Origin of the sequence: Pseudomonas nicosulfuronedens, from assembly GCF_005877905.1 — a bacterium.
Lineage (GTDB): Bacteria > Pseudomonadota > Gammaproteobacteria > Pseudomonadales > Pseudomonadaceae > Pseudomonas > Pseudomonas nicosulfuronedens.
In genome coordinates, this window is the sequence record NZ_SWDV01000009.1 from 1 (window position 1) to 56,679 (window position 56,679).

Genomic DNA, 56,679 nt, shown 5'->3' on the forward strand with positions numbered 1-56,679 from the left:
ATCTTCCCATCAGGCGATAGGTGGTATTAACCCTTAGCATATAGTCGTTAAGTTTGGATTCTGCCAATTGTCGGAATCATAATTAATGGAGGATGGTCAAAGTCGTCAGAAGACCGGCGAATAGCGCGAAGATGAAAGGAAATGACTTGAACTTTGACGGTCGCAACGGCGCTAATTTCGATTTGCAATTAGCCGGTACTTTGTCCGAATCAATCAAAAGTTTGCTGGCGAACATCAGCGCCACGCAGAACAGGCAGGCCAGCGCCAGGGTGTACAGCACCGTCAGCGGGTCGCTGGCCAGGCCCAGGGCGATCAGCAGTTTGACGTCGGCTGCGCCCAGCTTTCCCAGCCAGTAACCCGGCACGCTGAGCAGCGCCGCCAGTAGCGCAGCGACCCCCGCTGCAAGCGGCGCAAAGCCTGTCAGCGTGTGGCCCGTGAAGAGTAGGAACAACAGGGCGGCCAGCGCCCCACCCAGGGTCAGCCAGTTGCTGACGCGCAACCGAGTGAGGTCCTGATAGGCGCACAGTGCGAACCAGCCCAGCAGGCAGAGTTTGTACAGCATCGAGACTATCCTTATCCAGCAGGAGCATACGAAGCGGCTACGTGGAGTTTTAAGGTATCTGGTAGGTCAGCGCTATATTGCAATTCAAGCCATACGAAATCGGATTTGGCCCGTAACGTTATTCCTGCAAGCCATGAGGGCGAATCCCGGAAGAGCGCCTAGTATTGCTCGATAGTGGAATTTATCCGACGGCGAGTATCTTCAGTAAAGTTCTGCCGCGCCGATAAGTTGAACGATCATTCAAGTTGCAAGTTGGTCTGGGAGTATTGCGCATGAACGGAGTCGGCCGGCGTGGCACGCAGCGGGGCGCGGTGGCTATCGAATTCGCCGCCGTATTCGTCCTGTTCTTCGCCGTTCTCTATGGTCTTCTCGGCTATTGCGTGCCCTTGTTGATGTTGCAGTCCTTCAACGACGCGGCGGCGGCCGGGGCTCGGGTAGCCGTGTCGGTGAATCCCCAGGCGGCGGGTGGTTACAACGCCGCCCTGAAAGCGGCAGTGGACAACGCCGTGACCCAGCGCCTGAGCTGGATGCCCACGAGCTGGCGCAACGGCTGTTACAGCGGGCAGTTCATGGACACCCCGGTGACGGAAACGGTCTCGGGGCGGCAGTACACCCGAGTCCGGGTGTGCGTCAGCTATCCCTATGCCACCTCGCCCATCGTCCCGTTATTGACCCTGCCGGGAATCGGCACGATACCGCGCCTGCCCGACGTGCTCAGCAGCACCGCCAGCGTCTTGCTCTGAGGCCCGGATGTTCGATTTCTGGCGCTCCAGGCCGCGTGGCCAGCATGAGATGAACGACAACCCGGTGCCGAGTCGGCCTCTGGCGGCACGTCGGCGTCCGGCGCTGCCGGTGGAAGAGCTGGCCGAGCCAGTGGTGACCGGCCACTGGGACCTGTGGCTGGAGCTGGACAGCCGTGATCGCGTCATCGCCCGTGGCGGCAGCCAGGCTCACCGGCTGCTGCCGCCGGCGCCGGGCAACGGTGACCTGCCTGGGCTGGGTGATTATCTGGACCGGCGCATTCCCGGCGGCATGCAGGTGTCCAGCCTGCGCGGTGGCGAACGGCTCGACCTGGTACTGCGCAGCACCGGCGACCTACCGTTGGTTTGCCGCTTCCAGGCCGTCCTGCAGGCCAACGAGCACTGCCTGTTGCTGGGTACGGACATCTCCGACCTGAACTGGCAGTCCGACAGCCAGCAGCACAAGCTGCAATGCCTGAACCTCAGCAAGCTGTTGCTGGCGCGCCTGCGGCACAGCTCCCAACGCCGCCTCGGCGAGGCCGTCGGTGAGGTGCTGGAGGCGTTCTGCAGCAACTTTCACATGCGCAGCATGGCCCTGTTGCTGGAAGCGCCGGACCAGAGCCTGCGGGTTTTTGCCTGCTATGTGCAGCCCGGTTTCGACAGCCTGCTGCGGGAAAACCTCGCCCTGCCCGGCGATGAGTTGCGCGCCGCCAGCGGTGCCAGTCTGCTGGGAGCGGACGGCAGCCCGTCGGAGCTGCTGCGCACCTTGTGCTGCGCCCAGCTCTACCTGATCCCGGCACCGGTGCGCGGCGGGAGGTTGGCGGGGTTGCTGGCCGAGCCGATGGAACACGGCGGCAGTTGGCCGGGGCTGGCGCCGAGCGACTGGCAGTACCTGGCGGAGATCCTCACGAACCTCGTCCACGAGCGCACCGAGCTGCACAGCCTGCGCGACAGCAGCCGGCGCCTGAGCCTGCTGCAGGACATGGTAGGCGGCGGCTGGTGGCGCTTGCACGTCGACGAGGGCCTGTTCGAACTGTCGCCGGCGGTGGCGGCGAGCCTTGGGTTGCCTACCGGGCAGTTGCAGCTGGCGCTGTCCGACCTGCTGAGCCAGTTGCATCCCGCTGACGCCGATGAACTCGGCCTGCGTCTGCGCAACCTGCAGCCGGGGGGGCGTCTGGTCCAGGACCTGCGCCTGCGCGGTGCGGCTTCCACCCAGACGCGCCGCTGGCTACGCCTGCAGGGTCGGCGGCAGGCGCGTGCCGGCGACCAGTTGATGGACGGCGTGCTGCTGGACATCAGCGAGGGCAAGTTGCAGGAAGAACAGGCTCTGGCCGCCCACGCCCGGCTGCGCAACCTGATCGACAGCGCACCGGTGGTGATCTACGTGCAGCGGGTAGAGGAGGGGCACCTGATTCCCGAGTTCTACAGCGAGAGTGCCGGCAACCTGCTCGGCCTCGACCTGCAGGGCCAGAACTGGCAGGCGCTGGCCGAACGGGTGCACCCCGAAGACCTGGAAACGTTCCTCGATCGTGGCCGTGAGCTGCTGCGCGAAGGCCGCGTGCGCACCGAGTACCGCTTGCGCGATAGCGCTGGAGAATGGCACTGGCTGTACGACGAGGCCAAGCTGCTGCGTGACATCCAGGGCATCCCGCAGGAGGCTGTCGGCCTCTGGCTGGACGTCACCGAGCAGCACCTCGCCGCGCTGCAGATCGCCGAGAGCGAGGAGCGCTACCGCGTCCTGGTGGAGGACTCACCAGCGCTGATCTGCCGCTACGACCCCAGCCTGCAGCTGACCTTCATCAACCACACCTTCGCCCAGGTACTGGGAGAGCCGGTGGATGCGCTGCTCGGCCGGCGACTCGACGAGTGGCTGTCGGAACAGGACTGCAGCGCCCTGCGCGCACGCCTGGTGGGAGGCGGCAAAGGCGCGGCGGACGACTCCTGGGAACTGCGTTTCTGCCTGCCCGGCCAGCGCAACCTCTGGCTGATCTGGTCAGACCGGCCGCTGCTGGATGCCGAAGGACGACTGGTGGAAATCCAGGCCGTGGGCCGTGACAACACCGCCGTGCGGCACGCCCAGCAGCAACTGGCGCAAGGCGCGAAAATGGCCAGCCTGGGCGAGATGGTCAGCGGCATGGCCCACGAGATGAAGCAGCCCCTGCATGTCATGCGCATGTCCCTCTACAACGCACGGCAGAAGCTGGGCGAGCCCGAATACCTGAAGGAAAAGCTGGAGCGCGCCGACGCGCAGATCGACCGTCTCTCACGGGTGATCAGCCACATGGGCGTATTCAGCCGCAAGTCGGAGCTGGAGGCTGCACCCTTCGACCCCTATGACGCTTGCGAAGGCGCGGTCGCGCTGCTGGGCGAAAGCCTGACGCAGCAGGGCATCAGCCTGGAGTGCCGACCACCGGCACAGCGGGTGGTGGTGCGCGGTTATTCCGACCAATTGGAGCAGGTGCTGATCAACCTGCTGGCCAACGCCCGTGACGCATTGCTTGGCCGAGGAGAGGAGGGCGCGCGCTGGGTCGGTGTGTCGCAGGAGCCCTTTACGGACCCAGGCTGGGTGGAGCTGCATGTGCGCGACAACGCCGGTGGCATCGACCCGGTAGTGATGGAGCGCATCTTCGAGGCCTTCTTCACCACCAAGCCTATCGGCAAGGGCACTGGCCTGGGGCTGTCGGTGAGCCACGACCTGATCCGCAACATGGGCGGCAGTCTGTCTGTGGATAACTACAAGGGCGGTGCGCGGTTCGTCATCCGGCTGCCGCGACAGGCCATCACTATTTGAGTGACGGGAAATGAAAAACGCCTGCGGATGCAGGCGTTCTTCATAGTGCGCGGCGCGAGGTCAGCCGATGAAGCGCGACGACAGCCAGAACAGGCCGGCGGACAGCGCAATCGACACGGGCAGGGTCAGCACCCAGGCCATGAGGATGTTGCGGATCGTGCTGCCTTGCAGGCCGCTGCGGTTTGCCACCATGGTGCCCGCTACGCCCGAGGACAACACGTGGGTCGTGGAGACCGGCAGGCTGTAGATGTTGGCCATGCCGATGGCGGCGGTCGCGGTGAGCTGGGCGGCGATGCCCTGGGCATAAGTCATGCCCTGCTTGCCGATCTTCTCGCCGACGGTGAGCACCACGCGCTTCCAGCCGACCATGGTGCCGATGCCCAGGGCCAGGGCCACCGCGATGATCACCCAGAAGGGCGCGTATTCGGTGGTGCTGGTCAGGTCCTTGCGCAGCTTCTCGAGGTCCGCTTTCTCGCGGGACGGCAGCTCGGACAGCTTGCCGACCTTCTTCGCGGTGTCGTCCAGGCACAGCAGGTAGCGGCGTACCTGGACACGCTCGTCGTCGTTCAGGTCGTTGTAGCTGGAGACGCCGTGCAGATCGCCCAGCAGGCCCTTGAGGGTCGCTTCGGTCTGCTTCGGCTCGCAGCGGTACAGGTCAGGCATGTCCGCTTCGCCGGCCTTGCCCAGCGCGAGCATCTCGCCGAGGGTGTCGGAGTGGCGGTTGTAGAACTGCTGCAGGTGGATGGCGGCGTCGCGGGTGCGCTCGATCTGGTAGGTGGTGCTGTTCAGATCGAGGACGAATTTCGCCGGGACGATGCCGATCAGCACCAGCATGATCAGGCCGATACCCTTCTGGCCGTCGTTGGAGCCGTGCACGAAGCTCACGGTCATGGCCGAGATCACCAGCACCAGGCGGTTCCAGAACGGCGGGTGCTTCTTCTCGTCGACGTCGCGGCGGGTTTCCGGGGTCTTGTGCATCTTCGACAGCGGATACAGCCACTTCAGGCCGATCAGCAGGGCGCCCGCGACGATGAAGCCGGCCAGCGGCGAAAAGATCAGCGACAGGCCGATGTCGATGGCCTTGCCCCAGTTGATCCCGTCGGCCACCGGTACGCCGTTGATCAGGGCATTTGCCAGGCCTACGCCGAGAATCGAGCCGATCAGGGTGTGCGAGCTGGAAGCCGGGATGCCGAAGTACCAGGTGCCCAGGTTCCAGGTGATGGCCGCGGCGAGCAGCGAGAACACCATGGCCAGACCGTGGCCGGTGTTCACGTTGATCAGCAGCTCCACCGGCAGCAGGTGGACGATCGCGTAGGCGACGCCGACGCCACCGAGCAACACGCCGAGGAAGTTGAAGATGCCGGACAGGATCACCGCGCGGTACGGGGACATGGCCTTGGTGTAGATGACCGTGGCCACCGCGTTGGCGGTGTCGTGGAAGCCGTTGATGAACTCGAAGGCCAGGACGAATGCGAGTGCCAGCACCAGGCTGATACCCACCCAGACATCGAGTCCGCTGAAGAGATCGAACATGAAAATTCTATGACCGGTCGGAGACGGGGCGGCGATTATGCCAGAAGCTTGGAGCACCGTATTTAGCCTGAAACGGTTTCTCCAATTTGCGCGACGCCTCGTCGCACGGCGCTTTCAGGCAGGGTGGAAAAAGTTTGCAATGCTTCCACGCGGGCCGCCGGCCCATCGGATGAGTGTTTGCAGGCCAACTGGCGGGCTCCCCCACGGAGCGCTGCTCGCCCATGGCTTCGAGACTTTCCCACAATGGATTCGGGGAGATCCTTCAGCCTGGGGCCGTACCTGCGATTTAAACGGAAGCGGCTTCCTGATCCTTTTTCAGTCGTTCTTCTTCGATTCTTTCCAGTTCCCGGTCGAACGCCTTGTCCTGCACGCTGGGTCGCTTGCGCCAGGGTTTCTTGCCGGGTTCGGGCTGGGCGGCATAAAGGGTTACTTCGCCGCCCTGTTCATCCTTGAAACGTTGCTCCTGGCGCTCCAGTTCCGCGCGCAGTTCGTCTTTGGTCACGATCATTCCTGATGACTAAAAGCTGATGACTAGGAAATATTGACTAGAAGCTGGTGACGATAGGACGGTCGCCGGCGATCGACGCCTTGCCGGGACGTCACCCTGGCAGTGTAGACGCTGAGGTCGCATTGGCGTGCCGGCCGTAAAAACGGCGCGGATTATAACCTTTCGCGGGGGGAGGTCGGGCGGGGATCGCCGACGGACGGTTTCAGCCCGCTGCTGGTGCAGGCTGAACTCACCTCAGCCAGTGCGGCTGAGGTTCAGTTCACCGATCTTTTCCAGGCGTGCGCGAACGATGTTGCGGCTGATGCCCAGCAAACGACCGGTCTGCAGCTGGTTGCCATGGCAGAAGTGGTAAGCGGTGCGGAACAGCACTTCCTCGACGTGCTCGTAGAGATCGGGCTTGTTGCTTTCGAATAGTTCCAGCAGCGCCTGCTCCAGGGTGGCCTCGACGCGAGGAGCCAGGGCGTGGGGGAAGGCTTCGTGGCGCAGAGCGTCGTGACGCGGCGCCGACGGCAGCTCGGCGAGTTGCAGGTCGCCAGGCTGCACCTGCTGGTTGCGGCATACCAGCAGGGCATGGTGGATGGCGTTCTCCAGCTCGCGAATGTTGCCCGGCCAGGTGTGGCCCAGCAGCTTGCGTTCGGCCTCGAGGCTCAGGGTCGCGCGGTTGTATCCCAGGCGCTGGCAGTGCTCTTCGAGGAAGAATTCGGCCAGCGGCAGGATGTCGCCGGGACGCTCGCGCAACGGGGGCAGGCGGATGGTGGCGACATGCAGGCGGTAGAACAGGTCCTCGCGAAAGTGCCCGGCCACCACGGCGTCGGCCAGGTTGACGTTGGTGGCGGCGACCACTCGCACGTTGATCGACACTGGTGTGCGCGAGCCGAGGCGCACGACCTCGCGCTCCTGCAGTACGCGCAGCAGTTTTACCTGCATGTTCAGCGGCAGGTCACCGATTTCGTCGAGGAACAGGGTGCCGCCGTTGGCCGACTCGAACCAGCCGGCCTTGCTGCTGGTAGCGCCGGTGTAGGCGCCTTTTTCGTGTCCGAAAAGCTCGCTTTCCACCAGCGTCTCGGAGAATGCGCCGCAGTTCACCGCCACGAAGGGCGCGCCGCTGCGGCGGCTGAGCTTGTGGATATGCCGCGCGACCAGTTCCTTGCCGGTGCCGGTCTCGCCGATGATCAGCGCGTTGGCTTCGCTGGGGGCCAGGCGCTCGATACGGTTGAGCAACTCCTGCGAGCGCGGGTCCTTGAACACCAGCACCGTGGCGCGGACCGACTTGGTTTGCTCGCGGGCATTGGGAAGGGTCAACAGCGACATGGCGGGTTCCTGGCGTACCGAATGGGTGGCAGCGCCATACTGCGGCATTTTTGATATTTCAAAAAATTATCAATTCGAATTTGTATATAGCTAATTTTTCTTTATGCCTCGTGCAAGCCATCACGAGCCGGGAGGGCTGACGTGCAGCATCGCGTCGCAGCCCTCGCGAATGCTGGGCTGCGAGCTACGCTCAGAGTGGCAATTCCATCCTGGGAGACCACTCCATGACCACCGTTCGGATTCCGCTGCTCGTCCTGGCTCTGCTTTTTTCGGCGCAAGGCTTTGCTGCCACCGCCGCGCAGACCGCGCAGCAGGAGAAGATGAAGACCTGTAACACCGACGCCACCACCAAGGCGCTCAAGGGCGATGAGCGCAAGGCGTTCATGAGCACCTGCCTGAAGGCCGGCAGTGACACCAAGGCGATGACGCCGCAGCAGGAGAAGATGAAGACCTGCAACGCCGACGCCACCACCAAGGCGCTCAAGGGCGATGAACGCAAGGCGTTCATGAGCACCTGTCTGAAGAAGTGAGGATGGAGCGCGGCAGTGCCGCGCGGGACACGAAAAAGGGCAGCCTCGGCTGCCCTTTTCAATTGTGTCTGTCTCGGCGGCCCGGCGTTACAGGCCAGAGAAAACAAGCCAGGCCGCGGCCATGGCGTAGAGGACGATCACCGCATCCATGCGCAGCGCAGGCGGGAGTCGCCGCACAAGGTTCATTTCTTCGCCACCGCGGACCAGAAGCCCTGGGCATTGCGGAAAGGCTGGCGGGCCATCTGTTCGGGACGGGTGATGCCATCGGCGCGCAGGGCGTTGACGAGGGCGGAAAAGGACTTGGCGCTGTAGCTCATGATCGGGCTCCCGATGCTTTCTCTCCTTGGGGTGGAGCTATGAAAACATCCGGGCCGCTATCGACGGAAATGGATCGTCTTAAGGGTGACCATCGATGAAATTGATGGAAGGCCAGGTCAGTTCCAGCCGGCTCCTGAATTGTCGTGCCTCACCGGTAAACGGGTCGATGAACGCCAGTTGCCGGGCCAGCAGCTTCAGCGGCTTGTCGAAATCCTCCGGTGGCCGCTCGCCGCGCGGCGGCAGCGTCGGGTAGAGCGGGTCGAAGCACAGCGCCGCGCCCAGGCCCGACATGTGCACGCGCAACTGGTGGCGTTTACCGGACACCGGATGCAACCCATAGCGCCACAGGTCACCGCGCTGCTCCAGTACCTCGATCTGTGTTTCGCTGTTGGGCTCACCGTCCACTTCCTGCATGCGGATGAAGGGATCACCCTCGACCATCCGCGAGCGGTGCACCAGCGGGAATTCCCGTTGCGGCAGCGCCGGGGCGATGGCCTCGTACATCTTGTCGATGCGTCGCTCGCGGAACAGCGCCTGGTAGGCATCGCGGTTGTTTGGGTTGGCGGAAAACAGCACCAGCCCGGCGGTGAGCCGGTCGATGCGGTGCAGCGGCACCAGTTGCGGGTTGTCCAGGCGCTTGGCGAGACGGGCGAGGAGGGTTTCCTCGACGTACTGGCCCGCGGGTGTTACCGGCAGGAAGTGCGGCTTGTCCGCCACTACCAGGTGATCATCGGCATACAGGATGCTTTCCTGGAAGGGGACCGGCGCTTCCTTCGGCACCTCGCGGAAGTAATGGATGCGCAGGGCTTCGCGATACGGGTGCGCGGGGCCAATGGGCTGGCCGTTGTTGTCCAGCACCTTGCCGCGCGCCATGCGGTCCAGCCAGGTGTCGCGGCTGATCGCCGGGAAGCGCGCGCACAGGCAATCGAGCACCGTCGTCCAGGGGCCGGCGGGCAGGTGCAGGATGCTGGCGCGTTGCTGGGCGGTGGAGAAGCGGGAGCTGGACATGCGGGCAGGCGATCGGGTTCGACAGGCTGCGCATTAGGCCGCAGCGGCGTGGCGGCCGTCAAAGCCGCCACGACTTCCGGTCATTCCGGGTGCAGTTCTCAGGTGGGGATCGGGTTGATCTCCACGGTGATGTGCGCCAGCTCCTCATGGATCTGCAGGCGCTGACGCACCAGTTCTGGCGTCAGGTCGCCGCTGCTGGCGAGGCTGAGGATGCAGGCGTAGCGTGACTTGCCCACGCGCCACAGGTGCAGGTCGGTGATACGCGCCGGATAGGGCAGCTCGGCGACTACCTCGCGGATTTCCTCCACCACCGGGTCGTTCATCTCCGCGTCCAGCAGCACGCGCCCGCTCTGCTTGAGCAGGCCGACTGACCACACGGCCACCAGCACCGCGCCGACCATGCCCATCAGCGGGTCGAGCCAGGCGGCGCCCCAGATCAGGCCGCCGATCAGGGCGATGATCGCCGCCACCGAGGTGGCGGCGTCGGCCAGCACGTGCAGGTAAGCGGCGCGCAGGTTCAGGTCGTGGCCATGGTCATGATGTTCATGGTCGTGGTGATGGTCATGGCCATGAGCGTGATCATGGCCATGGTGATGGTGCTCGCCGCGCAGCAGCCAAGCACAGGCCAGGTTCACCAGCAGGCCGATGACCGCGATGGCGATAGCCTGCTGGTAGTGGATCGGCGAAGGAGAGAGCAGCCGGGCGACAGACTCGAACATCATCAGCGCCGCCACGCCCAGCAACAGGATGGCGCTGGTGTAGCTGGCGAGAATCTCGATCTTGAAGGTGCCGAAGGCAAAGCGCGCGTCGCCCTTGAAGCGCCGTGCCGCCACGTAGGCGAAGAAGGCAAGCCCCAGTGCCAGGGCGTGGGAGCTCATGTGCCAGCCGTCCGCCAGCAGCGCCATGGAGTTGAAGATCCAGCCGCCGGCGATCTCCACCACCATCATCACGACGGTCAGCAGCGCGGCGCGCAGGGTGTTGCGTTCGGCCAGGGGATTGCCTTCGTGGAACTGGTGGTCGTGGCGACCGTCTTGCGGGTGGGCGGCGTGCTGCATGATGATGGTCCACAGGATCAGTCTGGATACTATACCCCAGTATACCTTAGGAGTTTTGACGTGGGACATACCATCAAGGACCAGAAGAAGCTGCTGACCCGGGTGCGGCGCATCAAGGGCCAGAGCGAGGCGCTGGAGCGGGCGCTGGAGGCGGGCAGCGAATGCGCGGCGATCCTGCAGCAGATCGCCGCCATCCGCGGCGCGGTGAACGGATTGATGGCCGAAGTGCTCGAAGGCCACCTGCGCGATCACCTGGGCGCCGAGGACCGCACCGCGGAGCAGCGCCACGAAGACCTGGAACAGGTCATGGGCGTGCTGCGCTCCTATTTGAAGTAGGGCTACTTCAGGTCGCTGCGGGTGCGTTGCGGGTCAGTTGGACAGCCGCACCGCCAGCTCGTCGGCTTCCTCGGTCCAGTCCGAATCCTGCTGCAGCGCCTCGCGCAGGAACTGCGACTGGGCGGCGTTCCAGAACGGCGCGTCCGGTAGTTTCTGCCCATCGGCGAGGCGGTGGCTGCCGAGGAAGGCGTCGATGTCCTTGCGCCCGTCGGGCAGGCCCAGTTGCTTGAACAGGGCGCTCAGGCTGTGCTGGCTGGTGTCCATGACGATCTCCTTGATGCGTAGGGAGCGCGCCGCCACGGCGCGCGGCAATGGAACAACTATAGGAGCATCGGCCGACGAGCAAGGTTCGGATTGGCAATCGGGGCGGAAATAGATAGCCTGCTTTCAATCGTCCCCGCACACGCTCCGCCACCCACCGTCAGGCCCGTCCATGAGCTCGTCCGAGCAGCGAACCGCCTCCGTCACCCTGCGCATCCTCGCGACCGTCTTCTTCACCTTTGTCCTGTTCCTGAGCATCGGCCTGCTGCTGCCGGTACTGCCCGGATTCGTTCATGAAGGCCTTGGCTACTCGACGGTGATCGCCGGCGCGGTGATCGGCCTGCAGTACATCGCCACGCTGCTGTCCCGCCCGCTGGCGGGCTACGTGGCCGACACCTACGGGGCCAAGCGTGCCGTGCTCCATGGCCTGGGCGTACTGGGCGTCGGCGGTGTGCTGGTGCTGGCATCCACCAGCTTCGAGTCCGTGGCCTGGCTGAGCCTGACTCTGCTGCTCGGCAGCCGCCTGCTGTTCGGCCTGGCGCAGGGGCTGCTGGGGATCGGCACGGCGAGCTGGGGCATTGCGCTGGTGGGCACGCAGAACACTGCCAAGGTGATTTCCTGGAACGGCATCGTCAGCTACGGCGGCATCGCCATCGGAGCGCCGCTGGGCGTGACCATGTCGGCCTCGCTGGGCCTGTGGAGCCTGGGCATGAGCATCCTGGTGCTCACCGCGCTGGGCTGGCTGGCGGCCCGTGGCCGGGACGAGGTTCCGACTATTCCCGGCACGCGCATGGCTTTCCACGCCGTGCTCGGCCGCGTGCTGCCCTACGGAATGTGCGTGATGCTCGGCTCCATCGGCTTCGGCACCCTGGCGACCTTCATCACCCTCTATTACGGCAGCCAGGGCTGGGCGAACCCGGCCTGGTGCCTGACCGCCTTCGGCGTCTGCTTCGTCGGCGCTCGGCTGATCTTCTCGGGCATGGTCAACCGTTTCGGCGGTTTCGCCGTCGCGGTGGTCTGCCTGGGCGTGGAGGTCTTCGGCCTGCTGCTGCTCTGGCAGGCGCCGGGGCCGGGATTCGCGCTGCTGGGGGCGGCGCTTACCGGTTGTGGCCTGTCGCTGGTCTATCCGTCGCTGGGCGTCGAGGCGGTGCTACGCATCCCGGCCAGCAGCCGCAGCGCGGGGCTGGGTGCCTACGCACTGTTCTTCGACCTGGCAATGGGCGTCGCCGGCCCGCTGATGGGGCTGGTCGCCGCCCGCCACGGCTACGCGTCGATCTTCCTGGCCGCCGCCGGGTTGGCGCTCTGCGGCTTCGTCATCTGCTTCGGCTTGCTGCGTTTTACCAGACAGCAGCATGAAGAATTGCCCAAGGACTGAGTCTCCTACGGCCAATTGGGTTCCGTGCCAAGGGATCACACCGGCGGGAAAGCCTTGAACGCCTCCAGCGCTTCGGCCTGTTCCGCCCAGTCGTGCACCGCCGGGTAACTGTCTGCCGGGATGTCTTCGGAGTGCAGCAACTGCACAAAGGTCCAGGCCACTGCGATGCTCAGCCCGGCCTGATCCAGCGGCGCGCCGGCGTCCAGCGACATCTCGCGCAACTCGCCTTCCAGTTGCGCCAGGGCGGCGTGCAACTGCTGGTCGACCCGCTCCTGCCAGGTGGCGAGCTGCTTGTCGTCCGGCCGCTGCTGTTCGTAGTAGCGCTGCACTGCCTTCTCCATGACCGCCAGGGCCAGGCCCAGCAAGCGCGTGGCGCGTACCCGCGCGGCCGGCTCGGCGGGCATCAGGCTGCGTCCGGCCAGGTGTTCGAGGCAGTCGATGATCAGGGTGGAATCCATCAGCACCTGGCCGTCGCCCATTACCAGAGTTGGCGCCTTCACCACCGGGTTGATGCCGCGGAATTCCTCGTAGGTGCGGAATACCGACAGCGACTGGTGGCTGAACTCGATGCCGAGCAGGCGCAGGGTGATGGCGACGCGGCGCACGTAGGGCGAGTCGAGCATGCCGATCAGGTGCGGAAGCTTCTGTTGCATGGGCACATCCTGTTAGTGGAGATTGCATCGTGGCTGGCGCGGTTCTTCGCGCAGTGGCCATGAATCTAGAGGCTTTTTCCGCTGGAAAATAGCGACGATTAGTGACCGATTTGGTTAGGAATACTTACATGAGTGCAGTGCCCCCGCTCTCCGCCCTGCGTAGTTTCGAGGCCGTTGCCCGGCTCGGCAGCGTGACGCTTGCCGCCAGTGAACTGCACGTCACGCATTCGGCCATCAGCCAGCAGGTGCGCCAGCTGGAGAGCCTTCTGGGCATCACTCTGCTGCAGCGCGAGGGCCGCGGGGTGCGCCTGAGCGAGGAAGGGCGCCTCTACGCCCTGCAGATTCGCGGGGCGCTGCGCGATATCGCCGAGGCGACCCGCCTGGCGAGGGCGCGTCCGGGCGAGGATGAGCTGGTAGTGGCGCTCACACCGTCGTTCGGCCAGAAGTGGTTGCTGCCACGCCTGCCGGGCTTTCGCGCGACTTATCCACAGTACCGTCTGCGCCTGCTCGCCAGTCTGGAAGTGATGGACCTGCGCCAGGGGCTGGCCGATGTGGCGATCCGCATCGGTCAGGGGCACTGGGAAGGGTTGGCGCAGGAGCGTCTGTTCGAGGATGAAATGGTGGTCGTTGGCGCGCCGGACTTCAACGGAGGGCGTCTGCCGCAGACTCCGGAGGAAATCCTCCGCTGCCCGCGCGTCACTGGTTTCGAGTCCTGGCTGGGCTGGTGCCAGGCGGCAGGCGTGGAAGTGCCGCAGGAGTCGGCGGAGTTCGTGGTGAACGACTCCAACCTGAGTATCGAGGCGGTGCGCTTGGGGCAGGGGATCGGCCTGGAACGCCGCAGCCTGGTGGCGGGGGCGCTGGAAAGCGGTGAACTGGTTGCCCTGAGCGATCTGCGCGTGCCCTACGGCTTCCCCTACTGGTTGGTCTGGCCCGAGCGCGAGGCGACCCAGGCCAAGGTGGCGGCCTTTGCCAGTTGGTTATCGGGGGAGGTGGACCGCTATCTGCAGGCAATCGCCTGAGCGACTGGATCCGGGGCCGGTGAGAGCCGGCCCCGGTTGGTATCAGAATTTTTCTTCGATGAAGTGGATCGGGTAATCGGGACTCTGGTACTTGCCGATCTTGCCGCGCTTGGGCAGCTTCACTTCCTCGCGCGGGAGCTCCTTGTAAGGCACGTGCTTGAGGATGTGACTGATGACATTCAGGCGCACGCGCTTCTTGTCCTCGGAGGGCGCGACGATCCAGGGCGCCCAGGGCGAGTCGGTGGCGGCGAACATCAGGTCGCGGGCGCGGGTGTACTCGTCCCAGCGGGTGAAGGACTTCACGTCCATCGGCGAGAGTTTCCAGATCTTGCGACCGTCAGTGATGCGGTCCTTCAGACGGCGTTCCTGCTCCTCGGGGCTGACCTCCAGCCAGAATTTCAGCAGGATGATTCCCGACTCGGTGAGCATGCGCTCGAACAGCGGGGTCACGGCGAGGAATTTGTCCGCCTGCTCCTCGGTGCAGAAGCCCATCACCCGCTCGACGCCGGCGCGGTTGTACCAGCTGCGGTCGAAGATCACCACCTCGCCGGCTGATGGCAGGTGGCGGATGTAACGCTGGGCGTAGAGCTGGGATTTCTCCCGCTCGGTCGGTGTGGGCAGCGCCACCACGCGGAACACCCGTGGGCTGACGCGCTCGGTGAGCGCCTTGATAGTGCCGCCTTTACCGGCGCCATCACGGCCCTCGAAGATGATGCAGACCTTCAGGCCCTTTTGAACCACCCATTGCTGCAGCTTGACCAGTTCCACGGACAGCTTGCGCAGGTGTTCCTCGTACTCGCTGTTCTTCATCTTGCCTTGCGGTTCTACAGCCTGATTCTTGGCTTTGCTCTTCTTGCCCATCTTGGTCTCCATGTCGGGGCGTTGGGATACCACTCCAGAGCATAGCGGTGGATTGCCATCGAGCATCTGCGAAAGCGAGCGGATATCCGTCGGACTTTGCTGCATGCCAATCGGAAATATCACTCAGCGGGGCGGCCGGGAGACCGATCCCCCGGCGGGAACTTCACGACCACACTGGCGCGCTTTTCATTTCGCGTGCGCAGGAGTGCGCCGCTTTCTCCCGCTCCGGACCCCTCAGACCCATGCGCTGGAAAACCATTCGCAAGACCGGCCAACGCGCGCTGGCAGCCACCCTGTTCCCCTACCTGCACTGGTGCTGGTCGCGCCGTATTCAGCTTATGCCGGTGCTGTCCGAGTCCTATCAGGACGGGTTGCCGCCCGCCCAGAAACACTGGCGAAAGTACCTGTGCCGCCACTGGAGCGTCCGGCGCCGGCTCGCTGCATTGCTGGAGCACTATTCACAGCTGGATTGCCTGCCTGGCGCCTGGAGAGAGAAGTTACTGGCCCTGGGGCCGGTGCACCTCAGCCTGGTTCCTCTGAAAAGCGGTGACGCGCTGGAAGTGCTGCTGGAGCCATCGGACTTCTACCGTGAGGGAGAGCTGGGCCTGTACCTGCGCAATGGTGACGGTGAGCGCTTGTACTCCCTGAGTTTCACCCTCGGAAAGAATGGTCAGCTGCTGATCGGTGGGCTGCAGGGGCCGCGCACGACAATGGACGAAGGCACCGTCAAATGGCTGGGCAAGGAAATGTTCGGCCTGCGGCCCAAGAGCCTGCTGCTCAGCGCTCTTTATACGATGGGCGAGCAGATGGGCGGCCGGCAGCTACTGGGTATCAGTGACGCCGCGCATACCTGCTCGCACAAGCTCAAGTCCAGTTACGACGCCTTCTGGCTGGAAGCCCACGCCAAGCGGCACAACCGCCACTGGTATCGCCTGCCCAAGCGCGAACCGGTGCGCGACATCGCCGAGGTGAAGAGCCAGCGGCGCAGCGAGTTCCGCCGCCGCGAGGCACTGCGCGAGGAGATCGCCGAAGCCATCCGCAAAGCCTGGGAGCAAGGTGCCGTCGCCGCCTGAGCGGCGTTGTAAAAAACTGCCCCGCCAGCCCGCTTTTTTGGTGAAATGCCCGTCATCCCCGGCGGGCGCTCCCAGTTGCCCGCTCCGCACCAGGAGACACGATGAGCGAGCAGCGACTGACCCCCGGCCTGATGGTGATCCACGGCAACCATCCGGAAGCGCTGCGCGACCTGCTGGTGCAGTGGATGAGCCTGCACCCGCTGGCGCCGCTGGAGAACGAAGTCATCCTGGTGCAGAGCAACGGCATTGCCCAGTGGCTCAAGCTGGCGCTGGGGCGCGATGTGGAGGAGGGTGGCTGTGGTGTCACCGCCGCGCTGGACGTGCAACTGCCCGCGCAATTTCTCTGGCGTGCCTACCGTGGTGCGCTGGGCCGCGATGAAATCCCCGAGGTCTCGGTGCTCGACAAGGGCCCGCTGACCTGGCGCCTGATGCGCCTGCTGCCGACGCTGCTGGAGCGCGACGAGTTCGCCACCCTGCAACGCTTCCTCGCCGACGACGCCGACCTGCGCAAGCGCCACCAGCTGGCCGAGCGCCTGGCCGACCTGTTCGACCAGTACCAGGTCTACCGCGCCGACTGGCTGGAGGACTGGAGCCGTAGCGTCGATCAGTTGCGCCTGGCCAACGGCAGCGTACGCGAGCTGGACGCCGACAATCGCTGGCAGGCCGCCCTGTGGCGCTCGTTGCTCGACGATGTCGGCCCCGAAGGTTTGGCCACCAGCCGCGCCGGCGTTCACGGGCGTTTCATCGCGAAACTGAAAAACGCCGAGAGCCTGCTGCCGAACCTGCCGCGCCGCGTGGTGGTGTTCGGCATCTCCGCCATGCCCGCGCAGACGGTGGAAGCCCTCGCCGTGCTGGCGCGCCATGCCCAGGTGCTGCTCTGCGTACACAACCCCTGTCGTCATCACTGGGCCGACATCGTGGCCGACAAGGACCTGCTGCGCCACGAGTACCGCCGCCAGCGCCGCCGCGCCGGCACCCCGGAGCTGCTCAGCGACGACCAGCAGCACCAGTACGCCCAGCCTTTGCTGGCCGCCTGGGGCAAGCAGGGGCGCGACTACATCAACCTGCTCGACCAGTACGACGATCCGGAAACCTACCGTGCGCGCCTGGGCGCGGTGAGCAATGGGCGCATCGACCTGTTCAGCGAAGTGGAACCGGGCAGCCTGCTCGGCCAGCTGCAGGACGATATCCTCGAATTGCGGCCGATCAACGAAACCCGCGAACACTGGCCGGCGGTCGACCCGCAGGCCGATGACTCGGTGCGCTTCCACGTCGCCCACAGCGCCCAGCGCGAAGTGGAAATCCTTCACGACCAGCTGCTTGCGCGCTTCGATGCCGACCCTACGTTGCGCCCGCGCGACGTGATCGTCATGGTCCCGGACATCAACCCCTACGCGCCGCATATCGAAGCCGTGTTCGGCCAGATCGCGCGCGACGACAGACGCTTCATTCCCTACACCCTGGCCGACCAGGGCCAGCGCGGCCGCGAGCCGCTGCTGGTGGCGCTGGAACACTTGCTGCGGCTGCCCGACAGCCGTTTTGCGGTGAGCGAAATCCTCGACCTGCTGGACGTCGCCGCCGTGCGTGCGCGCTTCGGCCTGGCTGACGCCGACCTGCCGCTGCTGCGCCGCTGGATCGACGGTGCCGGTGTGCGCTGGGGGCTCGACGGCCAGCAGCGCGAACGCCTCGGGCTGCCGGCAGCCGCCGAAGCCAATAGCTGGCGCTTCGGCCTGCGGCGCATGCTGCTGGGCTTCGCGGTAGGCGAGGGCGAAGCCTTCCAGGGCATCCAGCCTTATGCGGAAATCGGCGGGCTCGACGCCGCCGCCCTCGGTCCACTGGCCGGGCTGCTTGGTGCGCTGGAGAACGCCTGCGACCTGCTCGCCGAGGAAGCCGATGCGGCGACCTGGGTGCAGCGCCTGCGCAGCCTGCTGGAAGACTTCTTCCGGGTCACCGACGACCACGACGAACTGCTTCGCCAGCAACTGCTGAACCTGCTCGAAGGTTGGCTGGAAACCTGCGGCTACGCGGGCTTCACTGACCCGCTGCCACTCTCGGTAGTGCGCGAGGCCTGGCTCGGCGGCCTGGATGCCGGCGGCCTGAACCAGCGCTTCCTGGCCGGCGCGGTGAGCTTCTGCACCCTGATGCCGATGCGTGCGATTCCCTTCCAGCTGGTCTGCCTGCTGGGCATGAACGACGGCGACTACCCACGCCCGCAATCGCCGCTGGACTTCGACCTGATGCGCAATGACTACCGCCCCGGCGACCGTTCGCGCCGCGAGGACGACCGCTATCTGCTGCTCGAAGCGCTGCTCTCGGCGCGCCGCCAGCTCTACGTCAGCTGGGTTGGCCGAAGCATCCGCGACAACAGCGAGCGCCCGCCGTCCGTGCTGGTCGGCCAGCTGCGCGACCACCTCGCCGCCGGCTGGCACGGCGCCAACGGCAGCGACCTGTTGCACGGGCTGACCCTGGAGCACCCGCTGCAGCCATTCAGCCGCGCCTACTTCGCTGCGCCTTCCGGGCAGGGCATCGACGGCCTCTACACCTATGCTCGCGAATGGCGCGACGTGCACCGTGAGCACGACGGTGAGACGAACGACGCGCCGCTGTCGCCGCTGGTGCTGGACGCCCCCATCGGCCTGCGCGTGCTCTCGGACTTCCTCGCCAACCCGGTCGGCGCCTTCTTCCTGCAACGCCTGAAGGTGCGCTTCGGCGAGGAGCAACTGACTGGCCAGGACGAAGAGCCCTTCGAGCTGAACGGCCTGGACGTCTGGCAATTGCAGTTCGAACTCTGCGAACGCCTGCGACCCTGGGTGGAGCAGCATTGGCAGGATGAGCAGCTAGCTGTGCAACTGACCGGCCAAGTGGAGCGCCTGCGCCGCGAGGGCCGGCTGCCGTTGGCGGCCTTCGGTGACTTCTCCGCCCAGGCGCTGGTGGCGCCGCTGCACGACCTGTTGGCCCGCTACCGTGAACAACTGGAGCATTGGTCGCAGGTGGAAGACGAACAGCGTGAGCTCCACCATGAGCATGCCGGCATCGAACTGGCCGACTGGCTCGGTGGTTTGCGCCGCAATGCCGACGGCCAGCTCGCCAGCCTGCAGCTGGTCAGCGGCAAGCTGCATGAAGGCAAGGGCTACAAATGGCATGGGCTGGTGCGCCCGTGGGTGCGTCACCTCGCGCTGCAACTGTGTGGTGAGCCGGTGACCAGCGTGCTGGTCGGCCTGACTGGCACCCTGGAATTCCCGCCGCTGCCGGCGCAGGAGGCACGTGCCGAGCTGGATGCGCTGCTGGATGCCTGGTTCCAGGGCATGAGCCGCCCGCTGCCGGTCGCCTGCAAGGCGGCTTTCGCCTGGCTGGCCGCCGGAGAGGACGAAGAGCGTGCCGCCCGTGAAGCCGCGAAGCGCTACGACGGCGGCTTCAACCTGAGCGGCGAGGCGGCGTCTTCGGCAGCGCTGGCGCGGGTCTACCCCGATTTCGCCGCGCTCAACGCCAGCGAGGAATTCGCCGCCTGGGCCGAGGCCTTGTACGGGCCGTTGTTTGCAATTCTGCAGCGCAAGGAGGAGGCCGTATGAGCGCCGTCGAGCTCAATCCCCTCGACTTCCCGCTGCACGGCAGCCGGTTGATCGAGGCCAGCGCCGGCACCGGCAAGACCTTTACCATCGCCTTGCTCTACGTGCGTCTGGTCCTCGACCACGGTGGCGAGCAGGCCGCGTTCGGCCGGCCGCTGAGCCCGCCGGAAATCCTCGTGGTGACCTTCACCGAAGCCGCGACCCAGGAACTGCGCGAGCGTATCCGTGCGCGCCTGGGCGAGGCTGCGCGCTGCTTCGCCGAGCCCGAGCAGAAGCACGACGGTCTGCTGGTGAAGCTGCGCGACAGCTACGCCGCCGAGCGCTGGCCCGGCTGCGCACGCCTGCTGCGTCTGGCCGCCGAATGGATGGACGAGGCCGCGGTCTCCACCATCCACAGCTGGTGCTACCGCATGCTGCGCGAGCACGCCTTCGACAGCGGCAGCCTGTTCACCCAGGACCTCGCCGCCGACCAGAGCGAGCTGCTCGCCGAAGCCGTGCGCGACTACTGGCGACGCAACTTCTACCCGCTGGGAGTGGCGGCGGCCAACGCTGTGCGCCATTGCTACGCCGGCCCCGAAGCACTCGCCCGCGCACTGCAACCGCTGCTGGCGGCGCAGGAGGCCGGCTTCCGCTACGCCGACCAGCCGCTCAGCGCACCGGTTTCGCTCAGCGAACTGCTGGAAACCACCGGCCAGTTCTACGACGAACTCGATGCCGCCGAGAGCCGCGCCCGTGAAGCCTGGGCGGCGGATCGCGAGGGTGTCGCCGAGCTGCTGCGCAACCTGCGCGGCGATCTGAACGGCAACAGCTACCGCGGCAAGGATGACGATGCCGTCTTTGCCGGCTGGATCGAGGCACTGGATGCCTGGAGCGAAGGCGCCGATGCGCCGGACAACCTGGCCAAGTTCGGCCAGTCGCGGATCAAGGTGAAGGCCAAGGCCGTGGTGCCGGAGCACCCCGCACTGCAGGCCATCGACGCCTGGGTCGAGCGTGCCGAGCAACGCCCGGAGATCGCCCCGCAACTGTTGCTGCACGCCCTGGGCGAAGTGCGGCTCAACCTGGAAGTGGAGAAACAGAAGCGCGCCGAACTGGGCTTCGACGACCTGCTGGTACGCCTTGATCGCGCGCTGGCCGGCAGCGCTGGCGAACGCCTGGCCGAGCGCATCCGTGAGCAGTTCCCGGTGGCGCTGATCGACGAATTCCAGGACACCGACCCGCTGCAGTACCGCATCTTCGAGCGCGTCTACCGCATCGGCGAGAACCCGCGGAGCCTCGGACTCTTCATGATCGGCGACCCCAAGCAGGCGATCTACGCCTTCCGTGGCGCCGACATCCACACCTACCTGCGCGCCCGTGCCGCCACCGCCGGGCGGCACTACACGCTGGGCACCAACTACCGTTCCACGCAGGCGATGGTCAACGCCGCCAACCGCTGTTTCCTGTTCGCCGAAGGCCATCAGCGCGGCGCCTTCCGCTTCGCTGTGGAAGGGCAGGAGAACCCCGTGCCCTTCCTTGAGGTGGGCGCGCGTGGCCGTGACGAAACGCTGCTGCTCGAAGGCAGCGAAGCGCCGGCCATGACCTTCTGGCAACTGGATAACGATGGCCAGGTCTGCGGCTCCACGCTGTACCGCCAACAGATGGCCGAGCGCAGCGCCAGTGCCATCCAGCGCTGGCTGAGTTCCGCACAGAGCGGTTTCCGCGACGCCGATGGCCAGTGGCGCGCGTTGCGTCCGGCGGACATCGCCATCCTCGTGCGCGGTCGCAGCGAAGCCGAAGCCGTGCGCGGCGAACTGGCGAAACGCCGACTCGCCAGTGTCTACCTGTCCGATCGTGACTCGGTGTTCGACAGCCCCGAGGCCGTCGACCTGCTGCACTGGCTGCGCGCCTGCGCCGACCCCGGCGATGACGGCGCCCTGCGTATTGCCCTGGCGACCCGCAGCCTGGCACTGGACTGGGCGACGCTGGAGCGCCTGAACCAGGACGAGCGCTTCTGGGAAGACATGGTGCTGCGCTTCCGCGACTACCGGATGCTCTGGCAACAGCAGGGCGTGCTGCCGATGCTGCGCCGCCTGCTCGCCGATTTTGCCCTGCCGGCGCGCCTGCTGCGCGAGACCGATGGCGAACGCAGCCTGACCAACCTGCTGCACCTGGCCGAGTGGCTGCAGCGCGAGGCCGTGGAGCTGGACGGCGAACATGCCCTGCTGCGGGGGCTCGCCGAACAGCTGGAGAGCCCTTCCAGCGAAGAAATCCTGCGCCTGGAAAGCGACGCCGACCTGATCAAGGTGGTGACCATCCACAAGTCCAAGGGCCTGGAATACCCGCTGGTGCTGCTGCCCTTCATCTGCACCTGGCGCGAGCTGGACGGCAAGAGTGGCACGCCGCCGAGCTTCCAGTCCGGCGAGTCGCGGGTGGTTGAACTGTCCCGCGACAAGGAGCTGGCCAGGGCCGCCTTCCAGCTGGCCAACGACGAGCGCCTGAGCGAGGACATGCGCCTGCTCTACGTGGCCCTGACCCGTGCGCGCCACGCCGTGTGGCTGGGCATGGCGCCGCTGGTGATGAGCAACAGCAAGAACCCCGAGTTGCACAAGGGCGCCATGGGCTACCTGCTCGGCGGCGGTAACGCGCTGGGTGTCGAGGAGGTGGTCGCACGGCTGGGCGAATTGCAGGCCGGCCACGCGGAAATCGCCCTGGAGCCGGCGCCGGAAGTCGGCACCGAGCTCTTCGTTGGCCAGCAGGCCGGCGACCTGGGCGCGGCCCGCGAACCACGCCGCCGGGTGGCGGAAAAATGGTGGATCGCCAGCTACTCCGCGCTGGCGACGCTGGCCACCGAGGACGACAGTGACATCGCACCCGCACCGGCCGCCGACGAACCCATCAGCGCCGGCGAAGACCTGCTGCGCGAGAGTAGCCTGGAAGAACACCGCGAACTGGAGGCCGTGCCTGCACCCTTCAGCCTGCATGCCTTCCCGCGTGGAGCGAACCCCGGCAGCTTCCTCCACGGCCTGCTGGAGTGGGCTGCCGACGAAGGCTTCGACGCCGACGAAGAGCAGCTGCGCGACCAGATCGCCCGGCGATGTGCCGTGCGTGGCTGGGAAGAGTGGATCGAGCCGCTGACCGGCTGGCTCGGGCAGTACCTGCGTACGGCATTCCATGTGCCTGATGCGGCGCCGGTCAGCCTTGGCGGGTTGACCACTTTCCAGAAGGAAATGGAGTTCTGGTTCTCCACCCGCAATGTCGACAGCCAGCTCCTGGACGCCGCCGTGATCCGCCACACCCTCGGTGGCGTGGCGCGTCCGACACTGCAGGCCAACCTGCTCAACGGCATGCTCAAGGGTTTCATCGACCTGGTGTTCGAGCACGAGGGCCGCTACTACGTGGCGGACTACAAATCCAACTGGCTGGGCGCCGACGACGAGGCCTACACGCGAGGCGCGCTGCGCGAGGCGCTGCTGGAGCACCGCTACGACCTGCAGTACGCGCTCTACCTGTTCGCTCTGCACCGATTGTTGCAGGCGCGCCTGCCCGACTATGACTACGACCGCCATATCGGAGGCGCGATGTACCTGTTCCTGCGCGGCAGTTCCTCGGCAACCCAGGGTATGTACCTGGAGCGCCCACCGAAGGCGCTGATGGACGAGCTGGACAGCCTGTTCCGCGCGGAGGTGCCGGCATGAAGAGCCCCGCCCAGATGCTCGAACTGATCGGCCGCTGGGCCGAACGTGGCTGGCTGCGCGAGCTGGACCGCGCCTTCGCGATCTTCCTTGTCGAGCGCGCACCGGATGCCAACCCGCTGCTGATCCTCGCCGCCGCCCTGGCCAGCCACCAGCTCGGCCGTGGGCATGTCTGCCTCGATCTGGAAGCGACGCTGGCCGACAGCCGCTTCGCCCTGTCGTTGCCCCCTGAAGGCGACTCGGCCAAGGATGCGCCGGAGCTGCCCGGCGTGCTGCTGGACGGCATCGATCTCGACGCCTGGCGGGGCGTGCTCAACGATCCGCGCCTGGTCAGCAACGGGCCCGGCGAGACGCCGCTGGTACTGGCCGGCCGCCGTCTCTATTTACGCCGCTACTGGCAGTACGAGCGCGAAGTGCGTGCCGGTATCGATCAGCGGCTGCAACAGGGCGATGCGCTGCGTGCCGCGTTGCCCGCTGCCCAGTTGCGCCAGGCGCTGGATGCCCTGTTCCCGAAGAAACCTGGCGCGCCGGCGGACTGGCAGAAGCTCGCCTGCGCGCTGGTTGCCGGCAACGCTTTCGGCATCGTCACTGGCGGCCCCGGCACCGGCAAGACGACCACCGTGGTGAAACTGCTCGCCCTGCTGCAAAGCCTGGCGCTGGGGGAGGGCGGGCGACCACTGCGTATCCGCCTCGCCGCGCCCACCGGCAAGGCAGCCGCGCGCCTGAACGAATCCATCGCCGGTGCGGTGCAGCGCCTTGATCTCGCAGGGCTGGCCAACGGCGAGGCCGCGCGCGCGGCGATCCCAACCGAAGTCACCACACTGCACCGCCTGCTCGGCAGCCGCCCGGACAGCCGTCAGTTCCGTCACCACGCCGGCAACCCGTTGGCGCTGGAGCTGCTGGTGGTGGATGAAGCCTCGATGGTCGACCTGGAAATGATGGCCTCGCTGCTTGCCGCGTTGCCGCCGCGCGCACGCCTGATCCTGCTCGGCGACAAGGACCAGTTGGCCTCGGTGGAAGCCGGCGCGGTGCTCGGCGAGCTGTGCAGCCGTGCCCGCGAAGGGCACTACCGCCCGCTTACCCGCGACTGGCTGGAGGCGGTGACCGGCGAACAGATCGACCCTGCGCTGCTGGACGCTGCCGGCAGCGACCTCGACCAGGCTGTGGCCATGCTCCGTCACAGTCACCGCTTCAGCGCCGACAGTGGCATCGGCCAATTGGCCGATGCGGTCAATGGCGGCGATATCCCGGCCCTGCGCCAGGTCTGGAAAGCACAGCATGAAGACCTTGCCCGCATCGTCGTGGACGCCCAGGAGACTCGTAGCCTGCGTGATCTGGTGATCGATGGCGGGCGCGGCGGTGACCTGTTCGGTCCGGTTGGTTACGCCCACTACCTGCGCGTGGTCAGCGGCTCGCGTCCGGCGGACAACGCCGGTCAGGCCGAGTTGGATGCCTGGGCGCGAAAGGTGCTGGAAGCCCATGGGCAGTTCCAGTTGCTCTGCGCATTGCGTCGCGGCCCCTGGGGGGTGGAAGGGTTGAACACCCTGATCGGCGAGTTGCTGCAACGCGAGGGACTGATCCCCACTGCGAATGGCTGGTTCGCTGGGCGCCCGGTACTGGTTACCCGTAATGACTATGGCCTGGGGTTGATGAACGGCGACATCGGCATCACCCTGGCGCTGCCGCAATCGGCCGACGACGGCTCGGTACGCTGGGTGGCGCGGGTGGCCTTCCCGGCGGGCGACGGCACCGACGCCATTCGCTGGATCCTGCCCAGCCGCTTGCAGGCGGTGGAAACGGTGTTCGCCATGACCGTACACAAGTCCCAGGGTTCGGAGTTCACCCACGCTGCGCTCCTGCTGCCCGACAGCCTCAACCCCATTCTCACCCGCGAGCTGGTCTACACCGGCATCACCCGCGCACGGAAATGGTTCACCCTGGCCAGCACCGGGCGCGGCTGGCAGGTACTGGAGGCCGCGACCGAGCGGCGCGTGCAGCGCGCCAGCGGCTTGCTGGATGGCTGATGCCCCGGCACGACAGGCGCCGTTGCGCGGTTGCTCGCGTTTCCACACTTTTTAGATTTGTCTGATGTCCCATCGGTCAGCTTTTCGCCAGGCTGGCGGGCATGAAACTCAAGCAGTTCCTTCGCCCCCAGGATTCGTCCTTTTCCACCCCGAAGGCGGCCCGAAAGCTCCTTCGTATGCTGGCCTGGGTGGTGATCGCCTGCCTGTTCTTCACTCTCAGCCTGTTCCTCGCTGCGACCGTCAACAGTGAGGTGTCGCAACTGCGCCGGCAGATGAATGCCGCGATGTACGAGGCCCAGGACTACCTCGGTCAGCGGGAGCTGCTGCTGGAGCACATCAGCCGCGGTGTGACCTGGAAAGTCCGCGAGCCGCTGGTCCAGTGGCGCCAGCTGGGCGTGCCGGTGCCGCCCCACGAGCAGGTATTCGTGACGCTGGGCGAACCCGGTTCCGGCTGGAGCCTGGCGCTGTCCGGGCGCGACTTGTCGGAGATGGAATCCAAGCGGCTGAACCTGATTTATGTCTCTTCTGCGCCGGAGCGCTCCGTCACCCGGCTATATGGGGCGCCGGCGCTCAATGCGGTGGTCCCTCCGTCGGTGCTGGAGGCGCTGGGACAACCGGGGACGCCGAAAGAGGAGCAGCAGGTCCGCTGGCTCGCTGACCCGACCGACCCGCAGGCCAGGCAATACCTGTTCACCCGCGTGACCAGCGAGCAGGACAACGGCTGGCTGGGGCTGGAGCTGTTCGGCGCCGACCTCGCCGCTGCGTTCGGCGTGCCCGAGGCGGGCCGTTTCCTGCTGCTGGATCACGAACATCGTGCTGTTCTCGGCAGTGCGGTGACGCCGCAACTCGGCCTGCAGTTCAGCGACTTGTGGGACGGCGACAACTTCGCCTTCAGTGGTCCCGGCCCGCTGCCAAGCCACCTGGCGTTGCTCAAGCATCTGGGTAGCTCCGACTGGTCACTGATCTACTACTTCAATCTTGCCGACCTTCTGCTGCCGATATGGCCCAGGCTGTTCGCCTCCCTGGCTTTCTTGCTGGTCTGCTCGCTGCTGATCTGGGGCATGTGCCGGCGCATCAATCGGCGCCTGATCGAGCCAGCGCAGCACCGGCTCAATGCTCTGGTGGAGAACGAAGGCTTTTCCCGCGCCATGATCCAGACGGCGCCAGTAGCACTCTGTGTACTGCGCCGCAACGACGCCGAGGTGGTGCTGGAAAACCGCCTGGCCCAGCAATGGCTGGGCAGTGGCGATGAGCGGCGCTACTGGAGCCACGGCTGGCTGGAGCGGGGTTTCAGCAGTGGTGAGGCAGGTGGTTCGGAGGAAGTGGAAACCCATACTGGGCGGCACCTGTACCTGAGCTATACACCGACCCGCTACAAGGGCGAGGAGGTGCTGTGCTGCGCCTTCAGCGATATCAGCGCGCGCAAGCAGACCGAGGCGGCACTGGCCGAAGCCAAGCACCTATCGGACACCGCCAACGAGGCCAAGACCCTGTTCCTGGCAACCATGAGCCACGAGATCCGCACGCCGCTCTACGGGGTGCTTGGCACCCTCGAGCTGCTCGGCCGTACGGCACTGGATCACCAGCAGTCGGGCTATCTGCGCGCCATCCAGCGCTCGTCCTCGACCCTGCTGCAACTGATCAGCGATGTGCTCGATGTGTCGAAGATCGAAGTCGGCCAGTTGGGCCTGGAACCGGAAGAGTTCTCGCCGCTGGAGCTGACCCTGGACACGGTCCAGTCCTATGCTGCCAGCGCCCGCGCCAAGGGCTTGCAGATCTATGCCTGCTGCGATTCGCAGATGCCCGAGCGGATGCTGGGCGATGCCACGCGCATCCGCCAGATTCTCAACAACCTGCTGAGCAACGCCGTGAAGTTCACCGACAGCGGCCGCATCGTCCTGCGCGTCCGTGCCGAACATGGCGCGGATTGGCACGACATCGTGCACTGGCAGGTGGCTGACACCGGCGTCGGTATCCCTGAGGATCAGCAGGAGCATCTCTTCGATGCCTTCTACCAGGTGTCGGGGCATGCCCGCGTGGCGGGTGGAACGGGCTTGGGCCTGTCGATCTGCAAGCGGCTCACCGAATTGATGAACGGCCAGTTGCGGGTGGTCAGCGATGTCGGCCTGGGCAGCAGCTTCTCGCTGAGCCTGCCGCTGCAGTGTGTGGACCGCCGTTCATCCACCCCGCCGCTGCGCGACTCGCTGGTGTGGGTGCATGCACCGACCCGTGAGCTGGCCCAGAGTCTCTGTGGCTGGATCGAGCGCTGGGGCGCCCGGGCGCAAATGGCCAGCACCGAGCAGACTTTCGAAGAAGACAGCACCGGGGTGCTGGTGGATCTGCGCTTCAATCCCAGCGATCGCCGGCCGTTGCCGGCCTGGCAGGGGTGCCGGGTGGTGGTGTCGGACCTGGGGGGCGAACAGCCGCGCCAGGAAGGTTGCGACTGGCACGTCGGCCGCTACAACCTCGAGGGCCTGTGCCGTGCCGTGGCGGCGGCGCAGGGCTGCGTGGACAGCGACGCTTCGCGGCTGACCGACACGCTGCCGGACATCGGCCTGGGCCTGCGCATCCTGCTGGTGGAGGACAACCCGATCAACCAGTTGATCCTGCGCGACCAACTGGAAACCCTGGGCTGCCAGGTCGAGCTCGCCGCCGACGGCCGGCAGGCGCTGGCACGCTGGCAGCCGGAAGCCTTCGACGTGGTCCTGAGCGACGTCAACATGCCCCATCTCAACGGCTACCAGTTGGCCGCGGCCCTGCGCCAGCGCGGCTACCGCGGGCCGATCATCGGCGCCACCGCCAATGCCATGCACGAGGAAAACGAACGCTGCCTCGCCGCCGGCATGAATCTCTGCCTGCTCAAGCCGGTGGACCTGCGCACCCTGCGCCAATGCCTGATCAGTCTGCCCAAGGAGGTGCCGCCATGCGACGTCAGCGAATCCTGATCGTCGAGGATCAGCCCTTCCAGCGCGAGTACCTGCTCAACCTGTTCCGCGAGCAGGGCGTGGAGCACCTGCGGGCCGCCGAGGATGGCGCCGAGGCCCTGCGCTGGCTGGAGCAGGAGCGCTTCGACCTGGTCGTCAGCGACCTGATGATGCCTGGCCTGGACGGTGTGCAGCTGATCCAGAAACTGGCGGCGCTGGAGCAGCCTCCATTGCTGGCGATCATGAGCTCGGCTTCGCGCCGGTTGATGGGCAGCGCCTGCATGGTAGCGCGCGCCCACGGCATTACCGTGCTCGAGCAGATCGCCAAGCCGGCCCGCGCGCCGGTCATTCGCCGCCTCCTGGAGAAGCTCGTCTCGCGCCTGGAGCGCGAGGAACAGCGCGAAGCACCGGCCATCGCCGTGCCGACCCGCGAGGAGCTGCTGCAAGCCCTGGAACGCCGGGAATTCCATGCCTGGTACCAGCCCAAGGCGTCGCTGATCGATGGCCGCATCGTCGCCGCCGAGGCCCTGGTGCGCTGGCAGCATCCGCAGCACGGTGTGCTCAGGCCCGGCAGTTTCATGGGCGCGCTGACTGCGGCGGGCCTGGACGAGGCGTTGCTCTGGGTGATTCTCGATCAGGCGTTGCAGGCCCAGGCCGACTGGGCGCAGCTGGGCTTTCGCCTCTCGGTGGCAGTCAACCTGCCGACCCACCTGCTGGATGATCCCGAGCTGCCCGATCGCCTGGCCGAGTTCGTCGCCGAGCGCGGTGGCGCACCGGCGCACATCGTCTTCGAACTGCTCGAATGCAGCAGCACGGCGACCCCGGCGAACTACTACGCCGGCACCTGCCGCCTGCGCATGAAGGGCTTCGGCCTGGCCCAGGATGACTTCGGCCAGGGCTACAGTTCGCTGTACAACCTGGTTTCCACCCCGTTCACTGAGCTGAAGATAGACCGCGCCCTGGTGCATGGCTGCGTGGATGACGAAGGCTTGGCGGCGGCGCTGGAGAGCATCGTCAAGCTGGGGCGGCAACTGGGACTGGAGGTGATTGCCGAAGGGGTCGAGCATCCCGATGAGCTGGCCTTGCTGCGCCGGCTCCGTTGTGACTGCGCCCAGGGCTATCTGTTCTCCAGGCCGGTGCCTCCGGAAGTGTTCACCCGGCAGCTGCTCCAGGAGCGGCCAGCCAAGGCTTATTGATTTACAGCAGGTCCGACGTCAATGCCCGGGCGAGCGTCGGCTCGCCGGGTGCGTTCGGCTCGCCTGAACCCGCACTCACATCTACAGTCTGCTGGTATCCGGCGGGCCTCCGCCGCCACTTTCGTGACACCGGATACTTCGCATGAAGGAACATGACAACGGCTCGATTCGAAAACTGGCCAGCACTTCGGTGCGCCTGAACGTTGTGCTGCTGTGTGCCGTTTCCCTCGCCCTGATGCTGGTGGGCGCTTTCTACTGGGCGCTCGGCCGGGTAGTGCAGGAAGAGCGCGACAAGGTGCATTTCCACTTCACCCGGCTGGTGGGGGACATCCACGAGCACGAGGCGTTTCTCGACCGCGTCGCCCAGCAGAGCGATGAGTCCACCCAGCGCCAGGACCTGGACGTGATTCCGTTGCAGCGGCGCATGCTGAGCCGTGAAAACGGCATGGAGATCCACGAGGGCCGGGAATTCTCCTTCGCCATGTCCTTCACCCTGGCACAGCTGATGCGTCCCAGCCCCCAGGAGCAGCCCGGGACCTTTTCCTTCGGCGTAATGCTGGCGAATTTCTACAGCAGCTACTGGAGCACCTCCTCCTTCCCTTCGCCGCAGGTCCTGGTACTCGACCTGCAGGGGGCCACCAGCCTCGCCGTGCCCTCGATCGGAAACTTCCGCGGACAACGGCCGCTGACCCGGGGCAACTACCTGCGGGTCATCGAGCGGGTGCGCAAGGCGCTGGAAGCGCGCTCGCCCAAACGCAGCGACACGCAGGTGCACTGGACGCAGGCGCAGCCCTATACGGGCGGGTCGACTCGCGAGCTTCTGGCCTATGTCAGCCTCGACCTGCCCGATGCCCTATGGTGGGAGTCCGACCTGGACCGGCGCGTCGTCGCCGTGTCGCTGCTGGACCTGGGGCGTATCAATGATCTGGAACAGGTGCTTGATCGGCCTGTGTTCGACGAACTGGAACTGATCGCTCCGGACGGCCAGGTGCTGATCGACTTTCCTGGCGGCGAGAAGGATTACCAGGATGGCCTGAACTTCAGCGCCGACGGCCTGGTGTTCAAGGCTCGCAGCGAATTCAAGGGGGGCTGGACGGCGCTCTATCGCCTGAGCTATGCGAGCTTCTTCCGCTATGCCAAATGGCAATTCCTCGGCGGGCTGGTGCTGATTTTCGGTAGCCTCGCCGGTGGCTGGTTCGCCATTCGCTGGTACTCGCGGCGAGTGATCAAGCCTGCGCGCCGTGCGCATCTGGATATAGTGGAAAGCGATGCCTTCAGCCGTGCGGTGATCCAGACTGCCCCGGTGGCGCTCTGCGTGTTGCGTCATGGCAGCCACCAGGTCGTGATGCAGAACCGCCTGGCCGAGCAGTGGCTGGGCGACGCCGAGGCCATCACCCGCATCAGCCGTGACTGGGACCTGAGTGGCAGGATCGGCGAAGTGGATGGGGAGCTGGTTTTCGAGGTGGAGGGCCGGGCACTGCATGCGAGCTTCGCGCCGACCCGTTACCGGGGCGAGAACGTGGTGCTTTGCGCCTTCAATGACATCAGTGCGCACAAACAGGCGCAGCAGATGCTGGCCGACGCCAAGCTCTCGGCGGATGCCGCCAGCGAGGCGAAGTCGGTGTTCCTGGCCACCATGAGCCATGAGATCCGCACGCCACTCTATGGTGTGCTGGGGACCCTGGAACTGCTCGGGCTGACCGAGCTGACCCGCCAGCAGCGCGATTACCTCGCCACCATTCAACGCTCGTCCTCGACTCTGTTGCAGCTGATCAGCGACATCCTCGACGTGTCCAAGATCGAGGCCGGGCAGATGGCCCTGGAGGCGACGGAGTTCAACCCGCTGGAGCTGGCCGAAGACGTCGTCGCCGGCTACGCCGGAGTGGCCGAGGGCAAGGAGCTGCAGCTCTATGCCTGCATCGAGGCGAACGTGCCTGGGTTGGTGCGAGGCGATGCCGCACGCATCCGGCAGATTCTCGCCAACCTGTTGAGCAATGCGCTGAAGTTCACCGATATCGGCCGTGTGGTGCTGCGCTTGCGTATCGTGGCTGACGAAGCGGGCGAGATGGCCTTGCAGTGGCAGGTGACGGATACCGGTATCGGCATGTCCGACATTCAGCAGCAGCGGTTGTTCGAGCCCTTCTACCAGGCCCATGGTCATGAGCACACGGTGAGCGGCACCGGGCTGGGCCTATCGATCTGTGCGCGGCTGAGCCACTTGATGGGTGGCCAACTGCGCGTCGTGAGCGAGACCGGGCTGGGCAGCAGCTTCACCTTCACCCTGGCCCTGCCGGTGCTCGAACGCGTCCAGCCGCTGGCAGACGGTACATCGCTGTTGTCGCAGCCGGTGTATGTGCGGGCCCCGGTGAAGGAGCTGGCGCAGAACCTGGCTAGCTGGATCGATTGCTGGGGAGGATTGGCGATGGTCCAGGATGAGCTGCCGGCGGACGTTCCCACCGGTGCGGTGCTGCTGGACCTGCTCGAATCCGGCGACGAGCCGGCGTGGAGCGGCCGGCGTGTCTGCGTCCTGGCCGATGCCGGTATTCAGCCGCTGGCGTCGGCTCAAGGATGGGAGGTCAGCCTCTACCACCTGGCCGGCATTGCCCAGACCCTGCGTCTGGCGCAGCAGGGCGGAGGTGGCGAGACTCGCCAGCCGCCGCGGGCATCCCGGCTGGGCAAGCTCGGCCTGCGGGTGCTGGTGGCCGAGGACAATCCGATCAACCAGGCGCTGCTCAAGGAGCAGCTCGAGGAGCTGGGCTGTCGTGTCACCCTCACCAGCAATGGCCGTGAGGCCTTGCAGCGCTGGGCGCCCGGCGCCTTCGATGCGCTGTTGACCGATGTGAACATGCCGGTGATGAATGGTTACGAGCTGGTGGGCGAACTGCGCCGACACGATAACTGGCTGCCGATCATCGGGGTTACCGCCAACGCGCTGCGCGAAGAGGGCGAGCGGTGCATGGCGGTGGGCATGAATGCCTGGTTGGTCAAGCCGATGAGCTTGCGCACCTTGCATGACGGCTTGCTCAAGGTCTGTGGCCACGCCCTGCCGGGCGAGGCGATCCACGCCGAGGGCCAGGATGAGGACCGGGCTTCGGTGGACGATCGCCTGGAAGTGTCGGAGAAAATGCGTGACCTGTTCCTGCGCACCATGCGTCAGGACATGCAGGGCGTCAGCCAGGCCCTGCAGGACAATGATCTGGCGACCGTTCGCCAGCACGTCCATCGCCTGCGCGGAGCCCTCGCAGTGGTTCGCGCCCACGGGCTGAGCGATGCCTGCGGGGCGGTGGAAGAGGCACTGCTGGCCCAGCCTGCCGGGCGGGAGCTGAGCGCAGCGGTGCACGCGTTGATGGGACGAATCGAGGCGGCCTTGGCCAGTCTCTGAGAGCTGCCCCCGATCCAGGGCTACTCTGAATGAAGGTCGTGCCCTTCCGGGGCCGGCCAACGAACGCAAATGTTGGGACTCAAGAAGAACTCATGGAAAAAGTCAGAGTGGTAGTAGCGGACGACCACCCCATCGTGCTGATGGGGGTTCGCGAGGTGATCGATCGGGATGATCGCTTCGAAGTGGTCGGCGAGGCGCACAACTCCAGCGAACTGGTCGCGTTGTACCGCGAACAGCGGCCTGCCATCGTCATCACCGACTACAACATGCCTGGTGACCAGACCTATGGCGATGGCATCAAGCTGATCGAGTTCCTGCTGCGCAACTTCCCCGATACGCGCATCCTGATCCTCACCATGCTGTCCAACCCGCTGATCCTCTCCAGCCTGTACGACCTGGGCGTTTCGGGGGTGATCCTGAAGAATGGTGACCTCAACGAGATCCTCGTGGCGCTCAAGGCGTTGTCCCAGGACCGCATCTACCGGGGGCCGGGCATGCAGTCCTCGAGCAGCGTGCTGTCCAGTGGGGACGATGTGGAGGGGCGCATCGCCAGCCTGTCGGTAAAGGAGTACGAGGTACTACGACACTTCGTGTCGGGGATGAGCGTGCGCGACATCGCGCTGCTGCTGAACCGCAGTGTGAAAACGGTGAGCGCGCAGAAGATCTCTGCCATGCGCAAGCTGGACGTGGATACCGACCAGGCGCTGCTGACGTTCTGCGTGATGGCCAATCTGTTCCAGTAAGCCCTGCGGCGTGCATTCCCGGCAGGAACGGGCCCTGTCCGAGATCGCCTGCAGGGTGCGCCCTCGCAGGCACGCTCCTTGACTTCGGACGTCAATGCAGTGGCGCAGAGTCCTGCTGACTGTTCCCGCCATCGTCGATCCACAGGTAACGTACTTCGTCACCGCTTGACGGCAACGGCCGGGTTGGCGACAGCGTGCGTTGCGAGAACGGCGGCAGCAGTTCGGCTGGTAGCGGTGAGCCGGTGTTGCCCTGGCGTACCTCGGCGCCGGCCAGGGTGATGAAATAGGCGGTGGGATTGTCCACCTGCACCGCATTGCCAGTCCTTCGGAAGACCAGCTTGCGCGGGGCCTCCTCGGCGTCCTTCAGCAGCTTGTGCGGTCGATAGATGATCTTCATCTGCGTGCGCAAGGTGACGGTCAGGCGCGACTGTCCCTCAGCCAGCGGCTCGCCCGATTGCGGCGGAATCTCGTAGAGGTTGAGCCAGTACAGCGACTCGCGGTCCGCGGGAAGCGCCTCGCCGGTATAGAGCAGGCGCAGGCTGCGCTGCTGGCCGGGGTTCAGGCGGAATACCGGGGGTAGAGGCATGATCGGTGCTTGCGCGGTCTGTGGCGCGGCGTCGAGATCGCCGTCGTCGACCCAGGTCTGCACGATGACCGGGTAGCTGTTCTGGTTCACCAGCGCCAGCGAAGCCTCGCGCTTGCCTTCGTCGAAGATCACCCGTGTGCGTTCGGCAGTGACACCGGCCTGCGCCTGCGCACCTGTCAGCAGCATCAGGCTGAGAAGGGTTGCACGCAGCCGCTTACTGCACACGGATCACCACCTGCGCGGTGGCTTCCACGCGGCCGGGCGTCACCGTGGGCATGCTGCCGAGGCTGAGCTTTTCCAGCCGGGCGCGGAAGGTTTCGCTGTACTGGGAGATACCGCCCACTTCACCGGTTTTGTTCGAGGCGTTGCCGATGACCGGGTACCAGCCACGCGCTTCGGCGTTGCTGCCGTTGGCGGAGTCCTCGTTGGCCAGCAGGTTCATCGTGCTGCCGTTGCGCAGCAGGCGAATACCCACACCCTGGGCCATGCCGGGTTCGCCGTAGCGGTCGGAGACCAGGTAGGACAGTCCGCCGCTGGCATTGACCAACCCAAGGCCGGAGGAAGCCGCCAGCGCCCCGGCCGAGACCTTGATGCCCAGCGCGGTGCCGCTGGTACCAGTCTGGCTGGTGCTAGGGGTGGTGCTGCTGAGTACGCCGCTCTGGCACTTGAAGTCGACCTGGAAGGGCATCTCGCGGCTCGCCCCGGCGTTGATCTCACCGATGGAAATTGATGGGAACACCACGTGCGGCGTGACGTTGGTGACGGCGCAGGTCGGGTAGCGCTTGAGTGTGACATCGCCATACAGTCCGATGGCGCCCGGCCAGTTGTAATGCCAGCCGCTGTAGTTGCCGTAGTGGGTCTGGCCGACGTTGGGATAGGCCAGCCCCGGCCCCTTGATGGCGATGTAGCCGGCGGGCTGGGTGCGGCCATACAGCTGCGATTTCGTATTCGGTGAGTAACCCTGGGTGCTTTCCAGCGGCGCCCTGAAGAGTTCGGCGCGCACCGCGCTGAGGTTCTTCGCCTTGACCAGCTGGTAACCGCGCGAGTCGATATCCAGCCCGCTCAACTGGCGCTCGCGCCAGACATCGGTGAAGTACTGGCCGGTTTCCACGTGGGTCAGGCGCAGCAGTACGTTGGGCCAGGCGGTGCGATAGGCGGCCTGCAGGCCGATGGAGTTGCCCACGCTGTCGCCGCCCTGGTACCAGCCGCTGTAGAGGTCGTCGCCGTTAGTGGAAAACATCTCGTATACCGCGTCTCCCGGCGCACAGCGGAAGAACACACGTTCGCTGTCGTAGCCGGCGGAGTTGCCATATTGGGTAATGGGTGACACGGCGCTGGCAATCAAGGTGCCGTCGGGCTGAAAGCTGGCATCGCTGACGTTGATTACGCTGGGCAGGCCGAGGGAGCCGTTGCAGGTATCGCAGGCGCCGTCGCCGGGCCACGCACCGGCCACGCCTTCACCAGGGCGGATCTGGTAAGTCAGGGTGGTGGTGGCGCTGCCCACGCCGGTGACCTTGTAGCAGGTAGCCCAGGCACTTGGCGCGAGCAGCAGGGTGAGCAGCGGCAGGCTGCGCAGGAGAGGGGTCATGAGGCCTCCGGTAGGCAGGTAGCCTGCAGGCGGATCAGTACCTGGTCGACATCGGCGCCCTTGAGATCATACGGCAGCAGACAGCCGTCTTCCGGGCGTTCGCCCCACTTCACGCGCAGTTGGCCTTTCTCGCCTTCCGCGCGGGCATAGACCTGGCCGCCCTGGCCGACCATGCCGATGTTCACGCCATTGCCATCGAGCACGTCGGCCCCCAGCGGCAACGGCTGGCCATCGGGCAGCCTGGCCTGGATCAGGAGCGGGTGGCCGGTGAGGGTCTTGAACTCGACATGCACGGCCGCGCCGGCGTAGGGGGCGATCTTGCGTTCGGTCTCCACCAGTTCGGCGTTCTCGTCGATGCCTTGCGGGTCGAGGCTGATCGGGTTGTAGCGGTAGGGCGAGAGCGAAGGCACGACGGCATAGCCGTTGCTGTCCACCCGCGCGCCCTGGCCGCCGCGCACACCGGCGCCGCTGGCGCCCTTGGCTTCCACCAGGGCGAAGGTGTCGCCGACGTAAGGCCCGAAGGTCAGGCCGCCGCTGTGAAGCACCGCTGCGCCGCGCATGCCGCCGTTGATCTGGCGGTAGCTGGAGCTTTCGGCGTAGCCGGCGTTGAAGGTGGCGACCGAGGTCTGCTGCTGCATGCTGCCGTTGAAATCTGTGCCCTGGCCTTCGCTGTCGCGCCCGGCGGAGAGGGCGTAGCTCAGGGTGCGGTCCTCGCCCAGGGTGCCGTTGAGGCCGGTCTGGTAAGTGCTGCCGCTGGTGTCGCCGCTACGCCGCGAGGCCATGGCGCTGAGGTTCGGTGCGCGGCTGGTGGAGCCCAGCGGCATGGAGACGCTCAGGGTCAGGGTGTTGTTACGGTTGCTGCCGTGTTGCAGGTTGTACTGCGGCGGCTGGGACGGGTCGTAATCGTCGTTCACGTCGCGGTACCAGGTGGTCTGCTGGCGCGAGTAGGAGAGGTTGTAGCTGAGCTGGCGCCAGATGTTGGAGTAGCCGACCTGCAATTGGGAGTCGCGGCTCTTGCCGTCGTAGTAGTCGGCGGTGGAGCCGGACAGGTAGAGGTTGCCGTACTGCCCCAGGCCCTGGTTGACCAGCAGGGTGAACTGGTTGCGCTGCTTGTAGCTGCTCGAGTCCCAGCTCTCGCCGTGGTCGTCGGCATCGCGGGCGGAAAGTGCGTCGCCCAGATCGCGATAGCCCTCGGTAGAGTAGCGGTAGCCGGCGAGGGTCAGGGTGGTCTGGGTCGGCTGGAAGGTCCGGCTGTAGTTCAGGCCGACGCGCCAGCCCTGCTTGCGCTGGTTGTTCTCCACCGTGGCGCTGGAGAAGGTGGTGTTCATGCCGAAGGCGCCGTAGGGCGTGGCCAGCACGCCGCCACCGAGCAGGGCCAGGTAGTCCTCGGCGACGCGGGCGCCGAGGTTGGCGGTGAGGGCGTTGGTCAGGCCGCGCTGGTAGGTCAGGTCGCCGAACAGATCGTTGCCGTCACCGTACTGGCGCGCCTGGCCGACCGTGGCGCTGTAGCGCGACAGGCCGGGACGCATGGATTCGGGCACGGCGGAAAAGGGCACGGAGAAGCGCGAGACGCTGCCGTCGGCCTCGATCACCTGCACGTCCAGATCGCCGTCGTAGGCCGTGCCGTAGAGGTCGTCGATGACGAAGGGGCCGGGCGCCACGGTGGTCTCATGGATCTTCCGACCATTCTGGCTGATCACTACCCGCGCATTGGTGTTGGCGGTGCCACGCACTTGTGGCGCGTACTGGCGCTGCGAGTCGGGCAGCATGCGGTCGTCGGTGGCCAGGCGCACGCCGCGATAGCCCAGGCTGCCGAACAGGTTGCCTTCGGTATAGCTGTCGCCCAGGGTCAGCTCGCTGCGTATGCCGGGCAACGCGCGTTGGGCATAGGTGCGGATGCTGTTCCAGTCACTGCGGGTGTTTCCCGCGTAGCTGGAATAGGTGTAGTTGGACTGGTGGCGCAGGCGCCACAGGCCGAGGTTCACACCGCCATTCAGGCCGAGGTAGCCGTAGTCCGAGTCACCGCCGCTGCCGGAGTCGTCGAAACTGGAGCGGTAGAGGTTGGCGTCGTAGTTGACGAAGCCCATGGTGCTGCCGGCGTCCCATTCCTCCGGGCTGACATAGCCGCGCGGCTTGATGTCGAGCAGCGCCTGGGGCACCGAGAGGTCCAGGCGCAGGCGCGCGGTATCGAGGTTCCAGGTCGAGTCGGGCAGGCGCTCGCTCAGCCAGTGGCAGATCCCCTGGTCGTCCTTGCCGGCCTTCGGGTCGGGGCGCGCACCCAGGCTCTGGCGCAGGAAACGCTCGCTGAAGCAGGGCTCGGCGCGCTCGCCACGCTGACGCAGTTCCACTTCGGCACGGGTGGCGTACTGACCGTTGAGATAGAGATCGACGTGGTAGGTACCGGGGTCCACCTGATCGGCGCGGTTGAATCGCTCCAGGCTGCCGCCGGCCAGTCCCGAGCCCATCAGCAGGCTGTCGTCGAAGCGATAGTCCGCATCGCCCTGGGCCAGGCCCGCGACCACCATGGTGAGGGTTCCGAGGGCGAAGGGCAGCAGCGGTCCGTGGTTGGCGTCAACGCGGCAGGTCATGGCGAAGTTCCACTCTTGCGCCGTAGTCGTTGATCAGCAGGGCGGACAGTCGCACGTTGCCGGCAGGCAGGGCGGAGGCTTTTTCCGCTCGCCACTGGGCCTGGCCCATGGGCGCGACCATGCTCGGCTGCAGCTTCCACTGGCGCTCGCCGACGCTGAGCGTCGCGCCGCCGAAGGAGGCGTGGTAGCCGGTGGGGTTCTCGACCTTCACGCTCCAGCCGTCACTGCTCTGCACCAGGGAGAAGCGCAGCTTCTCGGGCAGTTGCTCCGGGTTGCCGGCGATGGCCGCTGGGCGATAGAACAGCTTCAGGCGGTTGCGCAGCATCAGCAGCATCTGGTTCTGCTCGGCCTTGGCGGCGTTGCGTGGCGGAATCTGCAGCACATTGAGGTGGAACAGCGATTCGCGGTCCTGGGGCAGCCCGGAGCCGGTGTAGAGGATGCGCAGGGTCTGGCCGCTGCCGGGCGCCATGCGCGACACGGAAGGGTTGACCACGAAGGGGGCCTTGGCGGTGTCCGGCGTGGAGGCAGGATCGTTGACGTCGATCCAGGCCTGGATGACGTTGGGGAAACCGTCCTTGTTGGTCAGTTGCACGGTCTTCTCCCGGGCATCGCCGGGGTAGATGACGCGGGTGCCGGTGATCACCACGCTGGCCTGGGCGAGCGTGGCGGTGAAGGATGCCAGCAGGGCGAGCGCGAGCGTCGCCGCGCGGAGCGGGCGCAGTGGGAGGGCGTTCATCCGGTTCACCTGTCTTGTCGCATCGTTCGGGGCGTGATCACGCCTGAACGATGCTGTGCAATGCGAGAAGGCGGCACCGGGGGGCGGTGCCGCGGGGTATCACTCGTAACGCAGGGTGTAGGTCACCGAGCCGAGCACCGGGCCGGGAGTCACGGAGGTCGCCTCGGAGATGTACTGCACCGCGTAGTCGTAGCTGGCATCGGTCTGGCCGTCGGCCAGGACGATGTCACCGGCTTCTACGGCCGCGCCGCCAGCCAGGTTCACCGGGGTGCCGGCCGGACCATCGAGCAGTTGCAGGGCTACGCCGGTGGCGCCGCCCGAAGCGGTGTTGGTCAGGTTGCCGGAGGCGGTGGCGTTGGTGGCCTGGAACAGGGTGGTGAAGTGCTCGTCCGCACCACTGGGTGCGGCACAACCGGTCAGCTGCAGGGTGAAGCTGGTCTCGCCGGTGGTCTGGCCGACGGAGCCGTTCAGGGCGCTGACCGGCACGCTGTCGAGGATGACGGTCGGGTCAGTGTTGCCATCGACTACGGCCGAGCAGGTCTGGTCGGTCACTTCACCGCTGAAGTTGATGGTGTTGGCGGCGAAGGCAAAGCCCGGCACAGCGAGGGCGGCTGCGACAGCCAGGGCGGTTGCGTGAAGTTTCATTCTCTTGAGCTCCATGGTCAGGGTTTTTTTCCCACGGTTATCTTCCCTTCGCAGCGTGCGGAACTCTCTGAGACGAATCTGAAAACTCAAGCCCTCACCTGACGGGCGGCTCCAGGGCCGTGCCAGAGCCGCTCTTCACCGTCATGGGGTGGTGTTATCGGACTGCGCGCAAAAAACTTTCCCCAGCCTGTCGATTCCCGCCCGTGCGCTTCGACTATGAGGTAACTGCAAACGCACAGCGCCCCGGAGACGGCCATGAAGTACCTCTGTCTGATCTATGTGGATGACGAGCGCCTGTCGAGCCTGTCCGAGCCCCAGTATCGACGCCTGATGGACGAGTGCTTCGCCAACGACGAATACCAGCGGCGCGCCGGCCGGGTGCTTGCCTCGGAGGCGCTGGAAACGGTGGAGACCGCGACAACGCTGCGCCATGGCGCGGCCGGACTGTCGATCACCGATGGGCCGTTTGCCGAGACCCGTGAATACCTGGGCGGCTTCGTGCTGATCGACGCCCGAGACCTCAATGAGGCGCTGCAGATCGCCCAGCGGATTCCCAGCGGCCGCCTGGGCGCGGTGGAGGTCCGCCCGGTGCGCGACTGGGACCGTTACTTCGCCGGGCGCTGAGGCCCGGCTCTTCAAGTGATAACTACGTCAGGAGGATGTGATGCTGAAGTGGATCGGGTTGGTGGTGGTACTGGCCGTAGTGGTGGTCCTGGTGCTGGCGGCGAATCGCCCGGGCACCTTCCGCGTGGAGCGCACTGCGCGCATCCAGGCGCCGCCGGAAAAGGTCCAGGGCTATATCGAGGACTTCCACCAGTGGGGGCGATGGTCGCCCTACGAGAAGCTCGACCCGCAGATGCAGCGCAGCTTTTCCGGCGCCGAGAAGGGTCGTGGCGCAGTGTACGCCTGGTCAGGCAATGGCAAGGCGGGCGCCGGGCGGATGGAAATCGTCGAGAACGATCCCGGCAGCCGCACCACCATTGCCCTGGATTTCCTCAAGCCGTTCAAGGCCAGCAACACCGCCGAATTCACTCTGGTGCCGCGCGAGGGTGGCACCGAGGTGACCTGGGCGATGTTCGGCCCGGTGCCCTTCGTGGCGAAGATCATGCACCTGTTCATCGACGTGGACCGCATGGTCGGCAAGGACTTCGAGGCGGGCCTGGCCAACCTCAAGGTGCTGGCCGAGAAGGGCTGATGCAAGCCGCAACCCGAAGGAGGTGAGCCATGTGCCCTCTGTGCGTATCGACCCTGACGCTGGCCGTGACCAGCGTTCTTTCCGCCGGCGGCGTCAGCGCATTCGCCGTCACCCGCCTGCGCGGCAAGCGCCGCGTCCGGCCCCACGAGCAACGGGAGCTTCCCCAGGAGCGTGCGCTATGAAACTGGCCAACCAGGACTTTCCTCGCGTGGTCTCCCCGGCTGCCTGGCGGCAGGCGCGCATTCGCCTGCTGGAACAGGAAAAGGCCGCGACCCACGCCCGCGACGCGCTCAGCGCCCAACGCCGCGAACTGCCGGTGGTGCGCCTCGACAAGGACTACCGCTTCGAAGGCCCGCACGGTCCGCTACGACTGCTCGATCTGTTCGAGGACCGTCCGCAGCTGATTGTCTACCACTTCATGTTCCACCGCGACACGGGGCTGGGCTGTGAAGGCTGCTCCTTCCTCATCGACAATATCGGCCGGCTGGAGCACCTGCATGCGCGTGGCACCACCTTCGCCATGGTCTCCCGCGCGTCGCTGGAGGAGATCGCGCCGTTCCGCGCCCGCATGGGCTGGCAATTCCCCTGGTACTCATCGCTGGGCAGCGACTTCAACTACGACTTCCACGTCAGCGTCGACGAGGCCATCGCCCCGGTGGAATACAACTATCGTGACAAGGCAGAGCTGGAGCGCCTCGGCCAGGACTACCACGTACGCGGAGAGCAGCCGGGTATGAGCGTATTCCTGCGCGACGGCGAGCAGATCTTCCACAGCTACTCGACCTACGGCCGGGGGCTGGAGGCGCCGCTATTCACCTATCACCTGCTCGACCTCACCCCGCTGGGGCGCGGCGAGGGCTGGGGGGGTATGCCCGACTACCAGGGCAAGGGCCTGAACTGGACGCGCTTCCACGACGACTACGACCAAGTCCCGCCGCCGCACAGCTGCTGCGGTTCCTGATCCGCCATCAGAACGAGGAGAACCCCATGACTGCCGCTGAAAAGAACGCCGCCCACGCCGAACTTCACGCGCTGCTGGAGAGCTGGCTGAAGGCCGTCCGCGCCTCCGACGTGGAAGGCATCACTCGCCACTACACCCGCGATATCCTCGCCTTCGATGCGGTGAAACAACTGCAGTTCAAGGGCGTCGAGGCCTACGCCAGCCATTGGCGCGACTGCACGCAGATGTGCAGGGAACCTACTTTCGAGATACAGGAACTGAGCTTCGAGGGTGGAAGTGGGGAGACGGCCTTCGGGCACTATCTCGCCTACTGTGGCGGCACCGATGACAAGGGCCAGCACAACGCCTCCTGGGCGCGCGTCTCGGTTGGACTGCGACGTGAAGCGGGACAGTGGAAGATCGCCCATGAGCACTTCTCGATTCCCTTCGATCCAGCCACGGGGCAGTTGTTGTTCGATGCCAAGCCCTGACCTCGACCTCGACTTGGAGGAGCGAGCTTGCTCGCCAACGCATTTCCCGGCAGCACCGGCGTGAAGCGGGTTCGCGAGCAAGCTCGCTCCTACAGGGGGGCGCCATCTGAAACACCCCGCAACCCTCTCGGGCTGAACACCCGTCCGATGATTTCCCACCGCGACGAAAACCCGTGCAGGATAGGCAGACCTCCCACGCCAAGGATCATCGGCCCGCATGCACGAGTACTCCGCCCAGCCCCTGCGCGACGTGGTGGACGACATCTACCGTCGCGAATCGCGCCGTGTGCTGGCTACGCTGATCCGCCTGCTGGGTGATTTCGACCTCGCCGAGGAGGCACTGCACGAAGCCTTCGTTGCCGCCGTGGACCAGTGGCGGCGCGATGGCGTACCGGCCAGCCCGCGCGCCTGGCTCGTCTCCGCCGGGCGCTTCAAGGCCATCGACGGCCTGCGCCGGCGCTCGCGCTTCGACGCCTCCCTGGCGCAGATCGCCGAGCAGCTGGAGATCGACGCGCAATCGGTGGAGGAGCAGGCCGATGAAAGTGTCGAGGACGACCGCCTGCGGCTGATCTTCACCTGCTGCCACCCGGCGCTGCCGGCGGACTCGCAGGTGCCGCTGACCCTGCGCGAAGTCTGCGACCTGAAGACCGAGGAAATCGCCCGCGCTTACCTCGCTGCGCCCTCGACCATTGCCCAGCGCATCGTTCGCGCCAAGGCAAAGATCCGCGATGCGCAGATTCCCTACCAGGTGCCGGAGGCCGCCGAGCTGCCGGAGCGCCTGGCCAGCGTGCTGCGGGTCATCTACCTGGTGTTCAACGAGGGATATTCGGCCTCGGCCGGCGATTCGCTGACCCGCACCGATCTGTCGGCCGAAGCCATTCGCCTGGGTAGGCAGTTGCTGGAGTTGCTGCCGGAGGCCGAAGTGATGGGGCTGCTGGCGCTGATGCTGCTGCACGAGTCGCGGCGCGAGGCGCGCACCGCAGAAGACGGCGAGCTGGTGCTGCTGGAAAGCCAGGACCGCTCACGTTGGAACCGCGCGCTGATCGAAGAAGGCCAGCAATTGATCACTGCCGCCCTGGCCACCCGTCGCGTCGGCCCCTACACCCTGCAGGCGGCGATCTCCGCCGTGCACGCCGCTGCTGCTGACATGGCCAGCACTGACTGGGCAGAGATCGTCGGTCTCTATGATCTCCTGCTGGCGATGCAGCCCTCGCCGGTGATCGAGCTCAATCGCGCCGTGGCCCTGGCCATGCGCGACGGCCCGGCAGCGGGGCTGGCGCAGATCGATGCCATCCTGGCCCGTGGCGACCTGCAGGATTATCACCTGGCCCATGCCGCGCGCGCCGATTTCTGCCGGCGTCTAGGGCGCCGCGAGCCAGCTCGTGACGCCTACGTGCGTGCGCTGGCGCTGGCGAAACTGGAGCCGGAGCGGCGCTTCCTCGAGCAGCGGATTCGCGAGCTCGACCGCTGAGTTGCATTGCAATATCCAACTGCCAGACTGTGCGACCGACTCCCGCCGACCCGTGCCCATGACCGAACCGACGCCGCGCGATTCCCTCTGGACCGTCTTCCTGATCTTCCTGCGCCTGGGCCTGACGTCCTTTGGCGGGCCGGTGGCGCACCTGGGCTATTTCCGCGAGGAATTCGTGAGCCGACGGCGCTGGCTGGACGAGCCGCACTACGCCGATCTCATCGCCCTCTGCCAGTTCCTCCCCGGCCCTGCCAGCAGCCAACTGGGCATGGCACTCGGCGCCTTGCGCGCAGGGCAATGGGGCGCGTTGGCGGCATGGATCGGCTTCACCCTGCCGTCGGCCATGTTGATGCTGCTGCTCGCCCTGGGGCTGTCGCGGCACGGCCAGTGGTTGCCGGCAGGTGCACTGCACGGGTTGATGCTGGTGTCCGTTGCTGTGGTGGCCCACGCCGTCTGGGGCATGGCCAAGTCCTTGTGCCCGGACTGGCAGCGTCAGGGGCTGATGATCCTGGTGACCGCCGTGGCGCTACGCTGGCCTGGCGTCGTCGTGCAGTTGCTGGTGATCCTCGCGGCTGCACTGGTCGGCACGGTCTGGTTGCGGCCGTCCACCGTGGGCGATTCCGTAGGATCTGGCCATTCCGCATCCCGTCGCCGCGGCGGCCTCTACCTGCTGCTGTTCTTCGCGCTGCTGGTGCTTCTACCGTTGGCGGCGGCAGCGTGGCATTGGCCGTCGCTGGGACAATTCGAAGCCTTCTACCGGGTCGGCAGCCTGGTCTTCGGTGGCGGGCATGTGGTGCTGCCGCTGTTGCAGAGCGCGGTGGTCGAGCCCGGCTGGGTCGATGCGCAGACCTTCCTCGCCGGCTACGGCGCAGCGCAGGCGTTGCCGGGGCCGCTGTTCACCTTTGCCGCTTTCCTCGGAGCAGCCATCATCGAGCCGGGCGGCGCAGCCGGTGCACTGATCTGCCTGGTGGCGATCTTCCTGCCGTCCTTCCTGCTGGTGCTCGGCGCCCTGCCATTCTGGGAAAGCCTGCGTCGCCAGCGTCATCTGCGCGCGGCGCTGGCCGGGGTGAACGCTGCCGTGGTCGGTCTGTTGCTGGCGGCGCTGATCCATCCCATCGGCAGTGAAGCCATCGTTGGCCTGCTCGACGTCTCCCTGGTCGCGCTGGCTTTCCTGGTCTTGCTCAGTGGCCGCCTGCCGCCCTGGGCGCTGGTGTTGCTGGGCGCGCTGGGCGGAGGCCTGGCCGGCTCGTTCTAGAGGCTGCTCACCAGATGCCCGCCGTCGACGGCGAGCACCGCGCCGGTCATGAAAGCGCCGGCGTCGCTGGCCAGCAGCAGGAAGGGGCCTTCCAGTTCATTCAGCTGGCCGAGGCGGCGCATTGGTACCGTGTCGCGGATATAGGCCTGGCCCTTGTCGCTGTCGAAGTAGGCGTCGTTCATTTCAGTCTTGAAGTAGCCCGGGGCGATGGCGTTGACTCGCACGTTGAAGCGCGCCAGCTCCAGCGCCAGGGACTTGCTCAGTTGCACCACGCCGGCCTTGGCGGCGCAGTAATGGCTGTAGCCGCCGCCCACGCGCAGCCCGAGGATGGAGGCGATGTTGACGATGCTGCCGCCACGCCCGGCCTTGGCCAGGCGTTGCGCCGCACACTGGGCGACGCGCCAGACGCCGTCAAGGTTGGTGGAAAGCATGTTGCGCCAGTCTTCCTCGCTGATCTCCAGCGCGCGTTGGCCATTGCCGATCCCGGCGTTGTTGAGTACGACATCGACCACGCCGAACTGCGCTTCGGCGCTATCGAAGGCGGCCTCGACGCTGGCGCGGTCGGTCACATCCAGCGCTACGGCATGGGCTTCGCCGCCCTCGGCGCGGATGGCTTCAGCCAGCTGCGCCAGGCGCTCGGTGCGACGTGCCGCCAGGACCACACGGGCGCCAGCACGGGCGGCTACGCGCGCGAGATGCGCGCCGATGCCGCTGGAGGCGCCGGTGACCAGTACGGTCTTGCCGGCGAGGGAGAAGAGGTCGTTGCTCATGGCTGCACCTGTGTCGACGGAGCGAAATCGCTGATCGCCAAGGTTAGCCCGAGGAGCCCTCAAGGGCGTGCAGGGTGCGCCATTCGCGCGGCTGATGACGTGTCGGCTCCGCCCAACCTGCGACTACCCGCCATCGCGGCCGGAGAGCCGGACGTAGGATGGTGTGGAGCGAAGCGATACCCATCGATGAGCAGGCATACCGCAGCTGGCGTCGCTCAATAAAAAAGCCCGGCGCAAGGGCCGGGCTTCTTCATGACGCGGGAAGCGAATCAGGCAGCGAGTGCGCGAGCCTGCTTCTTCTTCACCTGGGCCCGGCAAGCATCGCCGAACGCCTGGAAGATCTTCACCGAGTCGGGGTTCTTCGCTGCCTGCCATTCCGGGTGCCATTGCACCGCGAAGAGGAAGGGCGAGAGAGTCGGAGCGTGGATCGCCTCGACCAGGCCGTCTTCGGCGTGGGCGATGGCTTCGATGCCCTTGCCCAGATTCTTCAGGCCCTGGCCGTGCAGCGAGTTGACGCGGATCTCGTCACCCAGCAGCTGCTGCAGCCAGCTGCCCTGGATCGGGCGAACGCCGTGAGCCGGGCTGTACTGCACGTCGACCGGGTCTTCGGGATTCTCGCGATGGTCGTTGAAGCCGGGCTCGGCGTAGACCTTCTGGTAGATATCGCCGCCCAGGGCCACGTTGATTTCCTGCATGCCGCGGCAGATGCCGAAGATCGGCAGGCCACGCGCGATGGCGGCCTTGATCAGCGGGATGTCGAAGTTATCGCGGTCCTTGTCCTGGCCCTTGCCGGGAGTTTCGTTCTCCTGGCCATACAGGGTCGGATCGATGTTGCTGCCGGCGCCGGTCAGGTAGACGCCGTCGGCCATGTCCAGGTATTGCTCGAGGTCTTCGATGCCGCAGCAGGTCGGTACCAGTACCGGCACGCAATCGGACTGTTCGACCAGGGGCACGATGTATTTGTGGGTCATTACCTGATAGTCGTGGCCTTTGCGCTCTTGGCTGCCCATGGACATCAGGACGACGGGTTTACGGAGAGTCTGTTTCTTGTTGCCAATGTTGCTGTTGGACATATGTCACCTTTGGACGGGCTGCAGCCCATCGTTTTTGTGCAGGCGCGCAGCGGAAAGGCGCGCTACCTGAGGCCCCGAGCACTGCCGGGAGCGCACAGAAGGCGAAGTTTCCCGGTCGAAACCTGCCTACCAGCCTGCCAGAGCCGTTAAATATGTCAAACGAATTCGATGCGTGGCGTCAAAAATAATGGCCGAAATCCTGTCTTACAATTATTGCATGTGATTGTTTTTAAAGGATTTATTGAAATATCCAGGTGTGCTGAAAAGTCCATTATTTAAAACGCCAGGTCATAATGGTGAAAAATTCTGCACGCTTTTTCACGGCGGCCGTTCAGGATCGGCAATGCCCGCGAAGACGGCACGCTCTGCCTCGCGGGTTTGCCTTCAGTGACGCTCGATGCGGTTGCGACCGTTCTGCTTGGCGCGGTAAAGCGCGCTGTCGCTGCGGGAAAGCCCGGCCTCGGCGGAAGCGTCACTGGCTTCCAGCGAAGCGATACCGATGCTGATGCTCAGCGGGATGCGCTGTCCGCCCTGCATCAGCGGTTGCTCCAGCAGTTGCTGCTGCAGGCGCTGGGCGAAGACCTGGGCGGCGGCGACGTCAGCATCCCCCAGCACCACGGCGAACTCCTCGCCGCCCATGCGTCCGGCGAAGTCGACACGGCGGATGTCTCGCCCGAGGATGCTGGCGAAATGGCGCAGGGCCTCGTCGCCGACGGCGTGGCCCCAGCGGTCGTTGATCGCCTTGAAGTGGTCGATATCGCACATCAGGATCGCTGCGTGGTGCGTCGTCGAGCGCTGTACGCGGCCAAGCTCTGCCTCGATCAGGCGCATGAAGTGGCCACGGTTGGGCAGTTGCGTGAGGAAGTCGGTGGTGGCCAGTACCTGCAACTCGGCTTCGATGCGCTTGCGTTCGGTGATGTCGGTGATGAAGCCGTGCCAGATCAGCGAGCCGTCCTCCCCGCGCTTGGGGTGGGCATTGCCCTGGCGCCAGAGCGTCCCGCGCCCGGCGATCTGCACGCGATATTCGTGCCTCCAGGGTTGCAGGTGGGCGGCGGAGGCCTCCAGCGAGGCGAGGCAGGCCGGCAGGTCCTCGGGGTGGATCAGGTCGCGCAGGAACACGGAGTTGTGCTGCATCTGCTCGGCCGGAATGCCGTAGATGTCCATCACCCCCGCGCTGACATAAGGGAAGGTTCCGGTACCGTCGGGCAGGCGGCGGAACTGGAAGACCATGCCGGGGATTTCATTGGTCAGGTCGGTAAGCAGCTCCACGCTTTCACGCAGTTGCTCGGCCATGCCACGCAGGGCGGTGATGTCGGTGGTGGTGCCGAGCATGCGCAGGGCGTTGCCGGCGGCGTCGCGCTCGACCACCTTGCCACGGCTGCAGACCCACAGGTAGTGGCCGTCCTTGTGTTGCAGGCGGTGTTCTACCTCATAGGCTTCGGTGCGACCCTCGAAGTGTTCGCGCATGGTGTTCTGCACGTAATCGAGGTCTTCGGGGTGCACCCGGGTGTAGGCGTCCTCGATGCGACTGCCGATTTCTTCCTCGGTATAGCCCAGCAGGGATTTCCATGCGCTGGAGTAGTGGATCTCGCCGGTGGGGACGTGGCGGTCCCAGATGCCGGTGCCGCTGCCGTCCACCGCCAGGGCCATGCGCCGCTCGCTTTCCTTCTGCGGAGCGCAGGCACGGTCGAGCAGAGCCTCGCCCAGTTCCAGCACATCGGCGAGCAGGTCTTGCTGTTCCTGGCTGAGTACCTGGCTGCTGTTGCCGAGCAGCAGCAGGCGTGCCTGGGGGAAGCCTTCCTGGTCGCGCAGTGTCTGGCTGGCCAGCAGATTCAGTAGCTGGCCCTGGTGGCTCAGGGGGCTGGTGGCGGCATTGAGGGAGAGCAGGGTGGCCAGGGAGAGGGCGCCGGCACCGTCGATGCCGAGCTGGCCGAGCAAATGGCCGCGCATGTCGATGAGCAGGACGGCGCAATCGCCACCCGCATGGCGGGCGAGACGCAGCAGGCCGTCGTATCGCCCGTACTCCTTTACCCCAGGATTACTGGAAGTTCGCATCCGATAGCAGCTTCTTCAACGGAGGATGGGCGTCGTTCTGGATTGCGATCCGAGCCGGTCATGCGGCAGCCGGACGCAGGTGGCTTTATGAAATCACGGTCGGGTGAGCGGCCACAATCTCTGCCTGCGACATGGGCGACGAGCGTGCCGCCCCCGCCGGATACACGGCGGGAGCGCGAGGGTCAGTTGATCAACTGGTCGATCAGCACGGCATTGGTGTAGATCAGGCTGCCGTCGCTGGCGCGATGGCCGACCAGGTGGAATTGTCCGCGCTTTTCGACGCCCCCCAGGTACACCCGGAACATACAGTCGGCCAGCGGCCCGTAGCCTTCGGGCATCCGCAGTTCGAGAGTGTCGAGGTCGGCATCGACCATCATTTCCCGCTGTCCGTTTTCCTGCAGATAGACCTCGGCCTGTTCCAGATGCAGGCGGTCGTTGTCGGTCAGATAGAAGCGGATATCTTCCAGCGGCGTGGGTTTCTGCTCGGCGGTGGTCTTGCACCAGCCTTCGAGGGTCATTGCGCTCATGGTGAGGTGCCTCCTGGGGTTGCGGACGGGATTACCGCGTCGTCCCAGAGTTGGACCGCTGCGCCGGGCAGTTCGATCAGTTTTTGTTCAGGTCATTAATTGAACGATAAATGCCGGGCATAAAAAAAGCCGCTCCAGGGGAGCGGCTCGAAGGACGTCGAAGGAGCAATCACAATATCAACGTCAGGAGTTGCCTTCCGCAGGGAAAGTGCGGAAGCGGGAAGATGGGGTAATTCTAGGAAGTTGCTTCCGTGGAATAAACAGCCATTCCGGGAAGAGACTTTCTGCATGGGCGTAATAATCTCACCCGGACACGGGGCAAACTTTCAGATAAATCCGAAAGTTGCCCCGCAGCGTTATTCAGGCAGGTAGTTGCACTGAATCACAGGATCGACAGCGGGTACTCGACGATCAGGCGCAGCTCATTGTTGTCGGCTTCACCCTGGTCGGCGTTGGCACGGTGGAAGGCCTGGCGCAGGCGGAAGGACAGGTCCTTCGCCGGGCCGGCCTGGACCACGTACTTGGCTTCCAGATCGGTCTCGTGGTGGCTGCCGTCCTCGCCGTACAGACCGACGTAGGCACCATCCGCATCGGCGTGGCTGCCGTCGATGCCGGTACCGTTGATGTAGCGGGCCATGAAGCTCAGGCCCGGTACGCCGTAGGTGTCCATCGCCAGGTCGTAGCGGACCTGCCAGGAGCGCTCGCCTGGGCCGTTGAAGTCGGAGTACTGCACGGAGTTGGCGAGGAACACCGAGTCACCGGTGGCACCGGCGCCATCGTCGCCGAAGCCCACGTAGTCGAACGGCGTGTCGCCATGGACTTTCTGGTAGGCCAGGGTGACGGTGTGTGCCTGCAGGAAGGAGTAGGCGGCCGCCAGCGACCAGGTGGTGTTGCTGATCTCGCCGGCCTTGGCCTGGCCTTCGTCGTTGGTGCGGTAGATGTTGAAGTCGAAGGCGAGCGACTGGTCATTGGCGACCGGCAGCACCCAGTTCAGGTTGCCGTAGTACTGGCGCCAGATGTCCTTGAACTCGGAGCCGTACAGCGAAACGCTCAGGTTGTCGTTGATCGCGTACTTGCCGCCGAGGAAGTCGACGTCGCTGGTTTCCACCGCGGCGTAGGCCGCCCACAGGCCGCCGTCACGGGCGGTGGTGACCGGGCTGGTGCCGGAGGTGAAGTGACCGGCTTCCAGGTCCAGGCCCTCGATTTCGCTGCTCAGCAGGTTGAAGCCCGAGGCGGTCTGCGGGATCAGGCGGGTGCCGCCGGCGGCGAACACCGGAGCGGTCGGCTGCATGTCGCCGAATTTCAGCTCGGTCTTGGAGATGCGCACCTTCAACGCGCCACCGGCCTTGCCGTAGTCGTCGTCCGGCTTGCCGTCGTTGCCCACCGGCAGGTTGCCGGTGCCCGCGCGGCCGCGGCCGGCGTCGAGCTTGATGCCCAGGTAGCCGAAGGCATCCACGCCGAAGCCGACGGTGCCCTGGGTGTAGCCGGAGGAGAAGTTCGCCAGGAAGCCCTGGGTCCAGTCGCGGTTGTCGCCTGCGCCGTTCTTGCCGTCGTGGTCGTAGTACTGGTTGCGCAGCAGGACGTCGAGCTTGGCGTCCTCGACGAAGCCCTTGGCATCGGCCTGATCGGTGACGAAGGGCTCGGCAGCGGCGAACTGGCTGGCGGCGGCGGAAACAGCGAGCACGATGGCGCTGCGTTTGAGGTGCTTCATGGATATTGCCCCTAGAGTCTTGGAGGACCGGCTCGGTGAAGTGCGTGAGAACCGGACGTTTTTATAGGCAGGCACAATGAATCCGGACATGGTTTGACCACGGCGGAAAGTCGCAGGAAGTTGCGTTGGCATTGTTGCAGTTAACTGGCTTTGTATTCCCCCGCGAATTGCTCCAGACGCGGAAGAGCCGACGTCATAATGCCCAAAGAGTTCGTCGTTTAAATCACGGATTATGAAAAGGTCTATATCCCAAACTGTAATAATCGGGACTTTTGTCCAGTTGACATAACTAATCCGGAAGTTCTTCGGAGAGAGGCAATGTCACTGTTTCCGGGGGCTGCGGGCACGGTGACATGGCGCCCTGAGGGGCGATGCGGCTAAGCTGCGCCACCCGGCCGCCGCACCTGGTGCGGCGACGTGCCCCATTCACCGACAGCAGAGATTTGTCCCATGACGCCTACCTTCATCCCCGACGCGGACCCCGAATCCATCTCCTCCGACGTCGCCGGCTTCGGCGGCCTGCTGGTGTCCACGCAGATCCCCACCCTCGAGGACGGCAGCCTGGAACTGGGCGACATCAAGGCCCAGAGCGAAGCTACCCTGCGCAGCCTGCAGCTGGCCCTGGAAAAGGCCGGCAGCGGTCTGGACCACGTACTGCACCTGACCATCTACCTCACCAGCATGGCCGACCGCGCCGCGTTCAACGAGGTGTACTGCCGCTTCTTCGCCAAGCCTTATCCGGTGCGCGCCGCCGTCGGTATCGCCGAGCTGGCGGTCGAGGGCATGAAGGTGGAAGTCACCGCCATCGCGGCCAAGCGCGCCAGCTGAACCCTTGTAGGAGCGGGCCATGCCCGCGATGGGGCCGCTTAGCGGCCCTTTCTTTTTCCCCTCTCCGATTTCCCCGCATAGCCCACCTCTGCTTCGCGGGCATGGCCCGCTCCTACAGGTCTGCCGTCTGTTGCTCTTCGTAGGAGCGAGCTTGCTCGCGAATCTCCCCGCTCCAGATTCCCGCCAAATGTATTGCTTTGTATCTGCCGCTCCCTGAGCGGACACACGCATACAAAAGCCTCCAGCTGCCGATACGCCCGCGATACATCGCCCAGGCGAAATAGCCCTACCCGAACGAAACAACGCGACGGCAGGGAAAACCCTCCAGCACCTCGTTCCAGGGATTCGCCCTTGCGGCATGAACCGGCGCACCCAGCGTCACAGCATCTGGAGAAACACTATGACTCGTACCTCGAAAACCCAGCTCGGCCTGCTCGCGGTTGCCCTGGCTGGTGGCCTGAACCTGGCGACTTCCGCCTTCGCCGTCGAAGCCCTGCCACAGGGCTACCAGCTGGCTTCCGCCGCCAAGGCCGGGGAGGGCAAGTGTGGCGAGGGCAAGTGCGGCGCCAACGAGGCCAAGACCAAGGCCAAGGCGAACCAGGGCGAAGGCAAGTGCGGCGAAGGCAAGTGCGGTGCCGACGGCGCCCAGGCCAAGGCCACCGGCGCCGAGGGCAAGTGCGGTGAAGGCAAGTGTGGCGACGCCTCCTTCGCCCGCACCGATACCGACCACGACGGCCGTGTCTCTCGCGCCGAACTGCTGGCCGTGGCGCCCAAGGCCAATGCCGAATTCGACGCCATCGACGCCAACCACGACGGCTACCTCTCCGAAGGCGAGGTCTACCAGTTCCGCAAGAACCAGTTCGACTCCAACGGCAAACCGTTCCCTTCCGACCTGTACAGCAAGCTGAGCCAGGCCAAGAACTGAGCCAGGCCGGACCTCCCCGCGCCATCGGCCGGGGAGGACAACTCGCCCAAGGAGAGCACCATGACGACTTCCGAATCCCTGCAAGGAGCCGGCCTCGGCCTGCGCCGCGCCATGCTGACCGACCTGCTGAGCGTGGATGACCGCGCCGTCGATTTCCTCGAAGTCGCGCCGGACAACTGGATCGGTGTCGGCGGCTCCTATGGTGAGGGCCTGGCGCGCCTGGCCGAACGCTTCCCACTGTCCTGCCATGGCCTGTCACTGTCCCTGGGCGGCCCCGAGCCACTGGACCACGTGTTCCTCGGCCGAGTCCGCGAGTTTCTCGACCAGCACAGGGTGCCGCTGTTCAGCGAACACCTGAGCTACTGCTCTGACGAAGGCCATCTCTACGACCTGATTCCCATACCCTTCACCGACGAGGCCGTGCGCCACATCGCCAGCCGTATCCGTGAAGTGCAGGACGTCCTCGGCCGCCGCATCGCCGTGGAGAACATTTCCTACTACGCAGCGCCCTACCAGGCACTGAGCGAGATCGACTTCCTCCGCGCCGTGCTCAGTGAGGCCGACTGCGACCTGCTGCTGGACGTCAATAACCTCTACGTCAACGCCCACAACCACGGCTACGACGCCGCTGGCTTCCTGGCCCGCGTACCGGCCGAGCGCGTCGTCTGCCTGCACGTCGCCGGTCACTACGACGAAGCGCCGGACCTGAAGATCGACACCCACGGCGCCGCGGTGAAGGACGACGTCTGGAGCCTGCTGGCCAGCGCCTACCGGCACCTGGGCACGGTCCCGACCCTGCTGGAACGAGACTTCAACCTGCCGCCCATGGCTGAACTGCTCGCTGAGGTGGACTACATCCGCGCGCTGCAAACGGCCGCACGCCAGCCGGAGGTGCGCCATGGCTGAGTCCCTGCGCGAACAGCAACTGCGCATGACCCGCTACATCCGTGATCCACAGGCCAACGAACCGCCGCCGGGCATCGAGGCGCGGCGCCTGGCGGTGTACCGGCAACTGTTCTTCGGCAACCTGCAATCGCTGCTCGCCGGCAACTTCCCGGTGCTGCACGCGAGCGTGCCGCGCGAACAGTGGCAGGGGCTGACCGAAGACTTCTACGCCAGCTTCCGCTGCCAGACGCCGCTGTTCACCGAGGTGGCCGGTGAGTTCGTCGAGTACCTGGAGGGCCGCACCGAGCTACCCGGCTGGGTCGCCGAGCTGGCGCACTACGAATTCATCGAGACCGCGCTGCTGCTCAGCAACAACACCGAGCCGTCCCATGACCCGGACGGCGACCTGCTCGATGGCGTGCCGCTGTTATCCAGTCTCTGTACGCCGCTGGCCTATGCCTGGCCGGTGAGCCACATCGGCCCCGAGCATATCCCGCAGCAAATGCCGGCTGAACCGACGCTGCTGCTGGCCCGTCGGGATACCGACCTGAAGGTGTACTTCTCGCGCCTGGCCCCGCTGGCCCATGCTCTGCTGGTGTCGCTGCAACAGTGGCAGCTCACCGGTCGCCAACACCTCAAGGCGCTGGCGGAAATCGCCAACGTCGAACCGGCCGCCATCGAAGGGCAAGGTATTGCCTTGCTGCGCAGCCTGAAGAAGCAAGGCGTGGTGCTAGGCACTCGCCCGAACTGCACCACCCCACGTCGTCCCCCCTTGACACGCCCTGAAGGAGAAGCGTCATGACCGACATCCTGGCAACCGTGATCTACACCGCCCACACCCACACCACCGGAGGCCGCGATGGCCGTGGCCAGACCTCCGACGGTGAGCTGGACCTGCCCCTGAGCCCGCCCGGCTCCGGCCGCCCCGGCACCAACCCCGAGCAGCTGTTTGCCATCGGCTGGTCTGCCTGCTTCATTGGTGCCCTGCGCCGCGCCGGGCAAAAGCTGAACGTGCGCCTGCCGGCCGATGTGGCGGTGGATGCGCAAGTTTCACTGGGCAACACCGCCGACGGCGGCTTCGCCCTGGCCGCTCAGCTCACCGTGCACCTGCCGGGACTGGAGGCCGAGGACAAGGCGAAGCTGGTGGCCGAGGCCCACCAGATCTGCCCGTATTCCAAGGCGACTCGCGGGAACATCGAGGTGGGGTTCGTGATTCCCTGATCGATCTTTTATCCACAACCCGGCCCGCGCACCTTCATCGGTGCGCGGGCTTTCTGCTTTTCGTAGGAGCGAGCTTGCTAGCGAACCCGGTGACCGTCGAAGGCGCTGGAGAATCCGTTCCCGAGCAAGCTCGCTCCTACAGCCCCCGTTCGAGTTCAGCGTTGAATGGGGCGGCATGGGTATCGCTGCGCTCCACCCATCCTACGTTGACGCGTCCGACGGGCTTATGCGCCGCGTCTTCATTGACCTTCCCAGGGCCAGCCCTTACGTTTCCCAGCCGCTCAACAGAGTGGTGCGGGATTGGCGTCCCGGACCTCAGAACAAACGTAAGCTTTCGGGCTCATGTCGGCATGGTCGCACCTGTGCAATGGGCGGCCCGTGCAGGGCATCTTCGGATGCGCCGGATGTTCTGACCGGTACGCGAACCTGTACGGCCTGCTCTCCCGGATTGGCGTCTGGATGAGCAGCTCAAAGCTCTCATCCAGGTCAAGAAAATGCTTCCATTCCATATCCGCAACGGTGCCACCCCGCTCGAGCTCTTCGACGCCGCCGAAGACCGCCGCCCGTTGTGTCCTGCTCCTGCTGGCCTGCGCAGATAACCTGCCCAGTGGCGACCCTCTTTCCCGCACCCTGAGCGGCCTCGAACTGCTGCTGACCAAAGCCGCGCTGTTGTATGAAGGCGCTTGCGCGGGCGTGAATCGAGTGCACCCGTAGGATGGGTGGAGCGCAGCGATACCCATGCGGATCGCGTGCTGCCCGTGCCTGATATCGCGGAAATCATCCGCTCCTGCCTTAATGAGCCGAAAACAAAAACGCCCTCTCCATCGGAGAGGGCGTTTCTGTCGAACAGTCGCTGTGCGGGGCGATCAGTTCAGCCGCGAAGTCCCCACGAACCGCCGCACCAGCCCATCCACGCTAAGCGCTCCCGCCCCCTTCAGCACCAGCGGCACCAACGCCACCAGGTAGATCAGCGGCAGTTTGTAGTTGCCAAAGCCATGGTCGGTGATCGAGTAGCCCTGGGCGAGTTCCGCCAGGCTCGACCACTGTGCCGGCCAGTGCACCGCAGCGATGGCGACGAGGGTGACCACGATCAGCGAGGCCGAAGCGAAGCGTGTGGCCAGGCCCAGCAGGAGCAGGATCGGCGCGATCAGCTCGGCCCACATCGACACCTGCCAGTCGAAACCGGCAGAGAAGTGGTTGAAGGGGAAGGGGAAGCTGGCGTGGATCTGCTCGAACCAGTTGTCGCCGTGCCATTTCTCCAGGCCGGATTCGAAGAACTCCCAGGCCAGGAACAGCCGCAGCGGGATGTCCCAGCCCCAGGCGGCGAGGCGGTCGAGTTGGTCGAAAGCGGTCTTGAGCGGATTCAGGGTCAGCAGGGTCATGGCGCACCTCGTGGGCAATGTTGTAGGCAATCGATCGTGAGCAAGGCTTGGGCGGCCGGGCGATGGTTTCGCCCGGTGGCGGAACAAGTGGGTATCAGGCGTTCGGCAGCGCGGGGCGAGCACCACGGCGCAGGCGCACGGCCAGCTTGGCGATGAGCTTGAAGACGATGGCGCTGAAGATCAGGCCGAAGCCCAGCGGGTACCAGGAGCCCATTGGCAGGCGCTTGTAGAAGGACAGCAAGAACACCCCGGCGATGACCCAGGTGCCGATACTGTGCAGGCCCTTCCAGACACGGGCACCGAGCAGTTTCACCGCGTAGGGGAAGGAAGTGGCGGCCAGCAGGGCGATGAACAGGTAGCCGACCGA

Annotated in this window: 48 protein-coding genes (1 of these 48 only partly in view); 26 read left to right on the top strand and 22 right to left on the bottom strand. The window is 65.7% G+C overall.

Going from position 1 to position 56,679, the window contains the following annotated elements; all coding sequences use genetic code 11:
* Positions 1-82: 82 nt before the first annotated feature.
* A complete protein-coding gene (locus tag FAS41_RS09130; protein ID WP_138521424.1) occupies positions 83-562 on the bottom strand; it encodes a prepilin peptidase in 480 nt (159 codons plus the stop codon).
* Between the two features lie 272 nt (positions 563-834).
* Between FAS41_RS09130 and FAS41_RS09135 the strand changes: the two genes are divergently transcribed.
* Both FAS41_RS09135 and FAS41_RS09140 read left to right on the top strand, forming a co-directional pair.
* Positions 835-1,305, top strand: coding sequence for a TadE/TadG family type IV pilus assembly protein (locus FAS41_RS09135; protein WP_138521426.1), 471 nt, complete (start codon positions 835-837; stop codon positions 1,303-1,305).
* Between the two features lie 7 nt (positions 1,306-1,312).
* Positions 1,313-4,093: a PAS domain-containing sensor histidine kinase gene (locus FAS41_RS09140; RefSeq protein ID WP_138521428.1), complete on the top strand. Its 2,781-nt coding sequence runs from the start codon at positions 1,313-1,315 to the stop codon at positions 4,091-4,093.
* 60 nt (positions 4,094-4,153) lie between these two features.
* On the opposite strand, the gene FAS41_RS09145 is transcribed toward FAS41_RS09140, so the two are convergent.
* The 3 genes from FAS41_RS09145 to FAS41_RS09155 all read right to left on the bottom strand — a co-directional run bounded on the left by FAS41_RS09145 (position 4,154) and on the right by FAS41_RS09155 (position 7,445).
* The gene (locus tag FAS41_RS09145; protein ID WP_138521432.1) at positions 4,154-5,626 is read right to left on the bottom strand and encodes an inorganic phosphate transporter; all 1,473 of its coding nucleotides are present in this window, start codon (positions 5,624-5,626) and stop codon (positions 4,154-4,156) included.
* 286 nt (positions 5,627-5,912) lie between these two features.
* Positions 5,913-6,128 carry a hypothetical protein gene (locus FAS41_RS09150; RefSeq protein ID WP_017519376.1) on the bottom strand — a complete coding sequence of 72 codons (216 nt, stop codon included), beginning with the start codon at positions 6,126-6,128 and terminating at the stop codon, positions 5,913-5,915.
* Between the two features lie 240 nt (positions 6,129-6,368).
* Positions 6,369-7,445 carry a sigma-54 interaction domain-containing protein gene (locus tag FAS41_RS09155; protein WP_138521435.1) on the bottom strand — a complete coding sequence of 359 codons (1,077 nt, stop codon included), beginning with the start codon at positions 7,443-7,445 and terminating at the stop codon, positions 6,369-6,371.
* 224 nt (positions 7,446-7,669) lie between these two features.
* Between FAS41_RS09155 and FAS41_RS09160 the strand changes: the two genes are divergently transcribed.
* Positions 7,670-7,975, top strand: a complete 306-nt coding sequence (locus FAS41_RS09160) for a PsiF family protein (protein WP_138521437.1) — start codon at positions 7,670-7,672, stop codon at positions 7,973-7,975.
* A gap of 182 nt (positions 7,976-8,157) precedes the next feature.
* On the opposite strand, the gene FAS41_RS31315 is transcribed toward FAS41_RS09160, so the two are convergent.
* The 3 genes from FAS41_RS31315 to dmeF all read right to left on the bottom strand — a co-directional run bounded on the left by FAS41_RS31315 (position 8,158) and on the right by dmeF (position 10,356).
* Positions 8,158-8,292, bottom strand: coding sequence for a hypothetical protein (locus FAS41_RS31315; RefSeq protein WP_017519380.1), 135 nt, complete (start codon positions 8,290-8,292; stop codon positions 8,158-8,160).
* 79 nt (positions 8,293-8,371) lie between these two features.
* A complete protein-coding gene (locus FAS41_RS09165) occupies positions 8,372-9,301 on the bottom strand; it encodes a pseudouridine synthase (protein WP_138521439.1) in 930 nt (309 codons plus the stop codon).
* Between the two features lie 98 nt (positions 9,302-9,399).
* Positions 9,400-10,356: a CDF family Co(II)/Ni(II) efflux transporter DmeF gene (gene dmeF, locus FAS41_RS09170; protein ID WP_138521442.1), complete on the bottom strand. Its 957-nt coding sequence runs from the start codon at positions 10,354-10,356 to the stop codon at positions 9,400-9,402.
* Between the two features lie 60 nt (positions 10,357-10,416).
* Here dmeF and FAS41_RS09175 point away from each other — a divergent pair, with 60 nt between their 5' ends.
* Positions 10,417-10,692, top strand: a complete 276-nt coding sequence (locus tag FAS41_RS09175) for a metal/formaldehyde-sensitive transcriptional repressor (RefSeq protein ID WP_138521445.1) — start codon at positions 10,417-10,419, stop codon at positions 10,690-10,692.
* 33 nt (positions 10,693-10,725) lie between these two features.
* Here FAS41_RS09175 and FAS41_RS09180 read toward each other — a convergent pair whose 3' ends face one another.
* The gene (locus tag FAS41_RS09180; RefSeq protein WP_138521447.1) at positions 10,726-10,956 is read right to left on the bottom strand and encodes a DUF2789 domain-containing protein; all 231 of its coding nucleotides are present in this window, start codon (positions 10,954-10,956) and stop codon (positions 10,726-10,728) included.
* A gap of 169 nt (positions 10,957-11,125) precedes the next feature.
* Here FAS41_RS09180 and FAS41_RS09185 point away from each other — a divergent pair, with 169 nt between their 5' ends.
* The gene (locus FAS41_RS09185; protein WP_138521450.1) at positions 11,126-12,328 is read left to right on the top strand and encodes an MFS transporter; all 1,203 of its coding nucleotides are present in this window, start codon (positions 11,126-11,128) and stop codon (positions 12,326-12,328) included.
* Positions 12,329-12,363: 35 nt separating this feature from the next.
* Here the strand turns inward: FAS41_RS09185 and FAS41_RS09190 are convergent, their stop codons facing one another.
* The gene (locus tag FAS41_RS09190) at positions 12,364-12,981 is read right to left on the bottom strand and encodes a glutathione S-transferase family protein (protein WP_138521452.1); all 618 of its coding nucleotides are present in this window, start codon (positions 12,979-12,981) and stop codon (positions 12,364-12,366) included.
* Between the two features lie 128 nt (positions 12,982-13,109).
* On the opposite strand from FAS41_RS09190, the gene FAS41_RS09195 reads away from it, so the two are divergent.
* Positions 13,110-14,000 (top strand): LysR substrate-binding domain-containing protein, encoded by an 891-nt coding sequence (locus tag FAS41_RS09195; RefSeq protein WP_138521454.1) that lies wholly within the window; start codon positions 13,110-13,112, stop codon positions 13,998-14,000.
* 42 nt (positions 14,001-14,042) lie between these two features.
* On the opposite strand, the gene ppk2 is transcribed toward FAS41_RS09195, so the two are convergent.
* Entirely contained in the window at positions 14,043-14,861 is an 819-nt protein-coding gene (ppk2, locus tag FAS41_RS09200) for a polyphosphate kinase 2 (protein ID WP_138521456.1), read from the bottom strand.
* Positions 14,862-15,103: 242 nt separating this feature from the next.
* Between ppk2 and FAS41_RS09205 the strand changes: the two genes are divergently transcribed.
* The 8 genes from FAS41_RS09205 (at position 15,104) to FAS41_RS09240 (ending at position 33,440) form a co-directional block, all read left to right on the top strand.
* Positions 15,104-15,934 carry a VirK/YbjX family protein gene (locus tag FAS41_RS09205; RefSeq protein ID WP_138521458.1) on the top strand — a complete coding sequence of 277 codons (831 nt, stop codon included), beginning with the start codon at positions 15,104-15,106 and terminating at the stop codon, positions 15,932-15,934.
* Between the two features lie 101 nt (positions 15,935-16,035).
* Complete coding sequence (gene recC, locus FAS41_RS09210; RefSeq protein WP_138521460.1) at positions 16,036-19,503, top strand: exodeoxyribonuclease V subunit gamma; 3,468 nt, start codon at positions 16,036-16,038, stop codon at positions 19,501-19,503.
* Complete coding sequence (gene recB / locus FAS41_RS09215) at positions 19,500-23,174, top strand: exodeoxyribonuclease V subunit beta (RefSeq protein WP_138521462.1); 3,675 nt, start codon at positions 19,500-19,502, stop codon at positions 23,172-23,174. Before recC ends, recB begins: the two co-directional genes overlap by 4 nt.
* Positions 23,171-25,195 (top strand): exodeoxyribonuclease V subunit alpha, encoded by a 2,025-nt coding sequence (recD, locus tag FAS41_RS09220; protein ID WP_138521464.1) that lies wholly within the window; start codon positions 23,171-23,173, stop codon positions 25,193-25,195. Before recB ends, recD begins: the two co-directional genes overlap by 4 nt.
* Before the next feature lie 176 nt (positions 25,196-25,371).
* Complete coding sequence (locus FAS41_RS09225) at positions 25,372-28,140, top strand: ATP-binding protein (RefSeq protein WP_425467706.1); 2,769 nt, start codon at positions 25,372-25,374, stop codon at positions 28,138-28,140.
* A complete protein-coding gene (gene pvrR / locus FAS41_RS09230) occupies positions 28,119-29,315 on the top strand; it encodes a response regulator cyclic di-GMP phosphodiesterase PvrR (protein ID WP_138521468.1) in 1,197 nt (398 codons plus the stop codon). Before FAS41_RS09225 ends, pvrR begins: the two co-directional genes overlap by 22 nt.
* A gap of 142 nt (positions 29,316-29,457) precedes the next feature.
* Entirely contained in the window at positions 29,458-32,697 is a 3,240-nt protein-coding gene (locus FAS41_RS09235) for a hybrid sensor histidine kinase/response regulator (RefSeq protein ID WP_138521470.1), read from the top strand.
* A gap of 92 nt (positions 32,698-32,789) precedes the next feature.
* Complete coding sequence (locus FAS41_RS09240) at positions 32,790-33,440, top strand: response regulator (protein ID WP_138521472.1); 651 nt, start codon at positions 32,790-32,792, stop codon at positions 33,438-33,440.
* A 91-nt stretch (positions 33,441-33,531) separates the two neighbouring features.
* On the opposite strand, the gene FAS41_RS09245 is transcribed toward FAS41_RS09240, so the two are convergent.
* The 5 genes from FAS41_RS09245 to FAS41_RS09265 form a co-directional block, all read right to left on the bottom strand.
* Positions 33,532-34,251, bottom strand: a complete 720-nt coding sequence (locus FAS41_RS09245; protein WP_138521474.1) for a fimbrial biogenesis chaperone — start codon at positions 34,249-34,251, stop codon at positions 33,532-33,534.
* Entirely contained in the window at positions 34,241-35,614 is a 1,374-nt protein-coding gene (locus tag FAS41_RS09250) for a fimbrial protein (RefSeq protein ID WP_138521476.1), read from the bottom strand. The genes FAS41_RS09245 and FAS41_RS09250 overlap by 11 nt, the downstream gene beginning before the upstream one ends.
* A complete protein-coding gene (locus FAS41_RS09255) occupies positions 35,611-38,202 on the bottom strand; it encodes a fimbria/pilus outer membrane usher protein (RefSeq protein ID WP_138521478.1) in 2,592 nt (863 codons plus the stop codon). The genes FAS41_RS09250 and FAS41_RS09255 overlap by 4 nt, the downstream gene beginning before the upstream one ends.
* Positions 38,186-38,938 (bottom strand): fimbrial biogenesis chaperone, encoded by a 753-nt coding sequence (locus FAS41_RS09260; protein WP_138521480.1) that lies wholly within the window; start codon positions 38,936-38,938, stop codon positions 38,186-38,188. The genes FAS41_RS09255 and FAS41_RS09260 overlap by 17 nt, the downstream gene beginning before the upstream one ends.
* Positions 38,939-39,037: 99 nt before the next feature.
* Positions 39,038-39,583: a fimbrial protein gene (locus tag FAS41_RS09265; protein WP_138521482.1), complete on the bottom strand. Its 546-nt coding sequence runs from the start codon at positions 39,581-39,583 to the stop codon at positions 39,038-39,040.
* A 255-nt stretch (positions 39,584-39,838) separates the two neighbouring features.
* Between FAS41_RS09265 and FAS41_RS09270 the strand changes: the two genes are divergently transcribed.
* From FAS41_RS09270 to chrA, 7 genes are all read left to right on the top strand, one after another.
* Positions 39,839-40,207: a YciI family protein gene (locus FAS41_RS09270; protein ID WP_138521484.1), complete on the top strand. Its 369-nt coding sequence runs from the start codon at positions 39,839-39,841 to the stop codon at positions 40,205-40,207.
* Between the two features lie 40 nt (positions 40,208-40,247).
* Positions 40,248-40,778 (top strand): SRPBCC family protein, encoded by a 531-nt coding sequence (locus tag FAS41_RS09275; RefSeq protein ID WP_138521486.1) that lies wholly within the window; start codon positions 40,248-40,250, stop codon positions 40,776-40,778.
* Positions 40,779-40,807: 29 nt separating this feature from the next.
* On the top strand, positions 40,808-40,960 hold the full coding sequence (locus FAS41_RS30810) for a hypothetical protein (RefSeq protein WP_171049470.1): 153 nt from the start codon (positions 40,808-40,810) through the stop codon (positions 40,958-40,960).
* Complete coding sequence (locus FAS41_RS09280; protein WP_138521488.1) at positions 40,957-41,739, top strand: DUF899 domain-containing protein; 783 nt, start codon at positions 40,957-40,959, stop codon at positions 41,737-41,739. The genes FAS41_RS30810 and FAS41_RS09280 overlap by 4 nt, the downstream gene beginning before the upstream one ends.
* A 26-nt stretch (positions 41,740-41,765) precedes the next feature.
* Complete coding sequence (locus tag FAS41_RS09285) at positions 41,766-42,209, top strand: YybH family protein (RefSeq protein ID WP_138521490.1); 444 nt, start codon at positions 41,766-41,768, stop codon at positions 42,207-42,209.
* 217 nt (positions 42,210-42,426) lie between these two features.
* Positions 42,427-43,680 (top strand): RNA polymerase sigma factor, encoded by a 1,254-nt coding sequence (locus FAS41_RS09290; protein ID WP_138521492.1) that lies wholly within the window; start codon positions 42,427-42,429, stop codon positions 43,678-43,680.
* A gap of 58 nt (positions 43,681-43,738) precedes the next feature.
* On the top strand, positions 43,739-44,935 hold the full coding sequence (chrA, locus tag FAS41_RS09295) for a chromate efflux transporter (RefSeq protein ID WP_138521494.1): 1,197 nt from the start codon (positions 43,739-43,741) through the stop codon (positions 44,933-44,935).
* Here the strand turns inward: chrA and FAS41_RS09300 are convergent.
* The 5 genes from FAS41_RS09300 to FAS41_RS09320 form a co-directional block, all read right to left on the bottom strand.
* Positions 44,932-45,705: an SDR family NAD(P)-dependent oxidoreductase gene (locus FAS41_RS09300; RefSeq protein WP_138521496.1), complete on the bottom strand. Its 774-nt coding sequence runs from the start codon at positions 45,703-45,705 to the stop codon at positions 44,932-44,934. The two genes, chrA and FAS41_RS09300, sit on opposite strands and share 4 nt — an antisense overlap.
* Before the next feature lie 269 nt (positions 45,706-45,974).
* The gene (locus FAS41_RS09305; protein ID WP_138521498.1) at positions 45,975-46,778 is read right to left on the bottom strand and encodes a gamma-glutamyl-gamma-aminobutyrate hydrolase family protein; all 804 of its coding nucleotides are present in this window, start codon (positions 46,776-46,778) and stop codon (positions 45,975-45,977) included.
* 384 nt (positions 46,779-47,162) lie between these two features.
* On the bottom strand, positions 47,163-48,833 hold the full coding sequence (locus FAS41_RS09310) for a sensor domain-containing diguanylate cyclase (RefSeq protein WP_138521500.1): 1,671 nt from the start codon (positions 48,831-48,833) through the stop codon (positions 47,163-47,165).
* A 182-nt stretch (positions 48,834-49,015) separates the two neighbouring features.
* Entirely contained in the window at positions 49,016-49,360 is a 345-nt protein-coding gene (locus FAS41_RS09315) for a hypothetical protein (RefSeq protein ID WP_138521502.1), read from the bottom strand.
* A 382-nt stretch (positions 49,361-49,742) separates the two neighbouring features.
* Positions 49,743-51,071 carry an OprD family porin gene (locus FAS41_RS09320; protein ID WP_138521504.1) on the bottom strand — a complete coding sequence of 443 codons (1,329 nt, stop codon included), beginning with the start codon at positions 51,069-51,071 and terminating at the stop codon, positions 49,743-49,745.
* Between the two features lie 450 nt (positions 51,072-51,521).
* Between FAS41_RS09320 and FAS41_RS09325 the strand changes: the two genes are divergently transcribed.
* From FAS41_RS09325 to FAS41_RS09345, 5 genes are all read left to right on the top strand, one after another.
* Complete coding sequence (locus tag FAS41_RS09325; RefSeq protein WP_017519416.1) at positions 51,522-51,899, top strand: RidA family protein; 378 nt, start codon at positions 51,522-51,524, stop codon at positions 51,897-51,899.
* 400 nt (positions 51,900-52,299) lie between these two features.
* Positions 52,300-52,824, top strand: coding sequence for an HvfA family oxazolone/thioamide-modified RiPP metallophore (locus tag FAS41_RS09330; RefSeq protein ID WP_138521506.1), 525 nt, complete (start codon positions 52,300-52,302; stop codon positions 52,822-52,824).
* A gap of 60 nt (positions 52,825-52,884) precedes the next feature.
* Complete coding sequence (locus FAS41_RS09335) at positions 52,885-53,730, top strand: HvfB family MNIO-type RiPP peptide maturase (RefSeq protein ID WP_138521508.1); 846 nt, start codon at positions 52,885-52,887, stop codon at positions 53,728-53,730.
* Positions 53,723-54,511 carry an HvfC family RiPP maturation protein gene (locus FAS41_RS09340; protein WP_138521510.1) on the top strand — a complete coding sequence of 263 codons (789 nt, stop codon included), beginning with the start codon at positions 53,723-53,725 and terminating at the stop codon, positions 54,509-54,511. The genes FAS41_RS09335 and FAS41_RS09340 overlap by 8 nt, the downstream gene beginning before the upstream one ends.
* Positions 54,508-54,930, top strand: a complete 423-nt coding sequence (locus tag FAS41_RS09345) for an organic hydroperoxide resistance protein (RefSeq protein ID WP_138521512.1) — start codon at positions 54,508-54,510, stop codon at positions 54,928-54,930. The genes FAS41_RS09340 and FAS41_RS09345 overlap by 4 nt, the downstream gene beginning before the upstream one ends.
* Before the next feature lie 866 nt (positions 54,931-55,796).
* Here FAS41_RS09345 and FAS41_RS09350 read toward each other — a convergent pair.
* Together FAS41_RS09350 and FAS41_RS09355 are read right to left on the bottom strand one after the other, a co-directional pair.
* Positions 55,797-56,312 (bottom strand): HvfX family Cu-binding RiPP maturation protein, encoded by a 516-nt coding sequence (locus tag FAS41_RS09350; protein ID WP_138521514.1) that lies wholly within the window; start codon positions 56,310-56,312, stop codon positions 55,797-55,799.
* Positions 56,313-56,406: 94 nt separating this feature from the next.
* Positions 56,407-56,679: the 3' portion of a ferric reductase-like transmembrane domain-containing protein gene (locus FAS41_RS09355; RefSeq protein ID WP_138521516.1), read on the bottom strand. 366 nt of this gene lie beyond the right edge of the window; only the last 273 of its 639 coding nucleotides appear in the window; its start codon lies beyond the right edge, outside the window; its stop codon occupies positions 56,407-56,409.

What these genes read in the sequence shown, in the direction of transcription:
- FAS41_RS09290 (WP_138521492.1), top strand. Translation starts at nt 42,427, where the DNA reads ATGCACGAGTACTCCGCCCAGCCCCTGCGCGACGTGGTGGACGACATC.
- FAS41_RS09315 (WP_138521502.1), bottom strand. Translation starts at nt 49,360, where the DNA reads ATGAGCGCAATGACCCTCGAAGGCTGGTGCAAGACCACCGCCGAGCAG.
- FAS41_RS09325 (WP_017519416.1), top strand. Translation starts at nt 51,522, where the DNA reads ATGACGCCTACCTTCATCCCCGACGCGGACCCCGAATCCATCTCCTCC.
- FAS41_RS09190 (WP_138521452.1), bottom strand. Translation starts at nt 12,981, where the DNA reads ATGCAACAGAAGCTTCCGCACCTGATCGGCATGCTCGACTCGCCCTAC.
- FAS41_RS09165 (WP_138521439.1), bottom strand. Translation starts at nt 9,301, where the DNA reads ATGTCCAGCTCCCGCTTCTCCACCGCCCAGCAACGCGCCAGCATCCTG.
- FAS41_RS09260 (WP_138521480.1), bottom strand. Translation starts at nt 38,938, where the DNA reads ATGAACGCCCTCCCACTGCGCCCGCTCCGCGCGGCGACGCTCGCGCTC.
- FAS41_RS09185 (WP_138521450.1), top strand. Translation starts at nt 11,126, where the DNA reads ATGAGCTCGTCCGAGCAGCGAACCGCCTCCGTCACCCTGCGCATCCTC.
- FAS41_RS09335 (WP_138521508.1), top strand. Translation starts at nt 52,885, where the DNA reads ATGACGACTTCCGAATCCCTGCAAGGAGCCGGCCTCGGCCTGCGCCGC.
- FAS41_RS09135 (WP_138521426.1), top strand. Translation starts at nt 835, where the DNA reads ATGAACGGAGTCGGCCGGCGTGGCACGCAGCGGGGCGCGGTGGCTATC.
- recD (WP_138521464.1), top strand. Translation starts at nt 23,171, where the DNA reads ATGAAGAGCCCCGCCCAGATGCTCGAACTGATCGGCCGCTGGGCCGAA.
- ppk2 (WP_138521456.1), bottom strand. Translation starts at nt 14,861, where the DNA reads ATGGGCAAGAAGAGCAAAGCCAAGAATCAGGCTGTAGAACCGCAAGGC.
- FAS41_RS09160 (WP_138521437.1), top strand. Translation starts at nt 7,670, where the DNA reads ATGACCACCGTTCGGATTCCGCTGCTCGTCCTGGCTCTGCTTTTTTCG.
- FAS41_RS09330 (WP_138521506.1), top strand. Translation starts at nt 52,300, where the DNA reads ATGACTCGTACCTCGAAAACCCAGCTCGGCCTGCTCGCGGTTGCCCTG.
- FAS41_RS09280 (WP_138521488.1), top strand. Translation starts at nt 40,957, where the DNA reads ATGAAACTGGCCAACCAGGACTTTCCTCGCGTGGTCTCCCCGGCTGCC.
- FAS41_RS09155 (WP_138521435.1), bottom strand. Translation starts at nt 7,445, where the DNA reads ATGTCGCTGTTGACCCTTCCCAATGCCCGCGAGCAAACCAAGTCGGTC.
- FAS41_RS09275 (WP_138521486.1), top strand. Translation starts at nt 40,248, where the DNA reads ATGCTGAAGTGGATCGGGTTGGTGGTGGTACTGGCCGTAGTGGTGGTC.
- FAS41_RS09130 (WP_138521424.1), bottom strand. Translation starts at nt 562, where the DNA reads ATGCTGTACAAACTCTGCCTGCTGGGCTGGTTCGCACTGTGCGCCTAT.
- FAS41_RS09310 (WP_138521500.1), bottom strand. Translation starts at nt 48,833, where the DNA reads ATGCGAACTTCCAGTAATCCTGGGGTAAAGGAGTACGGGCGATACGAC.
- FAS41_RS09145 (WP_138521432.1), bottom strand. Translation starts at nt 5,626, where the DNA reads ATGTTCGATCTCTTCAGCGGACTCGATGTCTGGGTGGGTATCAGCCTG.
- FAS41_RS09140 (WP_138521428.1), top strand. Translation starts at nt 1,313, where the DNA reads ATGTTCGATTTCTGGCGCTCCAGGCCGCGTGGCCAGCATGAGATGAAC.
- FAS41_RS09265 (WP_138521482.1), bottom strand. Translation starts at nt 39,583, where the DNA reads ATGAAACTTCACGCAACCGCCCTGGCTGTCGCAGCCGCCCTCGCTGTG.
- FAS41_RS09285 (WP_138521490.1), top strand. Translation starts at nt 41,766, where the DNA reads ATGACTGCCGCTGAAAAGAACGCCGCCCACGCCGAACTTCACGCGCTG.
- FAS41_RS09225 (WP_425467706.1), top strand. Translation starts at nt 25,372, where the DNA reads ATGCTGGCCTGGGTGGTGATCGCCTGCCTGTTCTTCACTCTCAGCCTG.
- chrA (WP_138521494.1), top strand. Translation starts at nt 43,739, where the DNA reads ATGACCGAACCGACGCCGCGCGATTCCCTCTGGACCGTCTTCCTGATC.
- FAS41_RS09180 (WP_138521447.1), bottom strand. Translation starts at nt 10,956, where the DNA reads ATGGACACCAGCCAGCACAGCCTGAGCGCCCTGTTCAAGCAACTGGGC.
- FAS41_RS09235 (WP_138521470.1), top strand. Translation starts at nt 29,458, where the DNA reads ATGAAGGAACATGACAACGGCTCGATTCGAAAACTGGCCAGCACTTCG.
- FAS41_RS09205 (WP_138521458.1), top strand. Translation starts at nt 15,104, where the DNA reads ATGCGCTGGAAAACCATTCGCAAGACCGGCCAACGCGCGCTGGCAGCC.
- FAS41_RS09240 (WP_138521472.1), top strand. Translation starts at nt 32,790, where the DNA reads ATGGAAAAAGTCAGAGTGGTAGTAGCGGACGACCACCCCATCGTGCTG.
- recC (WP_138521460.1), top strand. Translation starts at nt 16,036, where the DNA reads ATGAGCGAGCAGCGACTGACCCCCGGCCTGATGGTGATCCACGGCAAC.
- FAS41_RS09300 (WP_138521496.1), bottom strand. Translation starts at nt 45,705, where the DNA reads ATGAGCAACGACCTCTTCTCCCTCGCCGGCAAGACCGTACTGGTCACC.
- FAS41_RS09305 (WP_138521498.1), bottom strand. Translation starts at nt 46,778, where the DNA reads ATGTCCAACAGCAACATTGGCAACAAGAAACAGACTCTCCGTAAACCC.
- FAS41_RS31315 (WP_017519380.1), bottom strand. Translation starts at nt 8,292, where the DNA reads ATGAGCTACAGCGCCAAGTCCTTTTCCGCCCTCGTCAACGCCCTGCGC.
- FAS41_RS09340 (WP_138521510.1), top strand. Translation starts at nt 53,723, where the DNA reads ATGGCTGAGTCCCTGCGCGAACAGCAACTGCGCATGACCCGCTACATC.
- FAS41_RS09345 (WP_138521512.1), top strand. Translation starts at nt 54,508, where the DNA reads ATGACCGACATCCTGGCAACCGTGATCTACACCGCCCACACCCACACC.
- FAS41_RS09320 (WP_138521504.1), bottom strand. Translation starts at nt 51,071, where the DNA reads ATGAAGCACCTCAAACGCAGCGCCATCGTGCTCGCTGTTTCCGCCGCC.
- FAS41_RS30810 (WP_171049470.1), top strand. Translation starts at nt 40,808, where the DNA reads ATGTGCCCTCTGTGCGTATCGACCCTGACGCTGGCCGTGACCAGCGTT.
- FAS41_RS09250 (WP_138521476.1), bottom strand. Translation starts at nt 35,614, where the DNA reads ATGACCCCTCTCCTGCGCAGCCTGCCGCTGCTCACCCTGCTGCTCGCG.
- FAS41_RS09350 (WP_138521514.1), bottom strand. Translation starts at nt 56,312, where the DNA reads ATGACCCTGCTGACCCTGAATCCGCTCAAGACCGCTTTCGACCAACTC.
- recB (WP_138521462.1), top strand. Translation starts at nt 19,500, where the DNA reads ATGAGCGCCGTCGAGCTCAATCCCCTCGACTTCCCGCTGCACGGCAGC.
- FAS41_RS09255 (WP_138521478.1), bottom strand. Translation starts at nt 38,202, where the DNA reads ATGACCTGCCGCGTTGACGCCAACCACGGACCGCTGCTGCCCTTCGCC.
- FAS41_RS09270 (WP_138521484.1), top strand. Translation starts at nt 39,839, where the DNA reads ATGAAGTACCTCTGTCTGATCTATGTGGATGACGAGCGCCTGTCGAGC.
- pvrR (WP_138521468.1), top strand. Translation starts at nt 28,119, where the DNA reads ATGCGACGTCAGCGAATCCTGATCGTCGAGGATCAGCCCTTCCAGCGC.
- dmeF (WP_138521442.1), bottom strand. Translation starts at nt 10,356, where the DNA reads ATGCAGCACGCCGCCCACCCGCAAGACGGTCGCCACGACCACCAGTTC.
- FAS41_RS09195 (WP_138521454.1), top strand. Translation starts at nt 13,110, where the DNA reads ATGAGTGCAGTGCCCCCGCTCTCCGCCCTGCGTAGTTTCGAGGCCGTT.